56 protein-coding genes (2 of these 56 cut by a window edge) are annotated in these 57671 nt (G+C 43.8%); 28 read left to right on the top strand and 28 right to left on the bottom strand.

The features are described from left to right. From Y696_RS02080 to Y696_RS02065, 4 genes are all read left to right on the top strand, one after another. A protein-coding gene (locus tag Y696_RS02080; RefSeq protein ID WP_121509695.1) for a BMP family protein crosses the window boundary here: on the top strand, positions 1-216 show its end. Its footprint begins 807 nt before the window's first position; only the last 216 of its 1023 coding nucleotides appear in the window; the start codon falls outside the window, past its left edge; it ends in the stop codon at positions 214-216. A 140-nt stretch (positions 217-356) separates the two neighbouring features. Beyond that, complete coding sequence (locus Y696_RS02075) at positions 357-1898, top strand: ABC transporter ATP-binding protein (protein WP_041928396.1); 1542 nt, start codon at positions 357-359, stop codon at positions 1896-1898. Continuing rightward, positions 1895-2950 (top strand): ABC transporter permease, encoded by a 1056-nt coding sequence (locus Y696_RS02070; RefSeq protein ID WP_006491940.1) that lies wholly within the window; start codon positions 1895-1897, stop codon positions 2948-2950. The genes Y696_RS02075 and Y696_RS02070 overlap by 4 nt, the downstream gene beginning before the upstream one ends. Beyond that, complete coding sequence (locus tag Y696_RS02065; protein WP_006491939.1) at positions 2947-3906, top strand: ABC transporter permease; 960 nt, start codon at positions 2947-2949, stop codon at positions 3904-3906. Before Y696_RS02070 ends, Y696_RS02065 begins: the two co-directional genes overlap by 4 nt. Positions 3907-3939: 33 nt before the next feature. Here Y696_RS02065 and gltX read toward each other — a convergent pair whose 3' ends face one another. Genes gltX through Y696_RS02025 form a run of 8 tightly spaced genes read right to left on the bottom strand, consistent with a single transcriptional unit; the run spans position 3940 to position 11354 of the window. Continuing rightward, the gene (gene gltX, locus Y696_RS02060; protein ID WP_121509694.1) at positions 3940-5388 is read right to left on the bottom strand and encodes a glutamate--tRNA ligase; all 1449 of its coding nucleotides are present in this window, start codon (positions 5386-5388) and stop codon (positions 3940-3942) included. Next, positions 5381-5917 (bottom strand): NUDIX hydrolase, encoded by a 537-nt coding sequence (locus tag Y696_RS02055; RefSeq protein ID WP_006491936.1) that lies wholly within the window; start codon positions 5915-5917, stop codon positions 5381-5383. The genes gltX and Y696_RS02055 overlap by 8 nt, the downstream gene beginning before the upstream one ends. Position 5918: 1 nt before the next feature. Beyond that, on the bottom strand, positions 5919-6311 hold the full coding sequence (locus tag Y696_RS02050) for a cytidine deaminase (protein WP_006491935.1): 393 nt from the start codon (positions 6309-6311) through the stop codon (positions 5919-5921). Continuing rightward, a complete protein-coding gene (locus Y696_RS02045; protein WP_039882799.1) occupies positions 6265-7632 on the bottom strand; it encodes a hemolysin family protein in 1368 nt (455 codons plus the stop codon). The genes Y696_RS02050 and Y696_RS02045 overlap by 47 nt, the downstream gene beginning before the upstream one ends. Positions 7633-7652: 20 nt before the next feature. Further along, positions 7653-8120 carry a 23S rRNA (pseudouridine(1915)-N(3))-methyltransferase RlmH gene (locus tag Y696_RS02040; protein WP_006491932.1) on the bottom strand — a complete coding sequence of 156 codons (468 nt, stop codon included), beginning with the start codon at positions 8118-8120 and terminating at the stop codon, positions 7653-7655. Further along, positions 8117-9331, bottom strand: coding sequence for an imidazolonepropionase (gene hutI, locus Y696_RS02035; RefSeq protein WP_121509693.1), 1215 nt, complete (start codon positions 9329-9331; stop codon positions 8117-8119). The genes Y696_RS02040 and hutI overlap by 4 nt, the downstream gene beginning before the upstream one ends. Beyond that, positions 9331-10245, bottom strand: coding sequence for a glutamate formimidoyltransferase (gene ftcD / locus Y696_RS02030; RefSeq protein ID WP_006491928.1), 915 nt, complete (start codon positions 10243-10245; stop codon positions 9331-9333). The genes hutI and ftcD overlap by 1 nt, the downstream gene beginning before the upstream one ends. Positions 10246-10265: 20 nt before the next feature. Next, a complete protein-coding gene (locus Y696_RS02025) occupies positions 10266-11354 on the bottom strand; it encodes an FtsW/RodA/SpoVE family cell cycle protein (RefSeq protein WP_014730215.1) in 1089 nt (362 codons plus the stop codon). A gap of 224 nt (positions 11355-11578) precedes the next feature. Between Y696_RS02025 and panB the strand changes: the two genes are divergently transcribed. Both panB and Y696_RS02015 read left to right on the top strand, forming a co-directional pair. Beyond that, entirely contained in the window at positions 11579-12379 is an 801-nt protein-coding gene (gene panB / locus Y696_RS02020; RefSeq protein WP_006491926.1) for a 3-methyl-2-oxobutanoate hydroxymethyltransferase, read from the top strand. Beyond that, positions 12351-13154, top strand: coding sequence for a biotin--[acetyl-CoA-carboxylase] ligase (locus tag Y696_RS02015; protein WP_006491925.1), 804 nt, complete (start codon positions 12351-12353; stop codon positions 13152-13154). Before panB ends, Y696_RS02015 begins: the two co-directional genes overlap by 29 nt. On the opposite strand, the gene Y696_RS02010 is transcribed toward Y696_RS02015, so the two are convergent. Next, entirely contained in the window at positions 13129-13368 is a 240-nt protein-coding gene (locus Y696_RS02010) for a S4 domain-containing protein (protein WP_006491924.1), read from the bottom strand. The two genes, Y696_RS02015 and Y696_RS02010, sit on opposite strands and share 26 nt — an antisense overlap. Before the next feature lie 110 nt (positions 13369-13478). Next, positions 13479-14813: a hypothetical protein gene (locus Y696_RS02005; RefSeq protein WP_121509692.1), complete on the bottom strand. Its 1335-nt coding sequence runs from the start codon at positions 14811-14813 to the stop codon at positions 13479-13481. A gap of 247 nt (positions 14814-15060) precedes the next feature. On the opposite strand from Y696_RS02005, the gene Y696_RS02000 reads away from it, so the two are divergent. The 4 genes from Y696_RS02000 (at position 15061) to Y696_RS01985 (ending at position 18315) form a co-directional block, all read left to right on the top strand. After that, positions 15061-16197: an ABC transporter permease gene (locus Y696_RS02000; protein ID WP_006491922.1), complete on the top strand. Its 1137-nt coding sequence runs from the start codon at positions 15061-15063 to the stop codon at positions 16195-16197. 115 nt (positions 16198-16312) lie between these two features. Beyond that, complete coding sequence (gene rimP, locus Y696_RS01995; protein WP_236609190.1) at positions 16313-16771, top strand: ribosome maturation factor RimP; 459 nt, start codon at positions 16313-16315, stop codon at positions 16769-16771. A 21-nt stretch (positions 16772-16792) separates the two neighbouring features. After that, positions 16793-17821 (top strand): transcription termination factor NusA, encoded by a 1029-nt coding sequence (nusA, locus tag Y696_RS01990; RefSeq protein ID WP_121509691.1) that lies wholly within the window; start codon positions 16793-16795, stop codon positions 17819-17821. Between the two features lie 26 nt (positions 17822-17847). Continuing rightward, positions 17848-18315, top strand: a complete 468-nt coding sequence (locus Y696_RS01985; protein WP_121509690.1) for a Fur family transcriptional regulator — start codon at positions 17848-17850, stop codon at positions 18313-18315. On the opposite strand, the gene Y696_RS01980 is transcribed toward Y696_RS01985, so the two are convergent. Continuing rightward, entirely contained in the window at positions 18246-19607 is a 1362-nt protein-coding gene (locus Y696_RS01980) for a ComEC/Rec2 family competence protein (protein WP_121509689.1), read from the bottom strand. The two genes, Y696_RS01985 and Y696_RS01980, sit on opposite strands and share 70 nt — an antisense overlap. Before the next feature lie 98 nt (positions 19608-19705). On the opposite strand from Y696_RS01980, the gene Y696_RS01975 reads away from it, so the two are divergent. The 10 genes from Y696_RS01975 to Y696_RS01930 all read left to right on the top strand — a co-directional run bounded on the left by Y696_RS01975 (position 19706) and on the right by Y696_RS01930 (position 30275). Beyond that, complete coding sequence (locus Y696_RS01975) at positions 19706-20773, top strand: polysaccharide pyruvyl transferase family protein (protein WP_121509688.1); 1068 nt, start codon at positions 19706-19708, stop codon at positions 20771-20773. A gap of 4 nt (positions 20774-20777) precedes the next feature. Then, positions 20778-21875 carry an iron-containing alcohol dehydrogenase family protein gene (locus Y696_RS01970; protein ID WP_121509687.1) on the top strand — a complete coding sequence of 366 codons (1098 nt, stop codon included), beginning with the start codon at positions 20778-20780 and terminating at the stop codon, positions 21873-21875. Further along, positions 21872-23050, top strand: a complete 1179-nt coding sequence (locus Y696_RS01965) for a class I SAM-dependent rRNA methyltransferase (RefSeq protein WP_121509686.1) — start codon at positions 21872-21874, stop codon at positions 23048-23050. The genes Y696_RS01970 and Y696_RS01965 overlap by 4 nt, the downstream gene beginning before the upstream one ends. Positions 23051-23127: 77 nt before the next feature. Then, entirely contained in the window at positions 23128-23940 is an 813-nt protein-coding gene (minD, locus tag Y696_RS01960; RefSeq protein ID WP_006491912.1) for a septum site-determining protein MinD, read from the top strand. 16 nt (positions 23941-23956) lie between these two features. Next, entirely contained in the window at positions 23957-24232 is a 276-nt protein-coding gene (locus Y696_RS01955) for a cell division topological specificity factor MinE (protein WP_006491911.1), read from the top strand. A gap of 6 nt (positions 24233-24238) precedes the next feature. After that, positions 24239-24628, top strand: coding sequence for a secondary thiamine-phosphate synthase enzyme YjbQ (locus tag Y696_RS01950; RefSeq protein ID WP_006491909.1), 390 nt, complete (start codon positions 24239-24241; stop codon positions 24626-24628). Between the two features lie 63 nt (positions 24629-24691). Next, a complete protein-coding gene (locus Y696_RS01945) occupies positions 24692-27442 on the top strand; it encodes an O-antigen ligase family protein (RefSeq protein WP_121509685.1) in 2751 nt (916 codons plus the stop codon). Between the two features lie 100 nt (positions 27443-27542). Further along, positions 27543-28280 carry an ATP-binding cassette domain-containing protein gene (locus Y696_RS01940; protein ID WP_006491906.1) on the top strand — a complete coding sequence of 246 codons (738 nt, stop codon included), beginning with the start codon at positions 27543-27545 and terminating at the stop codon, positions 28278-28280. Continuing rightward, positions 28273-29229, top strand: coding sequence for a SufD family Fe-S cluster assembly protein (locus tag Y696_RS01935; RefSeq protein ID WP_006491904.1), 957 nt, complete (start codon positions 28273-28275; stop codon positions 29227-29229). The genes Y696_RS01940 and Y696_RS01935 overlap by 8 nt, the downstream gene beginning before the upstream one ends. A 17-nt stretch (positions 29230-29246) precedes the next feature. Further along, on the top strand, positions 29247-30275 hold the full coding sequence (locus Y696_RS01930; protein ID WP_006491902.1) for a M42 family metallopeptidase: 1029 nt from the start codon (positions 29247-29249) through the stop codon (positions 30273-30275). A 25-nt stretch (positions 30276-30300) separates the two neighbouring features. Here the strand turns inward: Y696_RS01930 and Y696_RS01925 are convergent, their stop codons facing one another. The 5 genes from Y696_RS01925 to Y696_RS01905 all read right to left on the bottom strand — a co-directional run bounded on the left by Y696_RS01925 (position 30301) and on the right by Y696_RS01905 (position 34613). After that, positions 30301-30726: a hypothetical protein gene (locus Y696_RS01925; RefSeq protein WP_006491901.1), complete on the bottom strand. Its 426-nt coding sequence runs from the start codon at positions 30724-30726 to the stop codon at positions 30301-30303. An 86-nt stretch (positions 30727-30812) separates the two neighbouring features. Beyond that, complete coding sequence (locus tag Y696_RS01920) at positions 30813-31367, bottom strand: hypothetical protein (RefSeq protein WP_039882944.1); 555 nt, start codon at positions 31365-31367, stop codon at positions 30813-30815. Positions 31368-31369: 2 nt separating this feature from the next. Continuing rightward, complete coding sequence (locus Y696_RS01915; RefSeq protein WP_006491897.1) at positions 31370-32131, bottom strand: ABC transporter ATP-binding protein; 762 nt, start codon at positions 32129-32131, stop codon at positions 31370-31372. Then, a complete protein-coding gene (gene dnaB, locus Y696_RS01910; RefSeq protein ID WP_121509684.1) occupies positions 32128-33477 on the bottom strand; it encodes a replicative DNA helicase in 1350 nt (449 codons plus the stop codon). The genes Y696_RS01915 and dnaB overlap by 4 nt, the downstream gene beginning before the upstream one ends. Positions 33478-33494: 17 nt before the next feature. After that, positions 33495-34613 (bottom strand): alanyl-tRNA editing protein, encoded by a 1119-nt coding sequence (locus Y696_RS01905; protein WP_006491894.1) that lies wholly within the window; start codon positions 34611-34613, stop codon positions 33495-33497. A 110-nt stretch (positions 34614-34723) separates the two neighbouring features. Between Y696_RS01905 and Y696_RS01900 the strand changes: the two genes are divergently transcribed. The 5 genes from Y696_RS01900 to Y696_RS01880 all read left to right on the top strand — a co-directional run bounded on the left by Y696_RS01900 (position 34724) and on the right by Y696_RS01880 (position 41397). Continuing rightward, entirely contained in the window at positions 34724-35761 is a 1038-nt protein-coding gene (locus Y696_RS01900; protein WP_006491893.1) for an ABC transporter ATP-binding protein, read from the top strand. Next, a complete protein-coding gene (locus Y696_RS01895) occupies positions 35758-36930 on the top strand; it encodes an ABC transporter ATP-binding protein (RefSeq protein ID WP_006491891.1) in 1173 nt (390 codons plus the stop codon). The genes Y696_RS01900 and Y696_RS01895 overlap by 4 nt, the downstream gene beginning before the upstream one ends. Next, a complete protein-coding gene (locus Y696_RS01890) occupies positions 36927-38651 on the top strand; it encodes an ABC transporter substrate-binding protein (protein ID WP_006491889.1) in 1725 nt (574 codons plus the stop codon). Before Y696_RS01895 ends, Y696_RS01890 begins: the two co-directional genes overlap by 4 nt. Before the next feature lie 99 nt (positions 38652-38750). After that, entirely contained in the window at positions 38751-39722 is a 972-nt protein-coding gene (locus Y696_RS01885) for an ABC transporter permease (RefSeq protein ID WP_006491888.1), read from the top strand. A gap of 10 nt (positions 39723-39732) precedes the next feature. Next, the gene (locus tag Y696_RS01880; RefSeq protein ID WP_006491887.1) at positions 39733-41397 is read left to right on the top strand and encodes an ABC transporter permease; all 1665 of its coding nucleotides are present in this window, start codon (positions 39733-39735) and stop codon (positions 41395-41397) included. Between the two features lie 146 nt (positions 41398-41543). On the opposite strand, the gene Y696_RS01875 is transcribed toward Y696_RS01880, so the two are convergent. The 6 genes from Y696_RS01875 to secG form a co-directional block, all read right to left on the bottom strand. Beyond that, entirely contained in the window at positions 41544-41834 is a 291-nt protein-coding gene (locus Y696_RS01875) for a hypothetical protein (RefSeq protein WP_259459825.1), read from the bottom strand. Positions 41835-43574: 1740 nt separating this feature from the next. Further along, the gene (locus tag Y696_RS01860; protein WP_006491790.1) at positions 43575-44003 is read right to left on the bottom strand and encodes a hypothetical protein; all 429 of its coding nucleotides are present in this window, start codon (positions 44001-44003) and stop codon (positions 43575-43577) included. A 55-nt stretch (positions 44004-44058) separates the two neighbouring features. Further along, positions 44059-45315 (bottom strand): hypothetical protein, encoded by a 1257-nt coding sequence (locus Y696_RS01855; protein ID WP_121509683.1) that lies wholly within the window; start codon positions 45313-45315, stop codon positions 44059-44061. A gap of 116 nt (positions 45316-45431) precedes the next feature. After that, positions 45432-47120: an S-layer homology domain-containing protein gene (locus tag Y696_RS01850; RefSeq protein ID WP_121509682.1), complete on the bottom strand. Its 1689-nt coding sequence runs from the start codon at positions 47118-47120 to the stop codon at positions 45432-45434. Between the two features lie 89 nt (positions 47121-47209). After that, a complete protein-coding gene (gene tyrS / locus Y696_RS01845) occupies positions 47210-48403 on the bottom strand; it encodes a tyrosine--tRNA ligase (RefSeq protein WP_039882766.1) in 1194 nt (397 codons plus the stop codon). A gap of 13 nt (positions 48404-48416) precedes the next feature. After that, positions 48417-48668, bottom strand: coding sequence for a preprotein translocase subunit SecG (gene secG / locus Y696_RS01840; RefSeq protein WP_006491783.1), 252 nt, complete (start codon positions 48666-48668; stop codon positions 48417-48419). Between the two features lie 96 nt (positions 48669-48764). Here secG and Y696_RS01835 point away from each other — a divergent pair, with 96 nt between their 5' ends. Further along, a complete protein-coding gene (locus tag Y696_RS01835) occupies positions 48765-50462 on the top strand; it encodes a lipopolysaccharide assembly protein LapB (RefSeq protein WP_006491782.1) in 1698 nt (565 codons plus the stop codon). A gap of 3 nt (positions 50463-50465) precedes the next feature. After that, the gene (locus Y696_RS01830; RefSeq protein WP_006491781.1) at positions 50466-50735 is read left to right on the top strand and encodes a hypothetical protein; all 270 of its coding nucleotides are present in this window, start codon (positions 50466-50468) and stop codon (positions 50733-50735) included. A gap of 52 nt (positions 50736-50787) precedes the next feature. Here the strand turns inward: Y696_RS01830 and sufU are convergent, their stop codons facing one another. Genes sufU through sufC form a run of 5 tightly spaced genes read right to left on the bottom strand, consistent with a single transcriptional unit; the run spans position 50788 to position 55785 of the window. Continuing rightward, complete coding sequence (sufU, locus tag Y696_RS01825) at positions 50788-51228, bottom strand: Fe-S cluster assembly sulfur transfer protein SufU (protein WP_014730186.1); 441 nt, start codon at positions 51226-51228, stop codon at positions 50788-50790. After that, positions 51225-52451 carry an aminotransferase class V-fold PLP-dependent enzyme gene (locus Y696_RS01820; protein WP_014730185.1) on the bottom strand — a complete coding sequence of 409 codons (1227 nt, stop codon included), beginning with the start codon at positions 52449-52451 and terminating at the stop codon, positions 51225-51227. Before Y696_RS01820 ends, sufU begins: the two co-directional genes overlap by 4 nt. Beyond that, complete coding sequence (locus tag Y696_RS01815; protein WP_014730184.1) at positions 52423-53625, bottom strand: SufD family Fe-S cluster assembly protein; 1203 nt, start codon at positions 53623-53625, stop codon at positions 52423-52425. The genes Y696_RS01820 and Y696_RS01815 overlap by 29 nt, the downstream gene beginning before the upstream one ends. 10 nt (positions 53626-53635) lie before the next feature. After that, positions 53636-55030: a Fe-S cluster assembly protein SufB gene (gene sufB / locus Y696_RS01810; RefSeq protein WP_014730183.1), complete on the bottom strand. Its 1395-nt coding sequence runs from the start codon at positions 55028-55030 to the stop codon at positions 53636-53638. Between the two features lie 2 nt (positions 55031-55032). Next, the gene (sufC, locus tag Y696_RS01805; protein WP_014730182.1) at positions 55033-55785 is read right to left on the bottom strand and encodes a Fe-S cluster assembly ATPase SufC; all 753 of its coding nucleotides are present in this window, start codon (positions 55783-55785) and stop codon (positions 55033-55035) included. A gap of 137 nt (positions 55786-55922) precedes the next feature. Between sufC and Y696_RS01800 the strand changes: the two genes are divergently transcribed. Beyond that, a complete protein-coding gene (locus Y696_RS01800; protein WP_014730181.1) occupies positions 55923-56732 on the top strand; it encodes a DUF368 domain-containing protein in 810 nt (269 codons plus the stop codon). 8 nt (positions 56733-56740) lie between these two features. On the opposite strand, the gene Y696_RS01795 is transcribed toward Y696_RS01800, so the two are convergent. Beyond that, positions 56741-57671 carry the 3' portion of a rod shape-determining protein gene (locus tag Y696_RS01795; protein ID WP_014730180.1) on the bottom strand. It continues 80 nt past the right edge of the window, so the window shows 931 of its 1011 coding nt (coding positions 81-1011); its start codon lies beyond the right edge, outside the window — the gene reads right to left on this strand; its stop codon occupies positions 56741-56743.

Below are 57671 nucleotides of genomic sequence, written 5' to 3'. Positions count from 1 at the left end.
GCTCTGGGAACATTCGAACCTGGAGCAAAGACACTGGGTATAAAGGATGAAGGCGTGGGAACAAGCCCTATGACCTATACCAAGGATATAGTAGGACCGACTATCCTTTCTCAAGTCGAGTTCCTGAAGGGCCTAATAAAAGCCGGAACGCTAGTTGTTCCTGATACTCAGGAAAAACTTGACGCTTTCGTTGTCCCAGAAATAACCCTTCCTTAATGGAAGCTCTTCACACAACCGTGTGATATCAAAGATCGGGAGAGTAAGCTCTCCCGATCTTTCGTATCATGTACGATGGAGGTGGGCGTGTGGACCTGAATTACGTTGAAAACCTCGATCTCTCTGGTATTGCAGTAGCCATGAAAGGCATAGTGAAGCAATTCCCTTCTGTTTTGGCCAATGATCATGTGAATTTTGAAGTCAGGAAGGGCGAAATTCACGCACTTGTCGGTGAAAACGGTGCCGGGAAAACCACCCTGATGAACCAGCTTTATGGACTTTATACCCCTGATGAAGGGGAGGTTTTTATTAACGGTAGAAAGACAATAATCAACGGGCCGAAAGATGCCATAGATATGGGAATAGGAATGGTTCACCAGCATTTCATGCTTGTAGACAATCAAACGGTAGCCGAAAATGTCGTCTTAGGATCTGAACCTAGGCGAGGACCCTTGAAGCTATTCATGGACTCCGGCAGGGCAAGAAAGATAGTAATAGAGCTCTCAAAAAAATACGGCTTGGCCGTTGATGTCGATGCATATATCGAAGACATTCCAGTTGGCATGCAACAAAGAGTTGAGATCCTTAAGATCCTTTATAGGGGCGCAGAGATCTTGATTTTCGATGAACCAACTGCGGTTCTTACCCCTCAAGAAACAGAGGAACTTTTCAAAATACTCCTTGTTCTTAAGGAAAACGGCAAGACAATAGTCTTCATTACTCACAAGTTGAATGAGGTAATGGCTATTACTGACAGAGTTACGGTCATGAGATTGGGAAAGGTAACCGGTCAAGTCAATACTAAAGACACTAATCCAAGACAACTCGCCAATATGATGGTCGGCAGGGAGGTCCTCCTCAGAGTCGAAAAAGAAGAGAAAAAGGCAGGGGAGACCGTTTTGGAGATAAAAGATCTCCACGTAAAGGATAACAGAAATCTCGACACCGTAAATGGCGTATCCTTCGTAGTTCGTCGGGGCGAGATAGTTGGTATCGCCGGCGTCGCGGGAAATGGCCAGACGGAACTAGTTGAAGCAATTACTGGACTTAGAAAGGTTGAAAAGGGAAGAATCTTCCTCAATGGAGAAGATCTGACAAATCATACAGCTCTTGAGATTAGAGAGGCCGGAATGACACACATCCCAGAAGATCGACACAAAAGGGGCATGATAATGCAATATCCCGTCTATTATAACCTCATACTGGGGAAGCAGGATGAAGAACCATTTTCCCAAGAGGGGTTCATAAATTTGAAAGCTGTCAAGACCTTCGCAAGTGATGTTGTTGAGACTTTTGACATAAGGCCAAAGAATATAAACATGATTGCTGGAAATCTCTCCGGAGGGAATCAACAGAAGGTTGTAGTGGGCCGCGAGATCAGCATAGTACCCATTGAACCCAAAGTGGTTGTAGTCTCTCAGCCAACAAGAGGGCTTGATATTGGTGCGATAGAGTTCATTCATAAGACGCTGATATCTATGCGGGATAAGGGAATCGCATTGCTGCTGATTTCGATGGAACTCGATGAGATCTTTTCTCTTTCAGACAGAATACTTGTCTTCTACGAAGGTCAGATAATGGGAGAAGTGGCTCCGCATGAAGTTAATAGAGAGGAGATTGGCCTTATGATGGCGGGCCACAAGAAGACCGAAGTCGTCAGGGAACGGAGTGATGAATCATGAACACGGGCAAAATATATGCTTTACTAGTTCCTATCGTCTCCGTTTTGATAGCTCTCCTAATCGCCTCCATAATTATCATCATGATCGGAAAGAATCCAGTGACAGCTTACGCGATAATGCTTGATGGAGCCTTTGGCAGCCAGGAAGCTATCGCAGACACAATAATGAAGATGACGCCTCTGATCCTTACCGGTCTCGCCGTAGGTTTTGGATTCAGAGCAGGTGTCTTTAACATAGGTGCTGAAGGTCAGATGACAATGGGTGCTCTTATAGGCGCAGTGGTCGCTATGAACATCGGTGGAATTCCGTCAGTTATAGCGATCCCTCTTTCTATTCTCGCGGGAATGCTTGCAGGAGCTTTTTGGGCTTCAATTGCCGGATTTCTCAAAGCCTTCACTGGTGCCCACGAAGTAATCTCAACGATTATGCTGAACTGGATTGCTTCTAACTTGGCATCTTATATGGTAACTGGGCCTCTCGCCGTGGGCTCCGGAACTCCAAAGAGTCCTGAGATTGCGGAGGCGTCGAAACTTCCTGTGATCTTGAAGGTTCAAGCGACTGAACTCAGCATCGGAATTTTCATTGCTGTTGCTGTTGCAATAATCATGTATATCTTGATTGAAAAGACTACAACAGGCTATAAGCTGAAGGCAGTCGGATTCAACCCTCATGCTGCAGAGTATGGAGGTATAAGCATCAGGAAGAGCATAATTCTTACTATGGCGATAAGTGGCGCTCTGGCTGGAATGGCAGGAATTGTCGACCTTATTGGTGTTCCACCTCATCGATTCGTTGGAGAACTCACTGGGGGAAGAGGCTTTGATGGAATAACGATTGCGCTTATAGGAAGAAACAACCCGATTGGAATAATCTTCGCTGCTCTTCTTATAGCTGCCCTAAGAACCGGTTCAAATGCGATGCAAATTCGAGCTCAGATTCCAAACGACATTGTTTCGATAATTCAAGGCATAGTGATATTCCTCGTGGCAGCCGAAAGAATAGTATCAACGCTGATTTCCTGGAAGCGAAAGAAAGGAGTGACTGCAATATGAGCTGGATCGAAGCGATCTTTGCAATTCTGGTCAACCCCTTGTTCTATAAACTAACGCTGCTCTCTGCGACTCCTTTAATCTTTGCTGCTCTCGGAGGAACTTATAGTGAAATCACGGGAGTTACAAACATTGCGCTCGAAGGCATCATGCTAATGGGAGCCTTTACTTCGATCGTTTTCACTCTAATAACCGGAAATGCCTGGCTCGGGGTTCTGATGGCAGTAATTATCGGTACTGGCTTTACTTGGTTTCATGCGTGGGCAAGTATAAGGTGGTCTGCAAACCAGATTGTAAGTGCTACCGCTCTTGTAATAATTGCACAAGGCACAACTTCATTCTTGATGATTCCTATCTTTGGTAACGAGGGTCAAACAGACTTCATTGGCCGCGTGCCATATCTTGATGCTGGCTGGCTAAGTGAGATTCCCTTTATCGGAGATATTTTTGGTTCTATGAGTCCCTTTACTTACCTAGCCATTATCGCTGTAATCGCCAGCTGGTTCTTGATGTACAAGACTCCCCTTGGGCTTAGAATGAGAGCTGTCGGAGAAAACCCCGAAGCTGCCGATACTCTTGGAATAAATGTTTTCAAGATCAGATATTTCGGTGTTCTTATGAGTGGCGTTTTTGCAAGCCTAGCCGGAGCTTTTCTTTCAGTCGGAGAGCTTGGAAGATTCGTCGAAAACATGATTCACGGAAGAGGGTTTATTGCGCTTGCCGCGATGATACTGGGTAACTGGAATCCCGTTGGAGCCATGTGGGCCGCAATTCTCTTTGGCGCTGCGGAAGCAATGAATCTTCAGCTACAGAGCAGCTCTATAGTCTCTGTTTCGTCCAGCGTAAAACCTCTTTTCAATATGCTTCCGTTTGTGGTTACGCTGATAGTAGTCGGAGGATTCATCGGGAAGACACGGTCTCCTGCAGCTTCCGGTACACCTTATGAAAAGGATTCATGACAAATAAAAAGAGGCCTTGATTGGCCTCTTTGTCTATATAGAGTTGATTGCTCGCTGGAGCCTGTTAAGAGTCTTGTTCCTTCCCAAGAGAAAAATAATATCTACTAATTCGGGCCCCTCTTCGACAGATGTGAGTATTTTTCTCAGGGTCATATAGAAAGCCTTTCTGTCCGGTTTCAGATCTTTGAGAATGCCTCTTATTGTACCAATTATTTCATCGTTGCTCCAGGAATCAAGATACTCGACTCGTTCTTTGAAAGCTTCCAAAGCTTTATAAACACCCTTTTCAACATCGTTGGAAGGAGTGAAAAAAGTCACCTGAGGATCTTCGAAATATAGCCTCATCTTATCCGGTATTTCGGAGAGTGTTTCCACACCCTTTCGAACGGAATCAACTGCTCTTTTCAGCCATTTTCTATTGGCGACGGCGTCTTCTGCAGTCATCAATTTCGATTGAATGATAAAGGGGACTGCCAAATCGGTTATTCTTTCAAGATCAGATTCGCGAATGTAAACCCCGTTCATCCACTTGGCTTTCGCCTCATCAAATATTGCAGCGCTTGTGTTGACCCTTTCAATGGAGAAACTCTCTACAATCTCTTCGTGATTCAGAATCTCTTTACCGTCCGGGTGTGACCAGCCAAGCAGTGTAAGGAAATTGAAGAAGGCCTCAGGCAAAAAGCCCCTTTCTCTGAACTGCTCAACCGAAGTGTCGCCATGTCTTTTACTTAGTTTCTTTCCATCAGGTCCAAGGATCATCGAAACATGGGCAAAGGAGGGTATTGGAGCTCCAAAGGCTTCATAGAGTGCAAGTTGCCTTAGAGTATTGGAAAGGTGGTCGTCTCCCCGTATCACGTGCGAGATCTCCATTGTGATGTCGTCCACCACTACAGCGAAGTTATAGATAGGTTGACCGTTGGAGCGCATAATCACAAAATCTCCAATTGCTCCCTCCTTAAAGACTACTTCACCCTTTATCAAATCTGGAAGTCTGTACTCTTTCCGAGGCATCTTGAAAAAAACGACAGGTCTCAACCCTTTGGATTCGAACTCAGAGATTCTTTCATCGGTGTTGAAGGCCTCAAGCATCTCTTGATCATAGTGTGGCGCCTTCCCTTTTGATAGCAATTTGTCATGCAGTTCCTCTATCTCTTCAGGATAGGCATGGACTTCATAAGCCTGTTCCCTTTGGAGCAGATCCCCGATCATTTCCCTGTAAATAGGGCCTCTCTCACTTTGTCTGTATGGGCCAAAAGCGCCACCGACATCTGGACCCTCATCCCATGTTATACCAAGCCACAGAAGCGACTCCATTAGCTGATCCTCATATTCCTTAGTGGATCTGGAAATATCGGTGTCCTCGACACGGAGAACAAGCTTTCCACCGTAGTGCCTTGCAAACAAGTAGTTGAACAGCGCAGTTCTAGCTCCTCCAACATGGAGGTATCCGGTTGGGCTTGGAGCAAATCTAACTCTAATCATACTTATCACTTTCCCTTCCAGCAAAAGCGAGCAAAATACCAGAAACCGTCTTGCTATCGGTAATTTGACCACCAATTATCATCTTTACAACCTCTTTAGAATCAACCAGAACCGGCTCAACAAATTCCCCCTCATCGGGACACGGCTCCTGAGACTTCTCTACTTCACCAACATATATGTGAATTATCTCATCGGAAAAGCCCGGAGAGGTTTCTATTGTAATCAATTTGTGCAGAAATCTTGGTACGTAGCCAGTTTCCTCAAGCAACTCTCTTCTAGCACAATCTTCAGGTCTCTCGCCCGCATCAAGCTTTCCAGCCGGTATTTCAAGCATGTACTTCTGAACCGGAAATCGGAACTGCCTTACAAGAAGCAACTGCTCACTGACAAATGCGACAATCGCGACGGCCCCGGGATGCCTAACCACCTCTCTGAGAGCTAGACTTCCATCCTGCAAAATTACTGTATGTCTTTCAAGCCCCAGAATTCTTCCTGAAAAAATCCTCTCTTCTCCAACTGAACGCTCCATTTCACTTCTCCATCTCAAAATGCATCGGCAGCAACTCAAATGTAGTTGTTCTCTTAATATTCTCTTCTCCTACTAATATCACTTCAAAGTTCCCAAATTCCACCATAAACTGCCTGCAGGCTCCACAAGGAGAAGTCGGCTCCTTCCTGTCACTTACTATGGCTATACTTCTGAACTTCCTGTACCCATTTGAAACAGCCGAAACGATGGCCGACCTCTCTGCGCACATAGATAGTCCGTATGAACTATTTTCAACATTGGTTCCCACGAAAACTCGGCCTTCTTCGGTAAGTAGAGCCGCACCAACGGGAAATTTCGAGTAAGGGGAGTATGATCGCTCCTTAGCCTCAATAGCTTTCTGTATTAGTGCCTTCTCCTCCAATCTGTCTATCATCAACGCTCCTCCTGTCTACAATTAGCCTGATTTTCTCAACTTTGTTCTTTCCCGCAGCAAGAACTTCGAAAGTGAATCCGTCTACGATAATCTTTTCTCCCACTTCCGGAAATCTCTCAAGAACTTCCAGCAGGTAACCGCCAATTGTCTCGAACTCCGTTTCAGGAAATGGCTGTTCCAGTTCTCTCTCAATATCGTTTATCGGAGTCATTCCATCAACTATGTATTCTCTCTCTCCCAATCTCTCTATCATTATCTCTTCTGACTCTTCATCATATTCGTCCAGTATTTCACCCGTAAGCTCTTCGATGACATCTTCCATGGTAATGATACCGGCAGTTCCTCCATACTCATCTATAACAACTGCGAGATGATTCTTCTTCTCTTTGAACTCCCTAAGAAGATCGTCAACCTTCTTCGTCTCAGGAACAAAATATGGATACCTCATAATCTCTTCGACACGGATCGTCTGGAGGACATCGTTGTCCTTTCTGTCGAGAATGAAGTTCAGAAGATCTTTAGCATAGCAAACACCCACAATCCTATCGATATTCTCCCTGTAAATCGGATATCTAGAGTATCCTTCGGATTGCACGAGTTCCATCAGATCTATCAGCGGTTGTTCTTCCTCAAGAGCAACGATTTCGACTCTGGGCGTCATGATCTCCTTCACCGATATATCTTTCAGCTCCAGAGTTCTCTTCATAATCATTCTCTCTTCCGACTGAAGAACCCCTTCCTTATGCCCCGCATCTACTGCAGATTTTATTTCGTCTTCAGTTATGAAAGGTGAGAATTCGGCCTTTTTCCCACCGATAATTATTATAAAGAAACTCGAAATCCGCAATAATAACCACAATATTGGTTTCAAGACAATCGTGATTGCCGATATAAAGGTGATTGTTCTTCTGAATAAACGCTCGGAATTCTCACGCGCATAGATTTTGGGTGTAATTTCTCCAAAGATGAGAATGAGAAAGGTCATAATGCCCGTCACTAACGCTGCGGCAACTCCGGCCGAGTTATCTGGAAGAACCTGCAATGCAAGCAAGGTTGCAAGTGACGAAGACAGTATGTTGACAACATTGTTCATCACGAGAATTGCTGTGAGAACTGAATTCGGGTTTTGAACAAAAAACTTCACCGACTTGCTGAATCGCTTTTCTTTGCTATCGACAAGGTCACGGAGTTTTAATTTACCCATTGACATAAGAGCAGTTTCTGTTCCAGAGAAGACACCCGAAAGATAAAGAAGAAAGCCAAGCAATAACAGATTCAATAAAATCGATACAGGATCCCCGCTACTAGTAGGGTCTTCCACTTCTGATTTGCACCTCCAGATCAATAATGATACGGTCTGTTGCCCAGGATCGCAAATGCCCGAAAAAGCTGCTCCAATAGGATAAGAACAGCCATTTCGTGAGTAAAGGTCATCCTTGACAAAGACAGTTTCTGCCAGCCCTTAGAAAGGACCTCATTACTAAATCCTAAAGGTCCTCCTACAAAGAAAGACAGATTGCTTACACCTATATTTTGCCATTTTTCAAGCATTCGTGCAAACTCCTGCGAGGAGTACTGTTCCCCTTGGGCATCAAGAAGCAGAATCTTGTCCTGCGAATCTGCAGCTTTCAAGTATCTTCTGCCCTCTCTCTCCTTTACTTGCTCTCTTTCTCTGGCGGTCGTCCCACCAAGCGGGAAATATTCTAGATCAACTCTTCCAAAAGCACCAAGCCACTTTCTGTATTGTTCTACACCTTCAACAATGAAATTTGACTTTGGTTTTCCTGTACCAACAATCCTAATATTCATCTTACCCTTTTTCCGCTCTTTATTACTCCGCTTACAATGTTCCTGGAAAAGTTGTATACTATTTCGCTGTAATCACCGGCCTTTATCAGAACAAGGTCGGCATCGAATCCTGCCTCGATCCTCCCTTTTCTATCCTCAAGGCACAAGGCTTTAGCGCCGTTCACAGTATACGCGATTATTGCCTCTTCTACAGACAAACCGCAACGGGAAACAGCTAGAAAGATTATGAAAAAGGGATCATAAATATTGCATGAACCTGGATTGAAATCCGATGCCAGTGCAACTATGGCGCCACGGTCAACAAGCTCCCTCCCCTTTGCAAAGGCCTCGTTAAGAAAGAAGGAAGTTCCCGGCAGGATCGTTGCAACCGTATTGCTATTCGATAAGAGCTCCAAGGTCCCATCGTCGGCAGAAATCAAATGGTCTGCCGAAAGCGCCCCCAACTCAACTGCCAGTCTTCCGCCTCCAGACGCAGAAAGCTCATCGGCGTGAAGCTTCAACTTGAATCCCTTTTCCTTTGCTCGCTTTAAATACCACCTAGACTGATTTTCACTAAAGACACCATTTTCACAGAAGATGTCGACTGTATCGGTATACTCTGACACGTCATCGAGCATTTCTGCCATCGAGTAGAGAAAACTGTCCGACGATTCATACTCCTCGGCTACAGCATGCGCACCAAGAAAAGTCGGGACAAGATCAACTGGATGAATAGAATCAAGTGTTTTCAAAACCTTCAGCTGCTTCAATTCATTTTCTTTGTCGAGACCGTAGCCGCTTTTTCCTTCGATAGTAGTGACTCCGAGGGAAAGCATGCGATCGAGATGTATAAGTGACTCTGCAACCAATTCAGAAGCCGAAGCCTTCCTCACCTCTTTAACTGTTGATCTTATACCCCCGCCGGTCTTCATTATTTCCATGTAGCTCTTACCGGACAGTCGCATCAAAAACTCTTTGCTTCTGCTTCCTACGAAGGGAATATGAGTGTGACTATCTACAAATCCAGGAATGACCACGAGTCCAGTTCCATCTATGTACTCACGCGCCTCCACGTTTTCCCTACCAACATAGGATATCTTCCCTCCCTCGATTGCGATATGCATATTGTGTCGTGTTTCAAGAGAGGACATCTCCTTGCCTCTTATTGGGCCGGCCTTTTTCGGAGAAGCTATCTGCCCAATATTCAAGATTGCAAGGTCAGCTTTTACCATTACCTTTCCTTGTCCGCAATGAAGTCCAGGACTTTTTTCTCGAGGATCGAAGAGCTTGTGAACTTTTCTAATCTCAAATAATGATCTGCAACATCCACAAGCGCCTGAAGTGGCGTTAATCCAACTATCTCCGATCCGACTATGGGAACTCCATGTCTTTCAGCCTCTGATTTTATCACCTCAAAGACCCTGAAAAGTGGAGTCTTTCTATAGTTAGTCATATTCATTGAAATCTGCACTATATCCCTATCCTCCAGCTTGAAGCCGAGAGCCTTCACATAGCGAAATCCTCCGCTTATATGCCTTACAGACTTCGCAATCTTGTTTGCAATTTCTATCTTATTCGTGCCAAGATTCACGTTGAAGGCAATCAAGTATTCCCTACAACCAACAGCCGTTACTCCAGCAGACGGGTGAATCTCTGAGGGGCCGAAATCTGGCTTCCATTGGTCGGAAGCAATCTTTGAAGCGAAGTTCTCGAATTCTCCCTTCCTTATGTTTGAAAGGCTAACTCGTTCGGGCGTTGATGCAGAATCCTCATACAGGTAGACAGGAATTCGAAGTTCCTCTCCTATTCTTTTCCCAAGTTTCTTTGAAAGCGCAATGCATTCTTCTTTTGTAACATTCATTACAGGAACAAGAGGAATAACATCAGTGGCGCCCATTCTTGGATGTTCACCTGAGTGATTATTAAGATCAATCAGTTCTTTTGCTTTAAGAGTCATGTTAAACAAAGCAGCTTCTACAGCTTCCGGTTCACCGGTAATAGTGATTACAGAACGATTGTGATCTGGATCGCTTGAGTAATCAAGAATCCAGACGCCTTCAATCTTCTTGGCCTCTTCTACAATCCGTTCAACAACGTCAAGTCTTCTTCCTTCACTGAAATTTGGGACTGATTCAATAAGTCTCATTTGTACCCCCTCGCAATAAACTACTCTCTCTGCTCTTTATCATATTCGATCTCTTTCACAGAATAACTATGTACAATCCCTAACTGAAGCGCAAATAACATAGACGACGACCCGCCATAACTAACAAATGGCAAAGGGATTCCAGTAACAGGCAGGAGTCCAAGATTCATTCCAACATTTTCAACGACGTGAAATGCAAAAACTGCAAATATCCCGCTAAGAACTATTCTACCAAACTCACTGCCAGTTTTTCTTGTGATGGACCAAACCCTCCATAAAAGGAGCAGGTACAGAACAAGCAGAGACACAGCTCCGATGAAACCCAACTCCTCACCAAGAACCGAAAAGATGAAATCCGTGTGATCTGCGGGAACATATCCCAGTCTGTTCATTGTACCCTGAAGATATCCTGTCCCTTTAAGGCCGCCCGAACCTATTGCTCTTATTGCCTGAATCGTATTGTATGCAGCTCCTGAAGCGTATTCTTCAGGATGAAGGAAGCTCAACAACCTGTCTCTTTGGTAGGGTTTTAGACCATACATGAAAACAATAGGAGCCAAAAAGGCAATTAGAACAGTTATTGCGATCATAAGCCTGTCATATCTCTTGCTAATCAACGTCATGAAATACCATATGATCAATACAATGATTGTCGTGCCCAGATCGGGTTCTAGATATATAAGACCCACAAAAACAAGAGTGAAAAATATACCCAGCGAAAACAATCCAAACCTGTGCTTAGCGTCTCTTGAATAAACATTCCCAAGGAAAATTATCAAAGAGAATTTCGCTAGCTCTGACGGTTGAAAACTTGCAATTCCTAGGTCTATCCACCTTCTTGAAGCTTCACCAGAATCTAGATAGAGAACTGCCGCGAGTGAAACTGTCGAAAGGATGATAAATGGAAAAGATAAGCTTTTCCATAGCTCTTTCTTTACAACATACGCGGTAAAGACGAACACTGCGCAAGAAAGCAGGACCCAGACCAATTGTCTTCCAAACAGGTACGCCTCACTTTCGCCGAAAGTAGCGCTGTACAGAACGACAAGTCCAAATATCATCAAAGAAACCATGATTATCGGAAGTAAGAACTCAACTCTTCGCTTCATTACACTCTCCTCAGAGGAATAATCAATTATATAACTTTTCTTTATTCTCGGGCTTGAGGTCTTTGATTATCGATCTAAGAGAACCCGTTTCTTCCCCACTTGGACTTTCTTGGCGATGGATTAAAATGTATAATCTAAATGAAGATACTAACTTGCCCCATTGATTCTTTGAAGAAGGTGCAAAGTCCTGGTAGCATCATTTCTAAAGGAGATGTGAGATTAGAATGAATGTGAGAGAAATCGTCCAAATGAAGGGTCAAAGTAAACTGTCTGTGATCTCTGCTTACAGCTATTTTGAAGCGAAGTTTGCTGAAGAGGCAGGACTGGACATGATCATAGTAGGGGATTCTCTCGGAACGCTTGTGATGGGGAAAAGGGATACTCTCTCGGTAACAATGGACGAAATGATATGGTCTTTAAAGTCAGTCAGAAGGGGAGCGGAAAATAGTTTTATAGTTGCCGATATGCCCTTTGGCTCTTATCAATGTTCCAGGGAAAAAGCCGTTGAAAACGTGGTCTCCTTTTTGAGACATGGAGCCAGCGCTGTCAAAATCGAAGGTGGTTTCGAGACTGCAAACCTTATAAAACATTTGGTTGATAGTGGTTTTCCTGTAATGGGTCATATCGGGATAACTCCACATCACGCCAGTTTGGTCGGAGAATATCCTGTACAGGGAAGAGACGAAAAAAGCATAAAGAGACTAATTGAGTCTGTCAACGAATTAGAGGAGGCGGGCGTCTTTGCAATACTTCTTGAAATGGTTGTCGAAGATGTAGCGAAAAGGCTTACGGAAGATAGTTCTGTCCCCACAATTGGTCTGGGTTCTGGTCGATATTGTGACGGGCAGTTTCTTCGATGGCATGATCTACTCGGCATCAACGACGAATCGAGTCCAAGATACATTAAGAGATTTGCCGATCTTAAATCCAATATCATATCAGCACTTCGAAGATTTGATGAAGAGGTGAAGTCTGGCGTTTTTCCCGAGGAGAAAAATGCTTTTGAAGGGGCAGAGGAGATTTGACGTTTTTCTCCAGATTCGCTCGGATTTTGAGGAAGAAATCCCGACCATGATGGTAGGCGAAAACATTGTATCATTCTCCAAAATAGACTCAACAAATATGTACGCCAAGAATAACCTGGACAAACTTCCCTCTGGAACCGTCGTGTGGGCTCTGTCACAAACTTCGGGTTATGGAAGGCACAATAGTTTCTGGTACTCCAATACAGGTGGATTGTGGTTCTCTATAGTCTTCAAACCGTCGTTGATAAGGGAACCCAATGAGTACACAAAAGTAGTTTCGGTAGCTGTAGCAGAAACGATGATCAAGATGGGTATCAATTCAGTTGGCATAAAGTGGCCAAACGATGTGTTCATTGGAAAAAAGAAAGTGGCAGGTATTTTGACCGAAGCGATCTTCTCGGGGATATCGGTAAACGCTATAGTGGTAGGTGTCGGGATAAATGTAAACAACGAACTCCCTGAAGAGATTAGGCAGATCGCCATAAGTCTGGGAATGGTTATTAACAAACACATATCACTGGAAATGCTTCTCGATAAAGTTCTTAAGAGAGTGGAGTTCCTTCGAAAAAACTATCTAATTCGAGGGAAAAACAGATACCTAACACGCAGATGGAAGAAGTATCTAGCTTTTGCGGAAAAAGATGAAATAACTGTATCCCTACCCAGTGGTGAAAAAATCACTGGTATAATTAATAGCATCACTCCCTCATCTTTATGCCTTGAAAGAGAAGACGGAGAGATCCTCAAGATCAACTCCGGGGAGATTCTACTCTAGTTTCCTCCACGATCTCTGACTCGAATCCCTCTTTTACTCTTACTACAAGTACTCTGTTGAAAAATCTTACTGAAACAAGATCTCCGGGCTCAACTTCTGAAGAAGGCTTTGCTCTGATCTTGTTTCTGAATACGTAGCCCTTTTCAATTGCCTGCTTAGCTACCACTCTTCGTTTGATAATTCCGTTCATTTTCAAGAATTTGTCGATGCGCAAAACTGATCTCCCATGAGTATACACTTGACTAACGATAAGAAAATAGGTATAATTATGTTATCGAGATGTTCTTGCCCCCGTCACTCCGCTTGACGCAGGGGCTTCTTTTTTTACTTGATCACAATTGTGCTTCTAATACCCCCTATCTCTCTTACATACTGGCTGTTCACTAGAACACCACTCTCTATTTCCACTCCCATTAATCCAGTAAGTATGTAACCGGAATCCAAAAAAAGCCTGGCAAAACCTTCAGAACCAGAGAACTTCAACAGCTCATTATAAACTTCTAGATCAGATACTATCGCGCCTTCCTGAAGTTCTTTCGTGATCTTCACCTGGTTACTTGAAGAAACGTAAAGCCACCCGTCACTAACCCAAATATACTGATCTTCTATAGATAAACCATTCTCAATGACGAGAATCTTGAGATCCGGATCGGCTTTTTCAAGGCGGGATTTAAGATCATCTAAGGTTCCACTGTAGCCTGCTCTCAAAACATAGGAATATCCTACTGAGTCTGTTGCTCCTGAAGTAGTTCCCTCAGTGCCCATGAGACTTGCGAATATATCGTCAACTGAGATGTTGGCATCTATCATGATTTCTCCCGTCATTTCTTCGGAAAACTCTGTGATATCCTGAGTACCTATCTTGAGTCCTCCCAACTCTAAAGGAAGAAGTCCCAGCTGTTCGATATTTAGGTCTGAGAGAAAAGAAAGATCATTTATCTTTGCAAAACCGGAGACGAGCGGAAGGTGGTAACCGGCTTCCAGTTCAACAACCGAAGCACCTTCAAGTGCGGAAGAGAACCTCTCTCTGGTCTCTTCAGAAAGGGGGATCGAAAGAGCCTCAGCAATCAGAATCCCCTCCTCATTCCACAGCGAACCCTTCTGAACAACATCTCCCACCGAAGAGTAGAAGTAAGCAAACCCAGGCGTTAGACCTTCAGTGACCAGAGAAAGATTAAATCCCTTTTCTGTAACTGCATACTGCTCAATATCACCAATGAAGAGGTACTCCTGATCAACGGCGATATTCAGTTCAGTCTCTGAGGGTAGAAGCTGCGGAAGTATCTTTTCGATAGCCGCCTTCAACGCCTTTGGATTCTCAGTTGGTCCGAGCACAATTACAAGACGATCCTTACCTTCTGAATCTACCCAGACAGCAAGTCCGAGATCTCCATCAAAAGCCTTATATATGTCTTTCGGATCTAGGCCATTATTGTAAGCCAACATTTCGACGTACTGCGCTATCAGTTGCTCTATGGCAAGCTGATTCAATACCATATCCATGAGAACGGCTTTTTTGGAAACGTTGTAATTGTTTTCTAGATCTTCAACTATTAGTACCGTATGCGATTGAGCTGGAAGACGTCCCGACATGGTGCCGACGCTTGCAACTGATAAAGCTCCAATAACCAGGAGTGCAAGTACCATAAATCTCCTCATTTATTCACCTCCAAGATCGTACTCTGAAATTTGACGAAAAAACCAAAGGAACAGTTCTTATTGCGATTCTACCATCTGACCGCTTAAACAAGCACAACAACGATAACGGTTCTTTCTCAAGAAGAGCAACAGCCGCAGATCCTACTTGAAGACGGCGTTGACATTTTGTATTTATTGATAGAGTATAATAAATAAAAAGGCTCTATAGATAATCACAGAAAGTCAATAGTGAAGAGAGGGACGTTACTTGAGATTCCTTAGACTTGTTAAGAACGATCTTCTTCTAATAGTTAAATCGAGGGCTTTTCTTTTTGTGCTTATCCTTTTGCCAGTTATTTTGGCGGCCATATCTTCTATAACCTCCGAAACGGGAGGTTATTCCGACCTAAGAATAGGAATAATAAATGAGGACAAGACTTTCATAGGTCTCTTTTTTGTGCAGTACGCGACCTCTATGCTGAAAGGAGAGAACATACTTCAGCTATCGAACAGAGAGGAGATAGACTCGGTGATCGACAAACTCGACGGGGTCTTCATAATTCCCAGAGGATTTGCGAACAAGCTTCTCTTTCAGGAACCCTCTGAACTGGTTTTCATTCCAAACCCAGGATCAATGCAAACTGCAGTTGCCGTCTATCAGGTTTTGAGCAATGTTCTGAGAGAGTTCAAAGCCCTTCCGGTTGTAGCAGATCCCGAATTCATGAAGACCGTGGAGATCGACCCGAACTACGTAGCGCCCTCTCTCACAGTTGAAGGTATCTCCGAGTCTAAGCTAAGCTTCTCTTCACTTCTCTTTCCTATAGTTCTGGTTACAACGATTATGTTCATAACATCAATAGGAGCTGCTACGGGTATCTATGAAGACAGAAGGAACGGTGTGATAGATCTTCTCCGACTATCAGATGTGGGATCAGTGAAATATATAATTGCCAAGACGGTCAGTTTTTTGATTTTTTCAACTGCGCAGGTTTTGATCTTCATTACGGCCGGAAGATTGTTTGGGCTTGAAATTGCGTCGAATCTGATTCTTTATGTGGTGGTGTTAGAAGTCTACATTCTCCTGTTTACATCTATAGGACTTCTCATAGGGACAATACTGAATTCTTCAAGGAGTGCTCAATTAACGTCAATAACGCTTGTCACAGCGGTATTGATTCTGAGCGGAATTCTGATACCTCATTCAATGTTCCCCGATTGGCTCGAATCGTTCAGTCGAAGTCTCCCAACCACCTCCCTCCTTGTCGTACTCCAGGGAATATCAATGCTTGACTTCACTTTTCCCATGGTCGTTTTGCCCACTGCAATTAATCTTCTGATAGCAATCGCAATAATAATCCTAACCGGGTTTGTCGCATCTAGGGAGGACATCTCGCTAGCAGACTAAATCACGGTTAACGTTGACTGACCGAGTCAAAAGAGTTATAATGATTGTAGTTGAAATACTCCCAAAGGGAGAGGGCTTGTTTTGCCCTCTATTTTTTATTATGGTGGTGTTGTTTGTGGAGGACCTGAAGAAAGAGCTTTTCGAGCTGGCAAATGAAGTCGCAAGCAACCTGGGCTATTCGATCTATGATCTCGGGCTAGGAAGAAGAGGTAAGAAAAGACTTGTTAAGATCACGATCGATAAGCTCGATGGATATGTTTCTATAAGCGACTGTGAATCATTCTCGGCCGATTTTGGTAGAGCGCTTGATTCAGCGGACCTCGTCCCATTTTCTTACGATCTTGTTGTAGAGTCTCCCGGACTGGAACGCGCTCTAAGGGATTTGAAGGATTACGTAAGATTCACAGGTGAGAAGGCAAAGGTGATTCTCAAGGAACCCATTGAAGGGGTTTCGGTTTTGATTGGGAAGATCATCTCATGCGAAAACGACGTTGTCACTGTTGAGAGTTCCGAGAACGGTAAAGAGATAGCATTCCACTTTTCAAATGTCAAGCGCGCAAACTTAAAACTATAATTTGGACGGTGAGGTGTTCACATGAATCTCAATCTCTTGGAAGCCCTTGATCAACTGCAAGATGAGAAGAATATAGAAAAGGAAGAGGTTATAGACATACTGGAAAAAGCTCTCCAGAGTGCTTATAAGAAAAACTTCGCGTCCGAGAGCGATGTTGATGTCAGGATCGACAGGCTTACAGGCGACATAGAAGTCTTTGAAAGACTACTGGTGGTCGAGGCTGTGGAAAACCCCTCTTTAGAAGTCAAGCTGGAAGAAGCTTTGAAATTCGATTCTTCGGCGGAGATTGGCTCAACAGTTGAGAGAAAACTCAACATTAAGAAATTCAAGAGGATCGCCGCTCAAACGGCCCGACAGGTTCTTATTCAAAAGATACGTGAAAAAGAAAAAGAGAACCTCTTTGATAAGTACGTCGATATGAAGGGAACGGTGACGACTTCTGAGGTTCTTAGAGTCACTGACGAGTGGATCGATTTGAGGATAGGAAAACTCGAAACCAGGATTCCAACTAAGGAACTCATTCCCGGGGAACAGCCAAGACTGAATTCACTTATGAAAGTCTACGTTGTCGATGTCACAAAATCTGTTAGAGGACCTCGCTTACTCGTTACAAGACGAACCCCGGACTTCGTTATAGAACTCTTGAAACTTCAGGTTCCAGAAATAGCAAGTGGTGACGTAACCGTAAAGGCCATAGCCAGAGAAGAGGGTATTCGTACTAAGGTAGCCGTATTCAGTCAGAACACAAAAGTCGATCCTGTAGGGGCTTGCATTGGAGAAAGCGGGACAAGAATAGCCGAAGTCCTCAGGGAGATAAAACCCGAAAAAGTTGATATATTAAGGTGGAGCGACAATCCTGCGGAGCTTGTTGGAAACTCAATCGCACCTGCTTCAGCTCTTGAAGTGAAGGTTGCAAATATCGAAAACCGCGAGGCCACCGTCTTTGTCTCGCCAACTCAACTTTCCCTCGCAATAGGAAAAGGTGGCCAAAATGCAAGACTTGCCGCAAAGTTGACTGGCTGGAAGATAGACATTAAGCCGATTATGTAACGTAGTTCGGCTTTTTGGAGGCTGTCATGAGAAATGATCAGCTCAAGGCAGAACTGAAAAAAAGAAATCAAAGAATGACGGCTCAAAGGGAATTAATTCTCAGACTTTTCCTTGAAGCTGGCACAGAGCACTTGAGTGCGGATGAGATCTATCATAAGGTTCAGGGGAAGAACTTCAGAATAAGCAAGGCAACCGTTTACAGGACGATTGAGCTACTCGCCGATATAAGGCTTCTCAGAAAGATCGTTTTTGAGGATGGAGTAGTGAGGTATGAACTCGTTGAAAAGGGTGAGCATCACCATCATCACGTAATTTGTAGCAATTGTGGTGCCGTCGTCGAATTTCATCTTGATAACCTGGAGGAACTTGAAGAGCTTGTGAAGTCGAGGACCGGTTACACCATAGAGGATCATCAACTGAAATTCTACGGCTTGTGCCCTAAATGCCAGAATGCAATGAAAAACAAGAAAAGTACAAGCAACGAAATAAAATAAGCTGGGAAGGCTTCGAATCGCATTGCCGGAATCGCTTCTCCAATGGATGCTGTAACCTTTCCCATTATGTTCGACATTGTTCTGAGGCTTCCCGATATAAAGGAACTTACCACTTCGATTCCCAGAAAATCTGATACCAATATGGATATCATGCCTATGTAAGACGGCATTACAAACATCGGAACCATTAGAATAGTCAAAGGAATTCCGACGAGAGACAACGTACCAAATGCGGTCAAAGAAAGAGGAACAATTGCCATCTGGGCAATTGCACCAACTAGAAAAGCTTGGTATATAAGGCTCTTCTTCTCGATTTTTGGCAGGAATATCAGCAGCGCAGCCGTAGCAAAGAAGCTCAGCTGAAATGAGATCGATGCAACAATTGATGGTTGAACAATCACAATTATCATTCCAGAAAGTCCAAGGATATTTAGTGGATGCTGACGATAATCGATAATCCTGAATATCGAATAGCATAAAAGCATGAGAAATGTTCTCAAGGCGGAGATAGCAGGTCCTGTAGACAATGTGTATAAGAAAAGCAGGGAAATCGAAGCTATTATTCTGGAATTCCTTCCGACCATTAGGAAAGAAAGTGCGCTGTGAACTAGTAGATACATCAGTCCTACATGCAAACCTGAAACAGCAAACAAATGGGCGATTCCAAGATCAGATATCGTTCTCCTCAATTCATATTCGATGTGCTTTCTGTCACCAGTAAAGACTGCAGCGGCAATGGTATTGTCAAGTTCGTATTTTGAAAGCAGACCAGCAATATGTTTCCCGGGAAGAGAGATTATCTCAAATCTATCAATGCAGCCTTCTACTTCCGATTCGATTGTCAACAAAGGATACGTGTCGCTCCTCCTAAGCCTGCCAGCAGACCACACGATCTGCCCAGGAAAGGCAACGGCTTTTCTGTCTGACAAATCGATATTTACGGCCTGGGGGAGATAAATCCATTCGCCACCACGGAGAAGTCTACCATTACTTGCTTCGATCCTTCCCGTTCCACCTTTCGAAACATAGCCGACATACTCAACTTTTCCAGGATCGAGCATTTTCAAAGTGAAGGTTTGTACAAGGCAGCCCATCACAAAGAACAAGACCCAGGCAAACGGGCTGATTTGTTTCGAAGAGATAAGCATTACGGAAAGCGCGAGAAGGGCTAAAGAAAGCCAACCGCTATCCATCCAGATTGAAGAAAATATGATTAGCTCTCCCAGCATGGTCGCCAGAAGATAGAACAAAAAAGGAAAAGGTGTACTTCTTCGTCGGAGCGCATCGTGCATAACTAGATTCTACATCCCTTGCAGTGCTTTGTGAACAACGTGTTCGATGATTCACATGTGTTAGAATATTAGCGTTGAATGTTCCTGGAGGTTTTGAGGTGAGACAGTTTTCTTTTGGCGGGCTGACGCTGGTGGGTTACTATGGATATGATAACCTAGGCGACGATCTTCTGTTGCTTTCATCACTATCCCTGATCGAAGAGATAGAGTTTGAAGGACCGATTTATCTGCCCGCCTCACCCAGCATAAACCATATAGCCCACAGATTTCCGTCAAAACTGGATGTAAGGATAATTAAGCGCTTCAGCATAAGAGAGCTCCAAACCTCCATCAAGAACTCGATTCTAACCGTATTTGGAGGGGGAAATCTCCTTCAGGATCAGACAAGCTGGAGGAGTTTTTTGTACTATTACGAGATTGCAAAGTACACTCTCAAGAAAGACAAACCCCTGCTCTTTCTTTCCCAAGGGTTTGGCCCATTAAGTAAAACCGCAAACAGGAAGGCACTGAACAAGTTGCTCAGTGATCCGCTTACTTACGGAGTTATGAGAGACGCCGTGAGTTACAAACATTTCGCATCGATATCGAATAAAGCAATCCTCGGAACAGACTATGGACCGTACTACCTTCGAAAAAAAAGGATAATACCCGAGAAGCGTGAAACGATTGATGGCCTGGCGGTAATAGTTCTGAAAAACGGAACCAGTGTAGACGATGTACTCCATTCTCTCAGATTGAATAATCTATCCCAAGTTTGCGCCGTAGGGTTTCATAATCACCACGATGAGCAAAAGAGAAGCGAACTTGAATCCAAGGCGCGTTCAAACGGATTCAAAGTAAGAAAACCTCCAGAGAATCTTGAAGGAATGATTGAGGTTTTTAACAATGCACAGCTAATAATCACAGAGCGTCTTCATGGAGTGATTCTGGCGATCTCATTGGGCGTTCCTTTCGTGTGGAAGAAGAATACTAAGCTTGATAGATTTGTGAGGTCTCTCGACAAAAACTGCAATCTCTATTTTGAAGAAAGTTGCGAGAGCTTGAGCCTATCAATCAACAGTTCTTTGAAGAAGCCGGTGAATCTTAAGGAAGACTACTGGTCTCGTCTTGAAAACACGGTGAATGAATCAAAAGAATTGCTCAAGAAACTCCTAGCAAGAAGGTGATTGAATGTGGAAATATTTCTTGCCGACAAGGGTCTTTGCAGGTAGACAAGTAATCAGCCAAAACGGTGAGTTGCTTAAGGAATTCGGCACAAAAGCGTTCATAGTTACTGGAAAATCCTCAGCAAAGAAAAGCGGAGCGCTCGACGAAGTACTAAGGATGCTAGAAGCTTTAGATATTCCGAGTTCAATATTCGATGAGGTAGAAGAGAATCCTTCATTCTTTACAGTCGAAAAAGGAGGAAGGCTTCTTTCAGAAAATGAATGTGATTTTGTAATCGCAATTGGCGGAGGAAGCCCTCTCGATGCAGGTAAAGCGATCTCTGCAGTCGGAATGAACGGATGCAGTTGCGAGGATCTATACAGAGGAAAGAACCTTCCGTCTCACCCAATAGTCGCTATACCTACTACCTCGGGTACGGGTAGTGAAGTTACTCAGTACTCGGTTCTTACAAATGCCGATGGACAGAAAAAGGGTTTTGGGATGCCATCGATCTTTCCAGCGATATCCTTTCTCGATCCGAGATACACTGTGACAATGCCCTTAGATGTAACCATTGCTACCGCACTTGACGCATTATCCCATTCTTTGGAAGGCGAAGTAGTTAACAAGGGACAAAACCCCCTGCTAAAAACTCTTTCAAGAGAAGCAAACAGGCTCATTAAAGATTCGCTCGACAGAATACTGCTGGATGAGGATGATATTGATTTGCGTGAAAGGATGCAGTTTGCCGCAACACTCGCCGGAATAGTAATCGCTCATACGGGAACAACTGCTGTTCATGCAGCTGGTTATCCACTCTCTTCATTCAAGAATGTAAAACACGGTATGGCAAATGCTCTAATTTTGGTCGAGATCTTCAAGAAGATTGCAGAGGCCGACAAAGATAGAATAAGCGCTGCAATCGATCCTTTTGAGAGTCTCGATGAACTTCAGATTTTTATACAGAGGTTTATCTCTGGAAGAATCTTCTTGAGAATCTCAGATGAAGAAATAAACGAATGGTCAGATTACACTTCAAAAGCATCGCACCTGAAGAAGACTCCAGGTGATTTCGACAAAGAGTTCTTCATGGATCTATACAGGAGGATCAATAACATTTGAGTGCAAGAGTTGTCTTGAAGCGGTCGATAAAAAGGAGGATCGCATTTGGCCATCCATGGATCTATGACAATGAAATCGAAAAAGCCGACTCTGTTGAAGGTGGTTGCATAGTAGATGTATTGACCAATTCCGGACAGTTTCTGGGAAGAGGATACTATAATCCGGACTCTTCCATCAGAGTGAGACTCCTAACAAGAAGAAACTGCAGTATCGATACTGATTTCTTCGCAGAAAAGCTAAAAAGATCATTGGGGATGAAATCTTCTTTGCTTAGATATGGCAATGCCTTGAGAGTTACCTTTGGCGAAGCCGATGGACTACCGGGATTGATAGTGGATAAATTTTCTGACTGGCTGGTCGTTCAGTTTAACACTCTAGGAATTGGAGTTCTCAGAAACGAGATTATTGAAGCTTTGATAGCCACACTGAAACCAAAGGGGATATTTGAAAAGAGCGAGGGAATCTCCCTTACAAAAGAAGGCTTAGAATCAAAAGAAGAGTGGCTTTTTGGTAGCGGGCCAGAGTTGCTGCCCTTTTCATTAAATGGGGTTACTTTCTTTGCAGACACAAAAGGGCAAAAGACCGGTTTTTTCCTAGATCAAAGGGACAACGCGGAGAAACTGTCAAAATACGCGAACGGAAGAAATGTGCTTGATGTTTTCTCATATACCGGCAACTTCTCATTTCATTGTTTGAGCCAAGGGGCTAATAGGGCGACGTTGGTTGACTCTTCGGAACGCGCACTTTCAGTTGCAAGAGAGACGGCTGAAATAAATGGATTCATCAGTAGATGCGAGTTTGTCAGGGCAAATGCATTCGACTATTTGAGAGAAGAATCACTCGCCGGTCACAATCTTGTGATAGTTGACCCTCCAGCAATGGCAAAATCACCGTCTTCGAAAAAAAGTGCTTTGAGAGGGTACAAGGAACTTAACCTCAGAGTGATAAAAAAGGCTGTAAGCGGATCTCTTCTGGCATCTTCCTCATGTACACAAATCATTTCTGAAGATGACTGGATGAGAACTATCAACGATGCCTTTCACGACAGCAAAAAGGTCGGAATAGTCTCATTTAGAGGGGGCCAACCGCTTGACCATCCGGAGGTTAGCTCTATATTCGAGACAAGATATCTTAAGTTCTGCTTATTTCGTGTCTTTGAACTGTGTGATTTCTAAATGCAGCACCAGATACTGTTGAAGTACCATTGTAATGCTATAATTCAGAAAAGTCTAACGGCTGGAGGTAGATAGATATGGCCAAAGTATACGTTGTGACTTCCGGAAAAGGGGGGGTCGGCAAGACTACAATTACAGCCAACATAGGTTGTGCTCTTGCAAATAAAGGGGCTAAGGTCTGTCTTATCGATGCAGACATTGGTCTCAAAAACCTAGATATTACACTTGGCCTCGAGAATAGAGTTGTGCATACGATTCTAGATGTCGCCAATGGCAAGGTAACGGCTTCAGAGGCGCTTGTTAGGCACAAGCAGATTAAAGGGCTCTATCTACTTGCGGCCTCGCAGATAGCAACAAAGGAAATGCTGTCACCCGAGGATATGAAAAAGATGGTTGCAGAACTGTATCCCAAGTTTGACTATATCATCGTCGACTCACCTGCAGGAATAGAGAGAGGGTTTAGAAATGCAATTGCTGCAGCTGAAAAGGCGCTGATAGTGACTACTCCAGAACTGCCGGCTATCACAGATGCCGACAGAGTTATTGGGCTTCTCGAAAACTCGGGAATGCAGGAGACAAATATAAGGCTCCTGATAAACCGCTTCAAAATCCAGATGGTCAAACGTGGTGATATGCTCACCAGAGAGGATATCCAGGGTAATCTCGCTATTGATCTAATAGGAATCATACCGGACAGTGACGAAGTTATCATTGCGACAAACAAGGGTGTACCGGTTATTCTAAACGGAAACGGTGAAGGAATCGGAAAGGTCTTCGAGAACATTGCTTTGAGGATGCAGGGAGAACCAATTCCTGTTGAGCATGACATTCTTGAGCACGGATCAAAAGGATTCCTTGAATTCCTGAAGCGCATCTTCAGAAGAAACTAAGAGGGAGTTGAAGCGTATGTTCTTTGGACTTTTCAGGAAGAAGAAAAAAACTGAGGGAAGTAGAAAGGAAGCAAAGGATAGACTTGATTCAATTACCGGAGGAAGGAGATACTCTGTTCCTGTAAGGGAGGTTATTCCGCAGGATATTCTCCAGAATAGCGGAAAAGATATGGTACACCAGATAAAAACCTATGTCGCCGACAAGTACAAAGTCAAAGAAGAAAACGTTAAGGTTCAGCTTGAGGAACACAACGGATATGTGGTAATAATCACAAACGTTGTCTTTCACTGATGCACCATGCGATACAGCGTAAAAACGGAACGCAAAAGTCAGTTCATAGACATTACGAAGCTTGTTATCCAGTCTGTAAAGGAATCCAAGGCTTCTTACGGGCTTGTGAATGTATTCGTACCGCATACGACTGCTGCAGTAACGATCAATGAAAACTCCGATCCAGATGTCGTGCGTGACATTCTCTTTTGGATGGAAGAGAGCATACCCGAGAACAGAGAATTCAAGCACATGGAAGGGAATTCCGATGCGCATATAAAGGCGTCTCTGGTGGGTTCTTCAGTTACTGTTCCCTTCAGAGATAATTCATTGATGCTAGGAATCTGGCAGTGCGTCTATTTCTGTGAATTTGACGGACCTAGAAACCGGGAGGTAATAGTTACGGTAGTTGGGTAATGCTTCTTTTGCCATTGTTAATAGTAAATCCAGGCATTCATTAGGGGTACGGTGGGAGGCACTATGTGTAAGGGAAGATACTTCTTTTATACCATCTTTGTTCTTGGATCTTCGCTGTTCGCTATTAAAGGTTTTACGTGGGACATGGGCCTACCAAAGTTCTATTTCGCATCGGTCGCCATATCTGTTTTCATCGTCTTTGTTTCTCTAAGGGCGGTTAGGGGATCCTACAAGCTGAGTATTTCATTTCCTCAGGTTCTTGCTTTGTTGTTTGGCATTTACGCATGTTTGACGACTTTCCAGCTGCTGGATACTCTACCCAATGTCTTTCTGACATCTCTCGGTTTTGCGATGAATTTGCTGTTGTTCCTCCTCTTCTCGTTACTGATATCTGGAGAAAAACCCGATAGACTGATGTTTATCCTTCAAGTTTTCGTTCTTGCGGGGCTTGTCATAGCAGTCGATGCACTTTTCTCCTTTTATACTGGCCACGGTTTGCTGTGGGGAACGGAGAACAACCCATTTACAAGAGGAAACCTATCTTCAGTCATCGGCAATGTGAATTTCACAACGGACCTCATGGCAATGTTGCTATTCCCCACTGCCTTTCTTACTATCTCAAGTAGGGTTCTGTGGAAGCGTGAAAAGCTCAGACACATTTTTTACCTGGGTGTTTTCTCCATTTTCCTGATAGTGATCTTGATTGGTCAAACTAGAGCCGTATATTACTCGGTAATAGGATCATTTATCTTTCTAGCGGTTTTCTTAATAATCTCACTTCTGAAGTTTAGGTTGAGGCCCTTTGCCACAGTCTTCAATAAATTGTTCCTAATCTTGCTAATATTCGCGGCCATAATTATAATGATTGTATATTCTGGAGACAATTTTCTGACGGGTGGGCGGTTCAGTTTCTCTGAGAGACTAACCTATACAACTGAAGACAACATCTCGGTGGACGTAAGAGTTCTTCAGTGGAAGGCAGCAATTAAACAGTGGAAAAGCTCGACTATCTTCGGTACTGGTTTTGGTTCTTACAAGTATCTTTCTACAGAGAACATGGGAAGGGTTCTTCAGGAAGAGCCTGATTACATGTATGTTGCTGGCCTGAACAGTATCCGAACTCATAATGAATACCTTCAGCAACTGGGTGAAACGGGAATAGTAGGAATGGCTATTGTTGCCTGGTTTATTCTCTCAATGTTTCTGTACACAATCAGGGTTGTAAGGCGAACTTCCTCAATCGATAAGATTGTCCAGTACATTTTTCTCACGGCCGGTCTCCTTGTAATTTTCGCGCATTCAACACTATCTTTCCCTGGTCATCTGATGCCCAATGCTTTATTTGCAGTCTTTCTCTTTGGTTTCCTCATGAGCCCCGATTTTAATGAAGAAAGAAGAATTACTTTGGATGTTGGAAAACTTGCCCCGCTCATTTTGGTGATCTTTGCTTTGACCACCACTGTATTGATGAGCCGCACTTTCTTTTCAGAAGGTTTTTTCACCAAGGGCTACATAGATTATAGAAGGATTGAGGCCATAAATCCTCAAGTGCCACAGCTGATAAGCTCCATAGAAAGCATCAAAAAAGAGATCAAGGCTCTGGAGAACCTTGAAGATAAGTATGCGAATCTTCAAGAAGGACAGTATATCTCTGAAAGGCTAAAAACTCTTCAGGAGATGTATCCAAGCGCACCGACCGAACTGCTCGAATCAATAGCATCCGAGGACCGTGAAGAAGCATATGAATCTGCCCTGTCGGGGCTGAATTCTAAACTGAGATCTGCTTCTTCGGCTCTTCTTAATGCGAGGAGGGATTCAACAGAAAGTTTTTACTCGGCCTTGAGAAATCTATCAACTGCAAGAGAGATTTCCGGTAGTCAGTATCTTGCAGAAGCATACCTGGGGTACGTGTACTTGACACCTCAGAGAAAGGAAGACTTTCGACTTAAGCTCAACATGTCAGGCAACAATATTGGCAATGCCTTCGGAGAGATATTTTCGAGAAAAGACATCTTCTCTTCCTGGCTTACCTACGACGCATTACCTTGCGGAATGCTGCCTGGACTGGAAATCGATCACGCTTATCTCAAAGAACTGCAAAGTCTGCTAAAGCCGGATCTTGCTGCGACAGATGTTTCCAACCTTTTGAAAGAAGTCAGCACAGAACTATTGATCGATTATCAAGTAACTCTTGATGCTATTGATGCGCTTTTGCGATCTATAAAGACATCACCCGACCTGCAGGTTGTAAGAAATGCAGCAAGTCTGCTCTTTCGAGTAATTGTCTCATCAGAGAGAGTTTCCCTTGAGCTCGAGAAGCTTGAACCTTACGTAACTGATACCGTTGGTTTGAATAATCTTGTGCATAAGATACAAGAGATCCCTGTTTCAGAGAAAGACAATCTGAATCTGCTTTATGACGTAGCGATAGCCTATAATCCTGGAGGATGGTTAAAAGGGAATGACAGCATATATGGAGAGTACGCAAGAAATCTTCTTCTAGCTTACGGACTAAATGCTCTTGACAAGATACTGGAGCTGGCAGAAAAGGAAGTTTTCGCCTGGGACGTGATGAGAACTACTGACCAGGTTGTTCCTCTTGGAGCGATCGGTGAGCTAACTCCACTAAAAGAGTACGTTCCCAGAGAGTGGTTCCATAACCTGTACGATGGGGTGTATGAATGGTGTCTGGATAAGTCCTCGGAGATTTCAAGGAATATTGAAGAAGAAAGGTTTGCCGGAGAAAACCTGAAGAAGGCAGAAACAGTTTTGAATGAAATGGAGAGATTCAAAGGACTCTACTCAACCTGGTAAGGACCAAAAGTCACACGGGTGTTACACAGGTAATATTCGAGGCATTGCGGACTTTATTAATCGGACTTATGATAGTGATGATCGCAATGGAGGTATGTGGATGCTAGAAGTTAAAGGAATAAAGTTGGTTCGAGATGAGCGAGAGATTCTAAACACCCTTACTGCCACCTTTGAATCGGGGCGTGTCTACGCGATACTCGGCAATAACGGCGTTGGAAAATCAACATTATCATATGTTCTAATGGGTCTTGAATCTCACAGAGACTACGAAGGAAATGTTGTCTTTGATGGAGAAGAGATAGACCTTCTTTCTGTATCTGAGAGAGCAAGGAAGGGTATTACTCTTGGCTGGCAGGAACCGGTTAGATTTCAAGGATTAACAGTAAAGGAGTATCTGACTTTGGGTGGAAAACTCAAGCTTTCAAAGGAAGAACTCAATGAGACCCTGTCAGTTGTAGGACTAAATAAGGAATATCTGGACAGATTCGTCGATGAATCCCTTAGCGGCGGAGAGAGAAAGAGAGTGGAGCTTGCCTCAATAATTCTTGTAAATCCAAAGGTAACAATTCTTGATGAACCTGATTCGGGTATAGACATAATGTCAATGGAAATGATAGAAAGAGTGCTGGAAAGGCTACGTGACAAAGGTTCAATAGTAATAATCATTACTCACAGGGAAGAAATCGCAAGGATGGCTGACGAAGCCTACCTTCTTTGTGGAGGGAGAATTCTGGCTTCCGGCGAGCCTGAAGAGATAGTTAATTTCTACAGAAAACTTTGCGATAACTGTCAACACATAAATGAACCTATAACAGAAGGCGGGCGGGTAGATGATTAACTCAAACTTCGAAAGAGAATTCACCGCCATTGCCAAAGAGTACGAGAGATCTGGTGGCAATGTTTCCGATTTCTTGAGAAAGGACATTGTATCGATAATTGTCAGCGGTAATAAGGTCATTGGCAGAAACACGGTTGACGGAGTCCACGTTAAAGCAAAGGAACTAAACAATGGAGTGGAAATCTGGCTTGAAATCGATGATGGAACGGTTATTGATAACCCCATTCATCTCTGTACTGGTTATCTCAAACCGGAAGGTACCCAAGAGATCCTGATTCACAACCATCTTGGAGACCACACAAAGGCAAAATTCATATCGCACTGTGTTTTCCCCAGCGGTGTAAACTTCACTCATTCCATGGTCGCAGATACCGATGTGGGGAAGTACTCCGAAATGCTTTATGAAGACACTCACATGCACAGCAAAGATGGTGGAGTGACCGTGAAGGCAACCTACAATACAGTAGTTAGAGAAGGCGGGAGTTTCCAGAATTTCTTTTATCTAACTAAGACCAGGGTAGGCAAGCTCTTCGTAAAGATGAATGTTGATCTTGAAAAAAACGCGTCGGCTCACATAGAATCAAAGGTTTACGAGAGAGAAGACGATTATCTCGAAATAGACGAGCAGCTGTATCTCAATGGCGAAGGCTCTTCGGGAATAGCAAAGACCACGGTTTTTGCAACAGACAGGAGTAAAGCGAAGATCATCAATAAAGCTTATGGAAATGCAGCTTATTCAAAGGGACACATAGAGTGCAATGAGATAATTAAAGGCGACTCTGTTGAGGTTGGAACAGTTCCCGAATTATACGTGAGAAATGAAAAGGCCGAGCTTACCCACGAAGCCTCGATAGGGAGAGTAAATGTCAAACAGATGGAGACCCTTATGTCCAAGGGACTAACTGAAGAAGAGGCAACCGATATGATAGTTAGAGGAATGCTCAGATAAAATCGGAGGGAGTCTTTGTGAACTACAGTGAACTGTATATAGTGAAAGAGCTTGTCGATCTCGTCAATATTCCCAGTCCATCGGGATTTACAGATTCAATCATCGTTTATCTCGACTCCGAGTTAAAAAGGCTTGGATTCAGTCCTCGAAGAACCAGAAAGGGAGCTCTTGTAGTTGAAATAGGTGGAAGGGGAAACCCAATAGTACTTGCCGCTCATGTCGATACGCTTGGAGCGATGGTGAAGTCTTTGAAGCCTAACGGCCGCCTGGAAATAACGAACGTCGGTGGTTTCACAATGAACAGCATAGAAAATGAAAACTGCATCATACACTCAAAGACGGGAAAGACTTTCAGCGGGACTATTCAATCAATTTCACCTTCAGTTCACGTTTTCGAAAATGCCAGATCTCTTGAAAGAAAAATCGCAAACATGGAGATACGTGTCGACGAAGAACTCAAGAACGCCGAAGATCTACAGAAGCTGGGAATCGAGGCAGGTGATTTTGTCTCTTTCGATCCTAGAGCAAATGTGACAAAGAATGGCTTCGTGAAATCAAGACACCTCGACGATAAAGCCAGTGTTGCCGTTCTGCTTGATTTTGCAAGAAGAGTTTCTGAAGGCAAGGTAACCTGTTCCAGGAAGACTTACTTATTCTTCTCAAATTACGAAGAAGTGGGTCACGGCGCATCGGCCGCTATGCCGGATGACAGCGAAGAAATCATCTCAGTCGATATGGGTGCGGTTGGCGATACTCTTGGAACTGACGAGTATGTCGTTTCAATATGCGCTAAAGATTCGGGAGGCCCTTATGATAGCACAGTTGTCAGAAGCCTTATTGAAACGGCAAAAAGAGTTGGTGCCGACTATTCTGTTGATATTTACCCATTCTACGGTTCAGACGTAGAAGCTTCTTTGAGAGCGGGATACGATGTTAGGTTCGGTCTTATTGGACCAGGAGTAGAAGCGTCTCACGGATATGAAAGGACACATTACAAAGCACTTGAAAACACTTTGAAGCTTATTGAGGGATATATAGGAAACTGAGGCGCTATGCGCCTCAGTTCATCTTCTAAAACAGGAGCTTCCCCTTTTTCTGACCCTTTTCCTGGCCAAGCTGATTCACAAAACCCGCAGGAGCGACATCGATTACTCTGTTCTTTTCGGCTTCCATAGCTTCTTGTAGTTTTTTTCTGTATGCATCCATTTTTTCTCTCAGTTCAGCTACATCACCCTGGAGCCATTCAAAGATGCTGTCTGTCAATCTTGAAGAAATCTTCTCAATCTCATCGCTTTCTTCCATCATACCGGCGTTCTTTGTGATTTCAAGCTCCTCACTAACTGCCTTTTCAACATCGTCTCTAGTAAGTTCCGGAACAACCGACTTAACCAAACGCATGGCGATATTTGTTCTCAGTCTTAAATCGTCTATAGTTGCCTCCAGATTATCTACTCTCGACATGATTGCTCCCAAAAACTGATCAAGTGATACTTGCATTTGTTTTCAACTCCCTTCAATGATTTCGCTTAGATTGTACTACGCATTGAGTTTTTTATAGTTAAGGCTTTGTTTGGGATCGTAATCTACGTATTCTTGTCTAATCTATGCCTCATTCTAAAAAGCCATATCGACAATACTGATACCATTAGGAAGCCGACGAGATCGCCTTCCGATATTTTGAAGATCCAAAAGGATGGAAGGAACTTACCGCTGAAGAATGGAGCGGAGAGAAAATCGGAAAATAGCCATCCCGAGATAATTGAAGCGACGGTAATGAAAATGGCCAGGACATTCTCTCTTATCCTTCTGAGTTCTTTGAAGATAAGAAAGGAGACCGATGCAAGAGAAGTAACTAAACAAATGGAAGAAATGATCGCAAGAATCGAGTAAGCACCTGGATTACGCAATACTATTATCGTAACTATTAGAACCATTGTTAATGGTCTCTTCAGTACTCCCCTGACCATTTCCAGTAAACTGTCCTTCGAAACGATTTTATTCTCCAGCTCCGGTCTGTAAACAAGCAATCCAAGTACAATCGCAATTAGCAAAACAGCACTTGAGAGAGAGGCGCTCCAAAAAAACATCGACACAGCCAGCATTCCTATTAGAGACTCCTGAACAAGAAGAAGTCGCATCTTCAAGCTTCCCCTTCGAAACCTTCAATAGATAGTTTGGTTTCTCCGTCGCCTGTTATATCAAGGAAGAGTTCCTCTAGACTTGATTCAGCTCTTCCAAAACTCTCTTTCAAATCTGAAAGAGTACCTTCAGCGATCAGCCTTCCGCTATCGATTATCCCGATTCGATCACACATCTTTTCGGCCACTTCAAGAACGTGAGTAGTCATAAACACAGTTGTTCCATTATCGGCCATATTTCTGAGCAAGATTCTCAGCTTTCCCGCGCTCGAGGCGTCTAGACCAACTGTAGGTTCGTCAAGAAAGACCACTGATGGTTCTCTCATCAGAGCAATTGCAACCATCAGCTTCTGTTTCATTCCATGCGAATAATCACCTATGTATTTCCCAAGATAATCGATCTTGAAGGCTTCAGCTAGATTATTGAGCTTTTTAAGCGTTTCCTTCACTGGGAGACGATAGACGTCAATAATGAATTTGACGAATTCCAGCCCCTTTAGATTCTCGTACATCTTTGGTTCATCAGGGACAACTGAAATCAACCTCTTGATCTCCATCAGGTCCTTTTGCATGTCAAGACCGTCGATAAATATCTCTCCCAGACTGGGAGAGATTATTCCTGTGAGCATCTTTATGGTAGTTGTCTTTCCCGCTCCATTTGGCCCAAGAAAGCCATATATTTCACCGGAAGCAATGTTGAGATTCAATCTATCTACAGCTACGAGAGTTCCAAACTTTCTCGTAAGGTTTCGGGCTTCAATCATTTTTCAGCCTCAAAGGCTTTATCATAGAAAGTTGCGGTCTTTGGATGGAACATTAGTTCTACAGTACCGACTGGACCATTTCTCTGTTTCCCGATGATGACTTTTGTTAATTGTGGTGAATCACTGACCTCACTCTTGTCTTTGTAGTAGTCCTCTCTGTAAAGAAACATAACGGTATCGGCATCCTGTTCTATGGCTCCCGATTCGCGAAGATCACTTAGACGTGGCATTTTATCTTCTCTTTGCTCCACTGCCCTTGAAAGCTGCGAAAGAGCAACAACAGTGATGTTCAATTCCCTTGCGAGGAGCTTCATAGATCTCGAAATCTCCGAGATTTCCTGCTGCCTGTTGTCCGATCTGCTTTTAGTATGCATTAGTTGAAGGTAATCGACAAATAGAACCTGAATATTGTGTTCCATCTTTATCCGTCTTGCCTTGGCTCTCAAGGTTCTAGGATCAAGAGATGGCTCATCGTCGATGATTATTGGCGCGGTCTGGAGAGTACTGGCTCCATTTGTTAGCCTTTTCCACTCCTCGCTTCCGATATCTCCGGCGCGAAGCCGAGACAGCTCGAAATTCGTCACATTACACAACAGCCGCTGTGCAAGCTGTTCTTTGGACATTTCAAGGCAAAAAACAGCTACTGGTAGCTGAAACTTCAGCGCCATATTGCTTGCCAGGCTCAAAGCAAAGGCAGTCTTACCCATAGAAGGTCGAGATGCAACAATGACGAGATCGGATGGTCGAAATCCTGTAGTGACTTGGTCGAGTCTTCTGTACCCAGATGCTATTCCGGTAATTCTTCCTGTAAGGGCGTTTTCTTTCAACCTTTCCAGACTGTGAAACAGTTCATGCATTATCTTTCCAATGTGCTGATAGGTTTTGGATATCTGGGCTTCGGTGATTTGAAAAATAGCTTTCTCAGCGTTGTCGAGGATCTCGTCCGTGTCTTCTCCTTCGTATGCGTTTTCGACAATCGAACTTGCCGCTGCTATGAGCGATCGAAGTAATGACTTCTCCTTTACTGTCTTACCATAATAAAAGAAATTCGCAGAGGTTGGAACGACATCGGCTAGCTTTGCCAGCTCGACTTCACCCCCAACTTCCTCAAGAACTCCGCCGGTCCTCAGTCTTTCCGTCACCGAAACTATGTCTACAGGGCTTCCTTCATCGAAAAGCTTCTCCATCGTGGAAAAAATAAGCTGATTCTTTCGTGAGTAAAAATCCCTGCCTGTGAGGAGTTCCATGACATCTGGAACAACATCTGGATCTATCAAGATACTTCCAATTACCGCCTCTTCCGATTCAATGCTGTTTGGGGGTACTCTTGTCTTCAAATCGCTCACCAACTTCTTCTAGATAATCAATAGCTATTCTCAATCAGCTCCTTTATTGAGGCGAACTCACCGTCGAAAACAAATTGGCCTCTCTCTTTGCCGGATCCACCTTTGACGTCGAACTCCTTTTTTATCCTGGTGAGAACCTCTCGGCAATCGTATCCTTTACAAAAAAGAAGAATTCTATCATCAGACTTTCCAATGATAAGATACTCCTCAAGTGTGACAAATCTTGGAATCGAAGCGAGTATACTCTCTTCATCCTCAAGAAAGATAACTCTAGACTTTGATCCGTTTATCCCTTCCGCAACATAACCCGCTAGTCTTTCAGAAAAGCTTCTGATTGTCGAATTACCTTGTTTGATTTCATTAATTAGAGACGCAATTCTATCCGGCAAATCCAAATAACTGCACGTTAGTAAGAGGGAGGAATTTGTGATCAATTTATGTTTAGTGAAATAATCATTCAGAGCCCTTTTCCCTGCAACAAAATAGACTCTGGTGAGCGACCCTTTCACTTTCTCGTGTTTCAAAATCTTCAATAAACCAATCTGACCAGTACGATCCACATGAAGACCCGAGCAGGCACTTAGGTCTATCCCGTCTATTTCGACAAGCCTTATCTCTCTTTCGCTTTCAGTGATCTCTCTCTTGATCTCTTTTCTAAGACGATATTTTTGGATTTCAGAGCTCTCGACAACAAATTTCCTTACCGCACGATCCTCACCGATAAAATTGTTGCAAAGCCTCTCTACATAATCGATCATATCATCCTTAAGAATTCCAAGTGAGAGATCGATAGTCGTGTACTCCTCGCCCATCTGAAATCCTACAGTTTCGGCATCCATTTCGCTTAGAAAGACAGCAGAAAGAAGATGTTGAGCTGTGTGTTGCTGTGAGATATCTAATCTTCTTTCCTCATCGATCCTAATATCAACCATTTCGCCCTTATTCTTTTCAATCTTTCCATCGATTTCTAAGACAACCTCGTCTTCAATTTTCTTCACAGATTTTATTTTGAAAGAATCTACCTCTCCACGGTCTCCAAGTTGTCCCGCTTCACCATCAACAAAAACATTTCCGTAACATATTTTGATGTAGGTAGTACCTTCTACAAACCATATTTCCCTTACTGCTTCTAACATACACCGCCCCCGGCCACTTGATATTATGTGCAAATATATGTAATAATTATACAGTAGCATTCATTAACTCCGTGGGTGATAACGCGAAAAATGAATATGAGGTGATTTGGTTGCAGGAAAGGCCAATCCTTTCGGTAAAGAATCTGTCTACTCACTTCAACATGGCCGAGGGAGTTGTTAAGGCCGTTCAAGATGTGTCTTTCGATCTTCATAGGGACGATGTCTTGGGAATAGTTGGGGAGACTGGCTCGGGGAAAAGTGTTACAGTCAAGTCCATTGCTGGGATGACTGACAGTCCCGGTTTTATAGCCGGGGGTGAAATTCTATTTTTCACGGATGAGTTCAGCAAGAATGGAGAAAAGGAGTATATTGATCTGGTCAAGCTCCCTAAAGAAAGCTTTTCCAAGGTAAGGGGAAAACACATCGGAATGATTTTTCAAGACCCCATGACTTCTCTTGACCCGATGTACACAATTGGGAACCAGATGATAGAAACTATTGTCCATCACAAAAAGGTTACCGAAGAGGAAGCAAGGGAACGCTCAATAAGATTGCTTGAGCAAGTAGGAATTCCCAAACCTTCGGAGAGGATTAATGACTACCCCTTTCAGTTGTCCGGAGGCCAGCGTCAAAGAGTAGTAATAGCAATAGCGCTTTCGTGCGATCCAGAGATTCTGGTAGCCGACGAACCTTCAACTGCTCTGGATGTTACGGTCCAGGCTCAGATTCTTGAACTGATGAAGGACCTTCAAGAGCAGTTCAATAGTAGCATGATTTTTATCACGCACGATTTGGCGGTGATCGCCGAAATAGCTACTAAGATCAGTGTCATGTATGGAAGCTATCAAATGGAAATGGCAGATTCAATGGAGATTTTTGAAAATCCAATGAACCCCTACACTTTTGCTCTTCTTGAATGCATACCTAGACTTGATATAAAGCAAGATCAGCTTCTTCCGATTCCTGGCCAGCCGCCAGTAATGCTTAATCCTCCAAACCTTTGTCCCTTCCTTCCAAGGTGTTCAAGGGCAACTGATCGGTGCTATAAGGAATTACCAAAGCTTGAACAACTTAAGGATAATCATTTTGTCAGGTGCTGGAACCCAATCACCAATAGAGTGTTGCTGGTCAAGGAGGCTGAAGAATGAAGCTTCTTGAAGTTAGAAATCTGAAGAAGTACTTTCCAATAAAGCAAGGTTTCCTGGTTGAAAGAGTGGTTGGTTTCGTAAAGGCAGTTGATGATGTATCGTTTTCCGTCGATCGTGGCAAGACCATTGGTATCGTTGGAGAATCCGGCTGTGGCAAGACGACAATAGGGAAATCGATAGTCCGCCTGCTTGAAGTAACCGACGGGGAAATGCTCATTGACGAAGAAGACACAACTTTTTATTTCATGAAGAAGCGTCGTGCAAAGCAATACCTTAAGGCGAAATACTTTGATACTGCGAGATTCAACAATGGTGATAATTCAGAATTTGAACCATACGAGAAGAAGATGTACGATGTTTATAATAGAGCGAACAGAGATGCATCGAAGGCCATTGATTATCTCTTTGAAAAGGCAGATCAAAAGAAGAGACTCCTTAGGAGAAAGGCGCAGATAGTCTTTCAAGATCCAATGTCCTCTTTGAATCCAAGAATGACGGTAGGACAGATGCTCACCGAACCGCTTCTCTTTCACGAACTTGCAAAGGATCTTGATGAAGCCATCGAAAAGGTAAAGGAATTGCTCGTTCAGGTGGGCCTGAAACCATATCACGTCGATAGATATCCTCATCAGTTCAGTGGTGGCCAACGCCAAAGAATTGCCGTAGCAAGGGCGATAAGCGTCAACCCCGATCTAATTGTCCTCGATGAGCCGACTTCCGCATTAGACGTATCCGTTCAGGCACAGATTGTAAATCTGTTCCAGAAACTTCAGGAACAGCTTAACGCAGGTTATGTTTTCATTTCTCACAACCTTTCTTTAGTGAGGTTCATATCTCAAGAAGTATCTGTCATGTATCTCGGAAGGATCGTAGAGCAGGGTAATAGTGAGTCGATCTTTAAGAATCCGTTGCATCCCTATACCAAGGCTCTTCTTGCCGCCGCTCCTATACCAGATCCAAAGAAGAAACGAAATCGTAAAGACCTTGTCGGCGGACAGGTACCGAGTCCGATAAACAGACCTACGGGTTGTTTCTTCAATCCAAGATGCAAATACAGGATGGATATTTGTACTAAGGAGTATCCACCCATGGTCAGGGTGGATGAGAATCATTTTGTTGCGTGCCATCTTTATTCCACATCTCAAGAACAAGGAGGGGAAAGTAAATGAAGAAACTTTCAGTGCTTCTAGTGGTTCTCATTGCAGCAGGATTTCTTTTTGCCGCTACTGAGTACCACGTAGAAGAGACATGGAACGGCAAGCCCGGAGGCACTTTCTATTATTGGGGCTTGGGAGATCCAAAGACATTTAACTATGACTGGGCACAGGAAACCAGTTCAACCGATCCTCTTGGATTCATACTGGCAACTCTAATCGAATCCGATGAGGGCGGCATGCCTACACTTCCTGGCTTGGCCAAAAAATGGTGGTTCTCTGAAGACGGACTGACATTCTTCGTTCAGATCAGAGAAGGTCTCCAGTGGTCTGACGGTGAGCCTTTTACTATCGATGACGTCTACTGGACATTTGTCGATGTGTCTTTCATTCCCGAGAACACGGCAAACGGGAACGGCTCTTACCTAGACTCGAACGATCAGCTGCCAGTGGTTGAGATCGTCGATGACACAACGATTTCTTTCACATGGACTGTCCCTATGGTTACCGCATTGAGGCAGATTGGCTTCCGCCCGATAATGCCAAAGCACGTTCTCGAGGAAGTCGTTGCCAACGGGACTTACGCAGAATTCTGGACAATTGCAGACTTTGACAAACTTGTTGGAATGGGACCATTCGTAATAACAGACTATATCGAAGGTGTAAGAATAGTCTTCGAAAGAAACCCATATTACTGGAAAGTCGATGGCAACGGAGTTAAGCTGCCCTACTTCGACAAGCTAAATTATGAGCTTCTTGCAGACCAGAACACTTCTCTTCTTAGATTCGAAGCAGGCGAACTTGACCTTTACGGACCAACTGCTGAGCAGTTCCCAAGGCTAGCAGAAATGGCCGCAGAAAAGGGTTGGATAACGGGTGTTGGTGGCCCTGCTCTTGGATCCCAATTCGTGACCTTTAATTTCAACGCCACAGATCCGGTCAAGAGAGAATGGTTCAGAAACGACGGATTCAGAAGGGCCTTTGTATATGCAATGGACAGAGATGCCATCATTGAATCCCTATACAACGGACTCGGTTCTCCACTGTACGGACCCGTATCACCGTCCAGCGGCTTCTACAATCCCGAAATCGAGAAGTTCGCTTACAAGTATTCAATCACAAGGGCTAGACTTGAATTAAAGAGAGGCGGCTTCGACTGGCTCGCAGACGGCACCTGTGTCGACGCAAATGGAAACCCAGTTGAATTTGAACTTCTTACGAACGCTGGAAACGTTGTAAGAGAAGCGATTAGCAACATCATAGTAGATGGTGCTGCGAAGCTCGGAATCAAGGTCAATTTTAGACCCATTGACTTCAATACCGTTGTTTCAAGACTGACTGATGCAACCTATGAAGCTGTAGTAATCGGTTTAACCGGCAGTGTAGACCCCGGAACAGGTTGGAACGTTTACAGGCTCGATGGCGGTTTGCACTTCTGGAACTACCCTCCGGATTACAATCCTGATGACCACATAACGGAAGACATTTACGTTCTTCCGGACTGGGAGAAGAGAGTAGACGAGATCTACAGACTCCAGACGTCCGCAGTTGACGATCAGGACAGATATGATTTGTTTGCGGAGTTCCAGATGATTTTTGCAGAGTATCAGCCAGTGGTCTTTACAATGGCTCAGAATTTCCTTTATGTTTACAAGAACAACATAAGGATGCCGGTGGAAAAGCTTACACCTGCCACTGGTCTTCTTTACCAGCTTGAAGGTTGGTGGAAAGAGTAATTTAGCGCGTTTCATTAAGCGGGAGGGCTTTCCTCCCGCTTTTACTAATATTAGTCGAAATCATTCGCAAAACAGCTAAAGTATTGAGGAGGGAATGAGGTGCTGAAATATATAGTTAGAAGGCTGATTCTTGCAATTCCCGTCTTGCTTGGGGTCTCGATACTGGCCTTCATGATTATATCCGCTGCCCCTGGAGATTTTTTGGATGCATACAGATTGAACCCTTCCATTTCGAGGGAGCAAATCACCGTTCTCGAAAGTCAGTTTGGGCTTGATCAGAATGTATTTGTACAGTATTTCAAATGGTTGGGTAATGTTCTTACAGGTAATTTCGGGTACTCTTTCAGCTATAGAATTCCAGTTTTCGAACTGGTGTGGAGAAGACTTGGGGCAACTCTTTTGTTGAGCATCAGCACTCTGATTTTCACGTGGGGAATTGGTATTCCTCTGGGTATTTATTCTGCGCTTCATCAGTACTCTCCCAGCGATCAGGCCTTTTCCTTTCTTGCGTTTATTGGCATCTCAATTCCAAACTTCTTCTTTGCACTGCTGTGGCTTTTTATGGCGGCAAAAACCGGTTGGTTCCCAATAGGTGGGATAATATCTCAGAACTTCGGCGACATGAGTTTCTTTGGAAAGATTGGAGACTACCTTTGGCATGTTGCAGGTCCGATGGTCACTCTTGGCACATCCGGGTTGGCCGGTCTGATGAGACAGATGAGAGGTCAGCTTCTTGATCAACTCAGGCAGGATTATGTTCTCTTCGCAAGAGCAAAGGGAATGCCCGAGAAGAATGTCATATATAAACACGCATTAAGAAATGCAATAAATCCTATCGTTACTATGTTTGGATATGCACTTTCCGGCTTGCTTGGGGGGGCTGTCCTGACGGAGACGGTTTTTGGTTGGCCGGGAATGGGAAGACTTGTTATAGAAGCCTTAAACGCTCAGGATTTGTTCCTTGTTATGGCAACATTACTCCTTTCTGCTGTACTTCTGGTAATCGGCAATTTGCTTGCTGATCTGTTGCTCGCCTGGGTCGATCCCAGAATACGTTATAGGCTAAGCTGAGGGGTGTGAAATGAAGAAGAAAGACATTGTCGACAATAATAATACATTGCAAAGCACAGAGATCAGCAAAGAGGATCTCTTTGAAGTAAAATATATGAGCCGCTGGCAGCTCGTTTGGAGAGCCTTGAGAAAGCACAAGTTGGGTTTGCTTTCCCTCTGGATACTGATTATAATGTACCTAATTGCGTTATTCGCAGATTTCCTTGCGCCAAACAGCCCTTACGAGCAGACTCAGGGTCTATCGTTTGCCCCGCCATCTAAAGTTCACTGGACAGATGAAGAAGGGAAGCTCACTGCTCCTTACATTTATGCCTGGGTCATGGAACGGGATCCAGAAACATACAGGACGACTTTTGCTGAAGGTGTTTCCGTAGGAGCGCTGACGGCAATCGACAAGTCCACAGGCGAGGAAATCACATTTAGGAAGGGTGAGAACGGAGTAAAAGATATCTTTCTCACAATAAAGACCGAAAGATACGCTTTAGACGCAGATGGAAATCGAGCCAACATAGGGCAACCAGATTATTCCATTATCCAGAACATCAAACTGAATGAACTGGAGCTTTTTGAAAGGACACAGGTTAGCGAAACCACGAACAAAACTACAATAGACTCTTTGAGCCCTAGCAGGTTTAGAGAGCTTCAAAAAATTGGACCACCTGTGAAGGTGGTGACTGAAAGGACACTTCACAGAGTCTTCGCTCAGAAAGAGGATGAAATTGACGATGTTGTTCTTGAAGCCATAAGTCTTTACAACGAAATAATTGATCTTGACGGAGGAGATGTGGAGCTTGCTCAAGAGTTTCTTGCCGAGCTTGAAATCTCTCCTACTCTTCTTGGGGTAATCGTTGAGCCTGAAGTCAAGACTTACGAAACCGTGAAGTACCCTGTTAAATTCTTTGTGAAGTCTTGGGAATACAAGCTCTTCTGGTTGATCCCAACAAACATTCATCTATTCGGTACCGACCAGCCTTCGAAGCTGCTTTTATTCGGAGCAGACAGATACGGAAGAGATGTCTATTCAAGAATTCTGGCAGGCTCAAGAATCTCCATGAGTATTGGTTTACTTGCTATAATGATAACTTTTTCTCTTGGCCTATCAATAGGAGGTGCTGCCGGTTACTTTGGTGGAATTACTGACGAGATACTAATGAGAGTAACAGAAGTTTTGATGTCTATCCCGAGTTTCTACTTGCTGATCTCATTGCGGGCAATACTTCCCACCAGCATTCCATCACATTTGACCTATCTGCTGATAGTGGTAATACTTAGCTTCATCGGCTGGCCTGGAATGGCAAGGGTCATTCGTGGAATGGTTCTCGGTCTAAAGGAGACGGAATTCGTCCAGGCTGCTGTTGCTATGGGCTATCCTTCTTCTCGAGTGATACTAAGGCATATTATTCCAAACACGGCAACCTACATTATTGTAGCCGCTACTCTGTCTATACCAGGCTATATACTGGGCGAGGCCGGGTTAAGCTTCCTGGGCCTCGGAATCACAGAACCTTCTGCAAGCTGGGGGTTGATGCTTTCACAGGCACAGAGTATTAAAGCAATGACTGAAGCTCCTTGGCTTCTTATTCCTGGTATCTTTATATTCATTGTGGTCATGGGATTCAACCTTCTAGGCGACGCCTTGAGAGATGCTCTCGATCCAAGATCTCTAGGGTACTAAACCTAAGAACCTAATAGATTGATTGTATACAGCGGGTCGGATGACCCGCTTTCTTTCTTTGGCTCAACTTTGACAGCAATAAATCTGAAAACAGTTAAACATGGGGAAAAATGAAAAGAAAAACGACATACCACCACAGTGGTCTATTATGCAATCTCTTTGAGCAGATCCGGAGGTCTTATCTTGAGTGCTTTGAAAGCGTCGTAAGCATTGCCCATCGTTTCAGTCCTTGCAAGAAAGCGTTTGTTTTCTACCGTTATCTCAACTGCCCTTATCTCTGTCAAGTCTTCGAGTATTTCTCCATAAGAGAAAGTACTTCCAATCTCTTTCAGCTTTCTGTATAACTCAACTTTGACAGCAAGAAATCTGAAAACAGCCAAGCAAGGGGAAAAATGAAAAGAAAGATAGACGTACCACCACAGTGGTCTATTATGCAATCTCTTTGAGTAGATCCGGCGGTCTTATCTTGATTGCTTTGAAAGCGTCGTAAGCATTGCCCATAGTTGTTTTCAGTCCTTGCAAGAAAGCGTTTGTTTTCTACCGTTAGCTCAACTGCCCTTATCTCTTTCAAGTCTTCAAGTATTTCTGCGTAGGAGAAAGTACTTCCAATCTCTTTCAGCTTTCTGCATAAGGCAGTCTCCATTACAAGTGCAAGGAAACAGATCATTATGTGTCCATTCACCCTTGTTTGCTGCAGAATATAAGTACCCTCGTGTCTGTGTAATGGTATATGGGGCGAAGATCGAGTCCGCTCTTCAGTTCCCTGAAGGCCCTCTCTACTTTCCACAGTAACTTGTATGATTGAGCAACCTCTCTATTGGTTAGTTTTGTGTTTGTTCGCTCTTAGAACGTATTTGCCATCATATTTGATTTCCGAAGCCATCTTTTCCTGGTCTATCTTCACATCTGTTTTCTGGATATTAAGATTTCGCTTTCTTTTTCTTCCAAAAAAGCCCAGAAGAGTCAACATTTTGAGAGTAGACCTGAACCTATGGAGCAGAACAATTGTTTTTCAGCTAGGAAATTTCGCCTGAAACAGACAATCTCGTCTAGATTCTGAATGAAAGGAGGTGCGTTGAACATAAACATAATAAACTTTCTTCAGGGAACATTCGCGACTCTTTCGGAGAAATCTTACACAATCGAACAGGTTTTCTTTATCCGGGCAGCGCACCAACGTTTAGCAGATTGCTTGCTCTCTCTTACCGTTAATCTCTTACAAAGAGTAGACGACACGCAATTTGAATGATCAGTTTGAAATGAAAATTGTGAACTGATCTTTTGGCAAAGTTCAATCAAAACTGATCTGTGTTAGACTCTTCCCGAAAAACTGTATATACTGGTTTGTTCAGTTCGACCCTTCAGTGAGGTTCCGTCTAGCAGATTAAGAATAAATAATCACTAATGGAAGGGCTGAAGAGAGTATCTCAACCAGAAACAACTAAGGCTGGATGACCTGTGGTAAAGTTCCTGAAGATACAGAAGATATTTTCAGACTGACTATAATGAAGAATTCCTGCGTAATCTCTTTTTCCTCCCCCAGTCTAACACTCTTGAGATGTCTTGCTAAAGACGTTCTTTAGTATAGATTCCTCTGTCCTTTCTTCCATAATCTCCTTTGCTCGCCAATTTTCGAATGTCTTTCAGCAAATCTATTTTGCGGTGCTTCTTGTACTTCAAACGCTCTTTAACATTCTTCTCCGTCTGTTGTCTGGTCATTTCACACTTAGCGTTGTAAAAAAAGGAATTCAAGCGTTTTTCTGTTTTTTGCTGAAGATTTGAGCTTCGAAATGAGACCACCTACATACCTAAAAAGAGCTATCATAAGGCCGACTGACGCTTCCTTCTCCCTTCTGCAGTATCTCTAAAACTCTTTTACTTCAAGACTCTAAAATCCGCGCAACGTACCCTCAGGGGAAAACTTTCGGTTGGGTTGACTAGTCTTTCCCAACACCGCACTTTTCGGGGATTCCTAAGCAGAGGGAAGCAAGCTCGCCAATACTTTTGTATGTCTGAGCAGTGAGGAACTTTGGACAGCTCTATTTATATTGGCTAGGATAGCTTCTAGCTGCTAAAGATTTAACCACGGAAAGTTTGACAAGGTTTCTATTGTGCTAGACCTTCTTACTTGTTTCTCCTAACTGACTACTGCGAACAGCTGATCTCGTGAAAGCAGTCTATTTCTCTTCCTTTTCACCGGAGATCATTATCATTAATACTATCAGCGCAGCCATAGTGAACACGACTATTCCCGGCAACAAATAACCCATGATGGTAAACAGCAAAGAAGAAGGTATGTAGTCTCTCAATGGAAGAAGCCACCAGCTAAACCCTCCCGCAAGGCTCTCCCTTATATAGAGCACTAGAGTCGCGGCAAGAAGAAGCTCTTCTAAAACCGGAAGTGCTATTCTCTTGGCTAAAGAGCAATACTGGAGGAAAAAACCCGTCACGAAAAGTGTAATCGGAAACAGAAAGTCCATGATGTCAATATCAATGCTCTTCCCTTCGAGCACTGAGTTTACGATCTGACCCCCTCCAAAAAGAAGTGCAATAACCACTGCAACAATCATAAGAAGATTCCCGAGAAATATGTAAATGCCCTTCATATGATCACCTCAAAAAAAACCGGCCCGTGTTGGGCCGGCTCATTTTCAACATAAATTAGAATTTGTAATTGTAATAAAGACCCGCGTACCAAGTGTCTGCTGGATCAAATACATCGACCCCAGCCTCAAAGTTGAAACCATCAATGAGAACTGGGAATGTCAAACCTAATACAAGCTCTTTAGAAGCGTCAAGGAAATAGTAGCCACCTGCGGCTGTAATCGAAGGGTTGAAACCGCCCATTGCTAGATCAAGAGCTGCCTCTCCATACACAGATATATCCTTAGCATCGGCAAGAACATCTCCAATGATCTCTGCACCAAATTTCCTTGATCCATTTCCGTAGAAGGTATTGAAATCACCAGATCCTACATAAAGGTCAACACTGACAGGTCCAGCAGCCCAACCGTTGGACTTCACCAAGAAACCGAGAGTCATAGCCTGTGTTGCTGCTCCGAAATCATAATCGTAACCAAACTTCACGCCTGCCCAGCCTATACCGTCCTTGGAAATGACCGGCTGTATCCAAGTCTCAATGGCATTCGCCTCAATATCATACTTCACGTCGCCTGTGATCTTGAGAACTCCAATTTCATACGCTGCTTTAAGCCCAACATACTGACCCAGTGTGTCGGAGTACCTTGCACGAGGAGTCAATGTCAACAAACCTACGTTCAGCGTGTACTTGGCATCAACAACATAGTTGAATGTAGCTGTACCAAGAAGATCCGTTGCTTTTACTCCACCAGAAATGTCAAGGCCTGGCAAAGGAGTCAAAGTTGCTTCAGCGATGAAATCTTCGCTCCACTTGAGAGCATCGAGTCCTGTCTGAACGGCAAAAGAGAAGATATCCCAAGAACCGAACAATGCAATCTTGTCTGTTGCAGCTTCCTGAGTACCGATGCTCAATCCGAGGTCTTTCAGTACCAACTCCATCGTGACATTTGCCACGTCGTCATCGTACCATTTGAACCAGTTTAAACCTGGATTTGCATCTGTCCCGCCGGCTAAAGATTTCGCGGCGTACCAGCTCAGTGCTGCCGCATCATTCTCCACTGTGAAAGACTTTAGGTTGACAGTGGTTTTGTCCGATGGGAGAACAATCGTTAGATCGAGAGTGATGTCCGTAACATCGGCCTTGGCACCGAAACTAACTGATAATTTTTTGATTCCAAGAGCGGTATCAAGCCCGCCTTTGTCAAGTTCCACATGGCCCCAGATCGTACCTTTGATTGTAGGGCTCAGAGTAATGGTAGCCGAGAAAGCAACCGAGATAGCCAGAAGTACCACTAAGATTCCAACAAGCTTCTTCATGCACACTTACCCCCTTTATAAGAGTGTTTTTGGTTTTTGGTGATGCGCATAACGTAAATATACCACATTTTATGTAACAAAAGCAAACTCACATGTTGCTAAGTTGCACAGAAAGATCATTTCAGGATTAGCCCGACCGCTCCAAATGCAAGTGCTACAAAAGAAAGGATAATCGCTGCATTTGTATTGATCACATTCTGCTTCTGAGTCTCTTCGAGAGCTGAAATCTTACCTTCGATAATTACATCGTTCTCTTCGAGGGCGGCTATTCTAGTTTCAGCTGCCTCAAGCGCAGACTTGTCTGCCTTGTTTCTGTCGAGCTTGAACATCTGAATTGCCATTGTGTTAGTGATGCTCTCCAGGCTGTCTACTGCTCCTTCCAAAACTCCTACCTTACCCTCAAGAGTGCCAGTTCTACCTTCGAGGGAAGCAATCAAATCGGCATGATCATCAAGAACTGCGATATTAGCATCGATCTGATCAAAGGCAACTTCAAGCATTTCGTAGTTATCCGTTACCTCATCTCCCAGGAGAGCGAGCTCGCCTTCAAGATATCCAAGCTCTGCTTTCAGACTCTCTTCTGCGAGACCAAGCTTCTTGTAGAGGAAATTCATCTTTGTCGTTAGCTGCTCGGGTGTCACGTAGTCAAGCTCCGAAATCCTCTTGTTAGCTGCAATAATTGCGTTACTAAGCATCTTAGTTGTGACTTCGAGATCCGTGACCCTTCCCTCTACTGCTTCCACATCGCCGGCTGAAGCCTTTGCCGAAAGCTCTGTCTTCAATTCAGAAAGCTGGTTGTCCAGAGAATCAAGTCTCGCAATGTTCAGGTCAACCTGATCAAATAGAACTTCCATGGTCTCGTCAATCCCAAATAGAGCTACTTCAATCTCTTCAATTTCAGTGTCATAGTACTTGACTTCGGGCATCTTGGCAATGCTGTCCTGAATCTTGAGGATCCTCGTGTACATGAGCGAAAGCTTGTCATTTAAGGCCTCATTGGTTACGTAAGGCTCGAGATCTGGCATTTCGCCTGCTAGTTTCGACTCGAGAGCCGAAAGATCGTCCTTCGTAGCCATACTTCTCCTCATAGCAAAAAGATCTGACGTCACGCTGTTAAGAACGTTTTCAGTAGCCTCAAATCTGGAAGTCAAATCAGCAACTGTCTCTGCCTGCTCGCTATTGTCGTTCTTCAAATTGGCAATAGCTTGACCGAGAAGCTTAACTGTAACTTCGAGATCGGTTGCTCTGTTCTTAAGAGCCTCAACATCCGAAGGAACGCTGCTCATCGAATCAAGTCTTTCGCTGATTAGCACGATTCCTTCATTTGCGGTGACTGCTTCCATGGATAGTCTGTCGATCTCATCGTAAAGGAAAGCGACCGTATCGTCAAAGGTTTTCAACGACACAAAGTCTCCAGTCATTCCACTTTGTTTTAACGATGCGACCGTTGCCTCAAGTGCCCTCAGTTCCGCTGTTAAGTCGACCAAATTCTTCTTGTCGTCAGAGATCTCCAGCGAAAGCCCCGCGACTTTCTTCGTAAGAGAGAAAACCACTTCCTGGAGTTTAGCATCCCCGGCATCAGAATAGTCCATAAACCTGGCAAGAGTCATTGCTAGCTGGTAACGCGTAGCAAACTCACTACCTCTGAATGTGCCATCAGGGAAACCAATGAACAATCCACCGGCTGTCGTCTTAATAACGCTGTCGTAGGCCCAGTGATTTTCTGACAAATCGCTGTACTCGACACCCAAAGATAAGGATGCAAAAGCAACAACGATCAGTGTCAGTATAGAAAGCTTCTTCATGGATCCTACCCCCTTTCAAAATGTTGTCATTTTCTACAGCAAACTACGAATTTATTATACAGTAAAGACACGTGCATATTCAAGAGTAACTAGCACTTGACAAGGCGATAGAAACGCTTTTTTCCGATTCTCAGAACATCTCCATCGGAAATTTCGATAACGGAATGAATATCATTCAAGACTTCATCATTGACTTTCACTCCGCCCTGATCTATAAGTCTTCTCGCTTCGCTTCTTGATGAAATATTAGCATGAGAAACCAGAAGATCGACAATTGAAACACTCTCTGTCGATATTTTTATTTCCGGTATCTCTTCGGGCAGCTCTTTGTTTCTAAAGATTTTTATGAACTCGTCTCTTGCACTGAGCGCCGTCTCTTCCCCATAGAACTGAGATGTTATCTCCACCCCAAGCTCGAGCTTTAAATCCCGTGGGTTTACCGACTTGCTCTTGATCATTGTCTCGATTTCGGAAAGTTCTACTTCGCTCTTGTCGGTCAGCAATCTGAAATATTTCAGTATGAGGGTGTCGGGAATTGACATGAGCTTTCCGAACATGTCTCTTGGGGTATCGTCAAAAGCTATGTAATTATCGTAGCTCTTTGACATCTTGAGTTTTCCGTCCGTCCCTTCAATAAGAGGAACAGTGAGAATCGCTTGGGCCTCAAGGCCATGCTCCTCCTGAATCTTTCTTCCGACGACGAGGTTGAAGAACTGATCATCTCCACCAATCTCGACATCGGCTTTCACAACAACAGAATCGTAGGCCTGAGCGAGAGGATAAAGAAACTCGGAAATTCCAATTGGTTCGTTCTCCTCGTACCTCCTGGCGAAGTCATGTCTTTCCATCATTCTGGCAACCGTGTACTTTGAGGAAAGCCGAATAACATCTTCGAAACTCATCGCATCCAGCCATTCGGAATTGAATCTGATTTCTGTAAGCTCTCTGTCGAGTATCTTGAATGCCTGAGTGCTGTAAGATTCAGCATTGATCTTCGCTTCCTCTCTGGAAAGCATTGGTCTCGTCTTTGACCTTCCGGAAGGGTCACCGATCCTAGCCGTAAAATCTCCAATAATCAATACAACTTGATGACCGAACTTCTGAAAGTGACGCAGCTTTCTCAAGACCACAGCATGACCCAAGTGAAGATCCGGTCTGGACGGATCTACACCAAGCTTAACCCTCAACGACCGTTTACTTTTAAGCTTTCTAAGAAGCTCCTCCTCTGAGATCAACGATACGTGATTCCTGGATAGCTCCTTAAGTTGTTCCTCAGGGGTCAACAACTCTACCACCTTATGCGCCAAATGCTCTCGAAATTACAAATGCGATCAAAATACTGTTCACCATGAATCCGATAGCAAGGCCAAGCGTGATTTTACCCATAGTGTCCAGCCCCTTCTTTCTGCCAAACATGGTATGAGACGCACCGCCTCCAAAAGCCCCGCCCAGCTCCGCGGACTTGGACATTTGCATCATTACGGCAATTCCTAATCCCACACTTATCGCAATGTGCAGGGAAATCAGTACATATGCAAGAACAACCATCAAAGAATACCTCCTGTATCTTCTAACGCTCTTCTGGTATTATACAATATGTGCGGATTTGTAGCAAACGAGAAGCCTGAGTTGGCGGGTGGTATTTTGAATGACAAAACGGTAATTGTTTACCTTCCTTTGAAGCCAGAAATGGCTAAGGCCAATAATCTCCCGATAAAGCTCCCGATCCTCGTCCAGGACATGGGGAATGTTCTTGACCTGGACAGAATAGACCTTGACATAATCATAAGGGGTCTTGAGGCTCAATGCCTTTTGGAGAGCGACGATTATTATGAGTCATACCTAATTTATTACTACTATGAAGCCTTCAAAAGATCGTTGAATTCCGGCAATTTCGATGAATCGAAGAAGTTCCTGGAAAGGGCAGGAAAAATCAAAAAGGACTATAGGTATCATTTCTATCTTGGATTGTTGCTTAGGGAGGAAGGAAAGATTGAGTTGTCGGAAATTGAGCTGAGACAAGCGATAGAAATGAATCGGGAATTTTACATTGGTTATTATGAGCTTGGCAGATTGTTTCAGCTTCAAGAGGAATACGACGAAGCGGTCTCTTCATATGTGAAGTCCGTTGAGAAGTCTGGAGGACAGTTTCCTCTACCTTTTGTCGCCACGATTGACTGTTTCATTTCAAAGGGAGATTACAGTGCCGCAATGGAAGTTATTGACAACGTGAATGAACAGTTTCCTCTTTATTCGGAAATCCTTCTCAGGAAGGGGGTTATCTTGAACGAAACCCAAAAGTATTCCTTAGCCGAGGCGACTTTTTCCGAAAATATTGGACTCGGGGAAGACTGGAAGAGTTTCTACAACCGCTCCTTTTCAAGGGCTAGACAGGGGAAGTTGTTTGAGGCTTATGATGATTTGAAGACTGCATTCAAGATCAGTGGAAATTCCGAAGTGCTTTACGAACTAGCCATCTCAGAGAAGAATATGGGAATGCTTGAGGACTCTCTTTCTCACTGTGAGAGATACTATAATGAGACCCTAGACGAAAAGGCTCTGGTCCTGAAAGCACGAATACTTGATATGATGGGTGATTATGATAGCGCGATCGAGGCAACAGAGGAAAGATATGTGGAGCTCAAGAATGTGCTTCTGATTCACAAATATCTTGCCGAAGGTAAGATAAAGAGAGATCTTCCCTTTGAAGAACCACTGAACGAGTTTTACTATAGATCATTGCAGAACAAAATTGCTAGAGATGGATTCTCTGATTGCAGATTGATCGAATCCGGAAGGATAAATATCGAGAGGCTTACAGAGCTTCTTACTGAACTGGGGATCGATGATTTGACTGAGAGAATCTCTCTGCTATCTGAAGGGCTTCTTCCAGGCAAAACGAGAGAGGTCACTTTACCCGAAGTTGGACTGTTCACCACACTTATTTTTGAGATGCAGTTTTTCCCTTCACAGCAGGAGTATCTTCCGTATCTGATGTCTTTCCTCGTTTCCGGCAAGGGTAAGACGACTGCGATTTTCAAGACTCTGTTGTATCTTCAGAGATGGTCTCTCTCCGGTCTGCCTTTCAGAATCGAAGCGTTCGTGGACGAGTATATAGAAGAAATCAAGGATCTCAGCTTTGACTTTGGGCTGAAGATTGCCAGGATAATTGAATACGGAGGATCGGATATTGACACTTTTGAAGAGGAACAGGATGTAGATCCTGAAGCGGCGGTGCTTACTATCATATATTCACTTGAAAAGGGAACAATAAGCGAGTTGAGGACTCCCGATTGCTCGCTAAACAGCTATATTACCAGGCTTTCTGGAGCAGGAGGATAAATTATGAATAACGTTGACGAGTTACTGGAAAGATTTTTCAACGCACTTGAGAATGATACGAGCGACCTAACCGATGAAGACAAAATCTCCAGTATTCTGAGTTCGGAGTTTAATCAGAAGGAGAGAGAAACGCTTACAGGTGTCCTTGATTCTCTCTTCGGCGAAGTCACAAAAATGGTTGAAAACCCAAAAGAATACTTTTTTAGCAACGAGCAGGAGAAGCTGGACGAATATTTGAAAGAAAAGAACAAAAAACTTGATAATCCTGACTGAATAGGTGTATAATCCTTTCGTAGGGTTACTTCAGCGCAAAGTATTGCCGGTGTTATGCACCGGTCTTTTTTTGTTGTTTGGAAACCAAAACCTTTGCAGCTGTTTTCCAGGGAAGGATTACGCACTTCGCTCTCATAGGATGTTCCTTCAACCCCTCAAAAAAAGCGGCATCACCTATTTTTGACCCATCATAATCCTCACCACGTATCATTTTCTCAAAATTCACAATTGTCGCAGCTGCTTCATCAAGTGACTTACCTTCAAGAATCTCTGTCATGACTGCAGCTGACGCCTGACTTATCGCACAGCCTTCACCCTCAAATCCAATAGTATCTACAACTCCTCTTCCAATAATCAGATAAAGAGTGATCGAATCTCCACAAGAAGTGTTCGAACCTTCGACTGTGTAAGTGCAATCCTCTATCCGTCCTCGGTGGCTATTGTTCTTGAAGTGATACATTATGAAGTCGGAATATAATTGCTCGAAGTTCATAAGAACCACCTCTCTGCCTTACTAATCCCTTCGATAAGTCTTTCCACATCTTCAACCGTATTGTAAAAGTAGAATGATGCTCGACAAGCAGAAGTAATGCCAAGAGCCTCCATCTGAAGTTGGGCACAGTGATGACCGCTCCTGATCGCAACTTCCTGAGTTCTTCCAAGGAATTCGGCCAGATCGTGAGAGTGTATATTCTTGTGAGAAAAGAGCAAGATCGCATGACTATCTGGCGGACTGTAAACAGTAACATTAGAGATCTGTTTTAGCATCTCTCTAGCGGTTTCTGTAAGATATGAAACGTGCTTATGTATCGCGGACATACCGATCTTGTTCAGGTATCTGCAGGCCGATGCAAGTGAAACGGCACCGGAAATGTTCTGTGTTCCGCCTTCCAGTCTGGAAGTTCTCTCCTTTGCGTAGCTCGAAGTCTCAATACTTACCCGATCTACCATACCGCCTCCGAATACAAATGGTGTGAGATCATCCAGGAGTTCTGCCCTACCAACAAGACAGCCAATTCCAGTTTCTGCAAGCATTTTGTGACCGGAGAAGACCAGAAAGTCCGAGTTGACCTTCTTGAAATCAAAGATCTCATGCGGAACCAGTTGAGCTCCGTCGATTACTATCAAACCGCCAAAAGAGTGGACAAGCTCAGTCAAATCTTCAAAAGGAGTTCTGTAGCCTGTGGCATTAATCAGTCCCCCAATAGAAAAGACAAACGGCGCCTCTACCCCAGTTAGGTTCTCTTCAACCTCTGTCATAGTCAACTCCGCCCCCATGATGGGCAAAGCCACGAACTTAATTTCATTCTTCAGGCTGTGATACTGCCACGGAAGGAAGTTACTGTGATGCTCGAACGTTGGGACTACAAAAGTTTTGTACCGACCGGAAGTAGCCAGTGCATTTGCAATGATGTTCAGACTCTCTGTGGAGCCCTTTGTGAATATTAATTCGTCTCTTTCTGCTCCGATGAACCTGGCAACTTCGCTTCGACTTGATTCATAAAGAGCTGTCGATTTCTCCGCAAGTGGGTAGACAGCTCTGTGCACATTTGCATTTTCACGCTCGTAAAACCCCTTGACCGCATCAATTACACTTTGCGGCTTTTGAGCGGTCGCCGCGCTATCCAAATAGGCTAGTGACGGATAGTGTCGAAAGACAGGGAAATCCCTTCTGACTTCCTTGATGCTAATATCGGATGTCTCTTTCAAACTCATCTCTTACCACCCCCGAGTGGTCTGGGAAGATCTCATCGATTTCTCTTAAAGTCGGCTCAAACTTACCTTGAACGATGATGCTCATAGACTGGTCCCTTGTAAGTCCTCTCGACATAAGATAGAAGAGCTTCTGCGCGTCAATGGATCCCACAGTTGCTGCATGAAAAGCGTCGACTTGATTCTCTCCCACAAGAAGTGAAGGTATTGTATCAGCCCTTGCAGACTCGGATAGCATTAAGATGTTGCTGTATTCGCTTCCCTTAACTCCTTTTGCTCCTCTCTTAATGTCTATTGTCCCTCTGAAAACACTCCTGCTGTTGTCAAGTAGTACACCCGACCCTGAAATTCTTCCCTCTGACCAATTTGCTCTGTGTCTAACAACATATTGCATATCAAGAACAGTATCACCTCTCGCCACAAAAAGAGGCATAAAAGATGCAAGAGCCCTCTCTCCTTCTAAAAGAGCCAAGTGAAAAGCCGCAGTTGACGCGTTGCCACAATTCACCTCAAATACCCTAAGCTTAGCGTTTTTCTCAAGAAGATACAGGTTATTGATGAAAACATGTCCCCTTTCAGTCACTCTATTTAGGACTAAAAGCTCTAAAGATGAGCCTTCCTTTATCAAGAACCTGTTGTTCTGAAGCAGCCAGTTTCCAAAACGTCCGCTATCGATTACTACTTTAAGACTCGAATTTTCTCCTAAGACAAACATATTGCTCGAAATCCTTGAATCACGGTTAAATGCAACTGAGTAAGACTTTTCCGCTGATTTGTTCGGAGGTATAGAAATCATTGATCCTTCGCTGAAGAAGATATCTCCTAGCAGAAGGATCTTTCTGTCAAGACCTTCAAAATCCAGTTTATCGAGAAGCTCTACCTCGTCGCTCTTCATCGAAATAAGCGGTCTGACAAAAGGATCTGAGTAAGACAAACTACGCCTTGGAGAGATTTCCGGCAATTTCATCCCGGTAAGCTTCAATCTTTTCCATGAGGGGAAGGCCAGCGTTCTATACTCTGAATACCTGTTACTCATGAAAGCCAACATCGCAGGCGAAGATGCCTCAGCCGAAATCAGAAAATCTCGGTTGTCGTAGTCCTTAATTGACAGTTCCTCTCTTCTTGTTGGTTTAACCATTTCGAAGTTTTTGTGAACCAATTCCGTAGTCATTTCCATTGTTTCCACCTCATCCTATGCTGCTTTCCATTTCCGTGTCTATCAGTCTGTTCAGCTCAACTGCATATTCAACAGGTAGCTGATGTGAAACAGGTTCCATGAAACCTCTTACTATGATCGCTTTGGCTTCCGATTCACTTAAGCCACGACTCATAAGGTAGAAAATCTCTTCTTCTCCTAATCTTCCAATTCTGGCCTCATGACCGACTTCTGCAGCATTATTCATCACTTGGATTATTGGAACAGTATCGGCCCTTGATTCATTATCGATCATTAGAGCAGTACACTTAACCGACGACCTTGAGTTCATTGCACTTCGAGAAATGTCCAAAAAACCTCGATAAAAGGCCCAGCCTCCACCCACGCTGATGCTTCTGGCATCAACCAGTGAACTTGTGTCTGGAGCCAGGTGAATCACCTTCGATCCTGTATCCATATGCTGACCGGGACCGGCATAGGTAATTCCAAGATGCTCAGCTCTGGCACCCCTGCCTCTTAGAACAGATGATGGATAGAGCATGGTCTTCATGCTTCCCAGTGAACCAGATATCCATTCCATCGTTCCGCCTTCTTCGACAATTGCCCTCTTGGTATTCAAGTTGTACGTGTTCTTGGACCAGTTCTGAATCGTAGAGTACCTGACCTTAGCATCCTTTAGAACAAAGATTTCTACCATGCCAACATGAAGATTGAGATCGTTGAATCTCGGAGCTGAACAGCCTTCTATGAACTGGAGATCGGAACCTTCATCTGCAATGATCAACGTGTGCTCAAACTGGCCACTGCTTTCCACGTTCATTCTAAAATATGCCTGAAGAGGAAGTGGGACTTTGACTCCTTTGGGTACATAAACGAATGAACCGCCACTCCAGACAGCTCCATGCAGTGCCGCAAATCTGTGATCTGTCGGAGGAACAGCCTTCATGAAAAATCTCCTTACCAGTTCAGGATACTTTTTGACAGCCGTCTCCATGTCGAGGAAGACAATACCAAGCTCTTCGAGCTCCTTCCTTATGTTCTGATACACAATTTCCGAGTCAAACTGAGCACCGACTCCAGCAAGAGATTCTCTCTCCGCCTCGGGAATGCCAAGCTTCTCAAAGGTCTCCCTAATTTCTTGTGGAACATCGTCCCAGGATCTATGCTTGTCGGAATCCGGACCGAGATAGGAGATTATTCTGCTCAGATCAAGACTCTCAGTGCTTACTCCGAATCCTGGTTTGCTCGAGAGACTGAAAGCCTTGAAAGACTGAAGCCGCTTCTTAAGCATCCATTCGGGCTCATTCTTCCTTTTCGATATATCGATTACTTGGCTCTCTCCGAATCCCCTTTCGCTCATAAAACGGTACTTTGTATTTGAAAGAAAATCAAACCTTGAACTGTCTAGGAAGACCTTTTCTCGCATGATCAGACCCCCTTGAGTGAGTCAAAGATCGCTTCATATCCATTCTCTTCGACTTCTCTGACAAGTTCTTTTCCTCCACTCATTGCTATCAATCCATCGATCAAGATGTGGACACGGTCGGGTTCAACATACTCAAGAAGTCTCTGATAGTGTGTGATTAGTAAAACTGAGTTTTCTGGATTTCTGAACCTGTTTATTGACAACGCTATGCTTTTCATAGCGTCAACATCCAACCCGGAATCTATTTCGTCAAGAATCGAAAACCTTGGCTTCATGAAGTTCATCTGAACTATCTCGGCTTTTTTCTTTTCTCCTCCGGAAAAACCTACGTTCAAATATCTGTCTATTAATTCACTTTCTAGACCAAGTTCAAGAGATAGTTCGTCGATTTCCTTGCTCATTTTCAGCAATGGCACCCTGCTGCCCGTACTTTGAGAGACTGACATAAGAAAGCTCCTGAGTCTGATCCCTGGAATTTCCTGAGGATGCTGAAAGGTCATGAACATTCCCATTCGAGCTCTTTCATCTACGGTTAATCTAGATATATTCTTATTCATGAATTTCACAGTACCACCAGTAACTCTGTATTTGGGGTTCCCCATCAGCACATTCGCAAGCGTTGATTTACCGCTACCATTGGGTCCCATAATAACGTGTAGCTCCCCGTTTCCTATTGTGAGACTCAACCCTTTCAATATCTTTACGTCATCTTCCGCCAATACTACGTGCAAGTTCTTAGCTTCTAAAAGAGTCATTCCATTCCCTCCAAACCCGGTAATTATTATCTGGATTATAACATAATGCCGACAATTATTGCCGATAATCAACACCAATAAGTACGATACCGTTTCAAGGATATATAATTGGAGAAATTAAGGTATGGAGGTGCTTGATGCTCTATGTAGTCTTTATAGGTGTCCTCATGGGTCTTGCCAATCTTATTCCAGGAGTGAGCGGAGGCACTATTGCACTCCTTGGAGGCTTATATGAACGTTTCGTGGGCTCGATTTCCTCAGTGTCCGCTTTTAAGATTCGCAAAGAAGATGTCGTTTTCCTCATCGAAATTGTTGCGGGGATTGTTATAGGAATCCTCGGCTTTTCAACCCTAATAGATGTTTCTCTTTCGAGAGTTCCTTCTTTGATGTACGGCATCTTTTCGGGACTTGTCATAGGAGGAACTCCCGTTGTATTCAAGAGAATCGAGAAATTCGATTCCAGCTCATTTTCTTTCCTTGTAATAGGGGGTTTGCTCGTCTATCTTGTTTCCATTCTTGCTTCAGGGCCGGGAAAAGAAGCTGTTCTAAATCACAATACAGCGAGCCTTTTGTATGATGTTTTTGCTGGATTCTTCGGTGCAGCTGCGATGGTTCTGCCAGGTCTCAGCGGTGCCTTCATTTTGTTGATTATGGGTGAATACACTAGGGCTATAGCTGCATTAAGACACTTCGATTTCATAATCATAGTGTTCATAGGAGTTGGAGTTATCCTTGGAATTGTATTCGTGAGCAGATTAATGAAATTTCTGATGAAGAGATTCCGGAGTCAGACATTCGCTTTTCTCCTAGGTCTAATGATAGGTTCACTTCCTGATTTATTTACGAGACCCGGAAGCAATTCAAATGTTCTTCAGATTATTATCGGATTGGTTTCTGGACTGGCGATTTCGTATCTTTTAAGCATGTTCGAAAAAAAGACAGAATAGAACCCTGACTACTTACTGTGATTGATCGCGACTCTATGAAGGCGCTTGTCACAATCGAGCAACTCACCTATACCTTTTACGACACAGGTTCTCGGATCCTCTGCAACAACTGTCTTTATTCCAGTCTCTTGAATAATCAAGTCTGGAAGTCCCCTAATTAGGGAACCACCACCTGTAAGAACCACACCGGTATCCATTATGTCCGCAGCGATCTCAGGAGGCGTATCTTCCAAAATCTGGCGCAGATTCAATACGATCTCCTGAAGAATCTGAGAAATGGCTTCGTGAACATCATCGGAAGTGATTCTTATGTTCCCGGGAAGGCCATTCAGTGCGTCTCTTCCACGTACTTCTAGTTCAAAACTCTCCAGCGTTGGAAAGGCCTTTCCTATTTTGGTTTTTACGTCCTCTGCGGTTGAGCTGCCTATGAGAAACTTGTACTTGCGTTTTACGAATTTGATTATTGCATCGTCCATAGCATCTCCAGCAGTTCTTAGGGAGCGCGAAACAACTATCCCGCCAAGGCTGATCACCGCGATATCGGAGGTCCCCCCTCCAATATCGACAACCATGTTTCCTACCGAATCAAAAATGTGAAGACCGGCTCCGATGGCAGCAGCGATGGGTTCAAGAACGAGGTAAACCTTACTTGCACCTGCGGCGGTGGTGGCTTCAATAACGGCTCTTCTCTCAACACTAGTTACCTTCGCCGGAACCCCGACAACAACGGCCGGCCTCGAGAAAGAGAACTTCGTACGGGTCCTCTTAACAAGATCTTTCAGGGCCTGTTCTATTATCTGATAATCGGCGATCACTCCGTCTCGAATTGGCCTTACCGCCTTGATATCCTTTGGCGTCTTCCCGATCATTTCCTTAGCATCGGATCCTATCGCTATAATTTTTCCGGTCTTGGCTTCAACAGCTATAACAGACGGTTCG

The organism is Mesotoga sp. H07pep.5.4, from assembly GCF_003664935.1.
Classification (GTDB): Bacteria; Thermotogota; Thermotogae; order Petrotogales; family Kosmotogaceae; genus Mesotoga; species Mesotoga prima.
Note: the sequence above shows the minus strand (reverse complement) of the source record. Positions and strands in the feature narration are given on the sequence as shown.

Bases quoted from the DNA above. Each gene is read 5' to 3' on its own strand.
- Y696_RS01955 (WP_006491911.1), top strand. From the start codon at position 23,957: ATGTTCTTTGGACTTTTCAGGAAGAAGAAAAAAACTGAGGGAAGTAGA.
- Y696_RS01920 (WP_039882944.1), bottom strand. From the start codon at position 31,367: ATGCGACTTCTTCTTGTTCAGGAGTCTCTAATAGGAATGCTGGCTGTG.
- Y696_RS01935 (WP_006491904.1), top strand. From the start codon at position 28,273: ATGATTAACTCAAACTTCGAAAGAGAATTCACCGCCATTGCCAAAGAG.
- Y696_RS01905 (WP_006491894.1), bottom strand. From the start codon at position 34,613: ATGTTAGAAGCAGTAAGGGAAATATGGTTTGTAGAAGGTACTACCTAC.
- nusA (WP_121509691.1), top strand. From the start codon at position 16,793: ATGAATCTCAATCTCTTGGAAGCCCTTGATCAACTGCAAGATGAGAAG.
- Y696_RS02050 (WP_006491935.1), bottom strand. From the start codon at position 6,311: ATGATAGACAGATTGGAGGAGAAGGCACTAATACAGAAAGCTATTGAG.
- Y696_RS02040 (WP_006491932.1), bottom strand. From the start codon at position 8,120: ATGAATATTAGGATTGTTGGTACAGGAAAACCAAAGTCAAATTTCATT.
- secG (WP_006491783.1), bottom strand. From the start codon at position 48,668: ATGGTTGTTCTTGCATATGTACTGATTTCCCTGCACATTGCGATAAGT.
- sufC (WP_014730182.1), bottom strand. From the start codon at position 55,785: ATGACTCTTTTAGAAGCTAAGAACTTGCACGTAGTATTGGCGGAAGAT.
- Y696_RS01895 (WP_006491891.1), top strand. From the start codon at position 35,758: ATGAAGCTTCTTGAAGTTAGAAATCTGAAGAAGTACTTTCCAATAAAG.
- sufB (WP_014730183.1), bottom strand. From the start codon at position 55,030: ATGCGAGAAAAGGTCTTCCTAGACAGTTCAAGGTTTGATTTTCTTTCA.
- Y696_RS01980 (WP_121509689.1), bottom strand. From the start codon at position 19,607: ATGCACGATGCGCTCCGACGAAGAAGTACACCTTTTCCTTTTTTGTTC.
- Y696_RS02005 (WP_121509692.1), bottom strand. From the start codon at position 14,813: ATGAGGAGATTTATGGTACTTGCACTCCTGGTTATTGGAGCTTTATCA.
- ftcD (WP_006491928.1), bottom strand. From the start codon at position 10,245: ATGAGACTTATTGAATCAGTCCCAAATTTCAGTGAAGGAAGAAGACTT.
- Y696_RS01950 (WP_006491909.1), top strand. From the start codon at position 24,239: ATGCGATACAGCGTAAAAACGGAACGCAAAAGTCAGTTCATAGACATT.
- Y696_RS01815 (WP_014730184.1), bottom strand. From the start codon at position 53,625: ATGGAAATGACTACGGAATTGGTTCACAAAAACTTCGAAATGGTTAAA.
- Y696_RS01855 (WP_121509683.1), bottom strand. From the start codon at position 45,315: ATGAAGAAGCTTGTTGGAATCTTAGTGGTACTTCTGGCTATCTCGGTT.
- Y696_RS01860 (WP_006491790.1), bottom strand. From the start codon at position 44,003: ATGAAGGGCATTTACATATTTCTCGGGAATCTTCTTATGATTGTTGCA.
- minD (WP_006491912.1), top strand. From the start codon at position 23,128: ATGGCCAAAGTATACGTTGTGACTTCCGGAAAAGGGGGGGTCGGCAAG.
- sufU (WP_014730186.1), bottom strand. From the start codon at position 51,228: ATGAACTTCGAGCAATTATATTCCGACTTCATAATGTATCACTTCAAG.
- Y696_RS01985 (WP_121509690.1), top strand. From the start codon at position 17,848: ATGAGAAATGATCAGCTCAAGGCAGAACTGAAAAAAAGAAATCAAAGA.
- Y696_RS02015 (WP_006491925.1), top strand. From the start codon at position 12,351: ATGCTTTTGAAGGGGCAGAGGAGATTTGACGTTTTTCTCCAGATTCGC.
- Y696_RS01880 (WP_006491887.1), top strand. From the start codon at position 39,733: ATGAAGAAGAAAGACATTGTCGACAATAATAATACATTGCAAAGCACA.
- Y696_RS02025 (WP_014730215.1), bottom strand. From the start codon at position 11,354: ATGAAGCGAAGAGTTGAGTTCTTACTTCCGATAATCATGGTTTCTTTG.
- Y696_RS01820 (WP_014730185.1), bottom strand. From the start codon at position 52,451: ATGAGTTTGAAAGAGACATCCGATATTAGCATCAAGGAAGTCAGAAGG.
- Y696_RS01915 (WP_006491897.1), bottom strand. From the start codon at position 32,131: ATGATTGAAGCCCGAAACCTTACGAGAAAGTTTGGAACTCTCGTAGCT.
- Y696_RS01925 (WP_006491901.1), bottom strand. From the start codon at position 30,726: ATGCAAGTATCACTTGATCAGTTTTTGGGAGCAATCATGTCGAGAGTA.
- Y696_RS01940 (WP_006491906.1), top strand. From the start codon at position 27,543: ATGCTAGAAGTTAAAGGAATAAAGTTGGTTCGAGATGAGCGAGAGATT.
- Y696_RS02075 (WP_041928396.1), top strand. From the start codon at position 357: ATGAAAGGCATAGTGAAGCAATTCCCTTCTGTTTTGGCCAATGATCAT.
- panB (WP_006491926.1), top strand. From the start codon at position 11,579: ATGAATGTGAGAGAAATCGTCCAAATGAAGGGTCAAAGTAAACTGTCT.
- gltX (WP_121509694.1), bottom strand. From the start codon at position 5,388: ATGATTAGAGTTAGATTTGCTCCAAGCCCAACCGGATACCTCCATGTT.
- Y696_RS01850 (WP_121509682.1), bottom strand. From the start codon at position 47,120: ATGAAGAAGCTTTCTATACTGACACTGATCGTTGTTGCTTTTGCATCC.
- hutI (WP_121509693.1), bottom strand. From the start codon at position 9,331: ATGGTAAAAGCTGACCTTGCAATCTTGAATATTGGGCAGATAGCTTCT.
- Y696_RS02055 (WP_006491936.1), bottom strand. From the start codon at position 5,917: ATGGAGCGTTCAGTTGGAGAAGAGAGGATTTTTTCAGGAAGAATTCTG.
- Y696_RS01945 (WP_121509685.1), top strand. From the start codon at position 24,692: ATGTGTAAGGGAAGATACTTCTTTTATACCATCTTTGTTCTTGGATCT.
- Y696_RS01830 (WP_006491781.1), top strand. From the start codon at position 50,466: ATGAATAACGTTGACGAGTTACTGGAAAGATTTTTCAACGCACTTGAG.
- Y696_RS01890 (WP_006491889.1), top strand. From the start codon at position 36,927: ATGAAGAAACTTTCAGTGCTTCTAGTGGTTCTCATTGCAGCAGGATTT.
- Y696_RS02070 (WP_006491940.1), top strand. From the start codon at position 1,895: ATGAACACGGGCAAAATATATGCTTTACTAGTTCCTATCGTCTCCGTT.
- Y696_RS01970 (WP_121509687.1), top strand. From the start codon at position 20,778: ATGTGGAAATATTTCTTGCCGACAAGGGTCTTTGCAGGTAGACAAGTA.
- Y696_RS01800 (WP_014730181.1), top strand. From the start codon at position 55,923: ATGCTCTATGTAGTCTTTATAGGTGTCCTCATGGGTCTTGCCAATCTT.
- Y696_RS02065 (WP_006491939.1), top strand. From the start codon at position 2,947: ATGAGCTGGATCGAAGCGATCTTTGCAATTCTGGTCAACCCCTTGTTC.